This is a genomic window from Mycobacterium sp. PO1, from assembly GCF_017312405.1.
Taxonomy (GTDB): domain Bacteria; phylum Actinomycetota; class Actinomycetes; order Mycobacteriales; family Mycobacteriaceae; genus Mycobacterium.
Map to the genome: position 1 here is coordinate 1 of NZ_BLTG01000039.1, position 56,721 is coordinate 56,721.

The 56,721-nt window shown below is 68.7% G+C and carries 56 protein-coding genes (1 of these 56 only partly in view); 34 read left to right on the forward strand and 22 right to left on the reverse strand.

What is annotated here, in order from left to right; all coding sequences use genetic code 11:
• Positions 1-131: 131 nt before the first annotated feature.
• Both J3476_RS14755 and nrdR read left to right on the forward strand, forming a co-directional pair.
• Positions 132-644, forward strand: a complete 513-nt coding sequence (locus J3476_RS14755; RefSeq protein ID WP_207067185.1) for a LysM peptidoglycan-binding domain-containing protein — start codon at positions 132-134, stop codon at positions 642-644.
• A 163-nt stretch (positions 645-807) separates the two neighbouring features.
• Complete coding sequence (nrdR, locus tag J3476_RS14760; protein WP_152516815.1) at positions 808-1,272, forward strand: transcriptional regulator NrdR; 465 nt, start codon at positions 808-810, stop codon at positions 1,270-1,272.
• 19 nt (positions 1,273-1,291) lie between these two features.
• On the opposite strand, the gene J3476_RS14765 is transcribed toward nrdR, so the two are convergent.
• From J3476_RS14765 to sthA, 4 genes are all read right to left on the reverse strand, one after another.
• Positions 1,292-1,978, reverse strand: a complete 687-nt coding sequence (locus tag J3476_RS14765) for a PhzF family phenazine biosynthesis protein (protein WP_207067186.1) — start codon at positions 1,976-1,978, stop codon at positions 1,292-1,294.
• A 36-nt stretch (positions 1,979-2,014) separates the two neighbouring features.
• Positions 2,015-3,037, reverse strand: a complete 1,023-nt coding sequence (locus tag J3476_RS14770) for an alpha/beta fold hydrolase (RefSeq protein ID WP_207067187.1) — start codon at positions 3,035-3,037, stop codon at positions 2,015-2,017.
• 82 nt (positions 3,038-3,119) lie between these two features.
• A complete protein-coding gene (locus J3476_RS14775; protein ID WP_163674462.1) occupies positions 3,120-4,121 on the reverse strand; it encodes a proteasome assembly chaperone family protein in 1,002 nt (333 codons plus the stop codon).
• 186 nt (positions 4,122-4,307) lie between these two features.
• On the reverse strand, positions 4,308-5,714 hold the full coding sequence (gene sthA / locus J3476_RS14780) for a Si-specific NAD(P)(+) transhydrogenase (RefSeq protein ID WP_207067229.1): 1,407 nt from the start codon (positions 5,712-5,714) through the stop codon (positions 4,308-4,310).
• A 182-nt stretch (positions 5,715-5,896) separates the two neighbouring features.
• Between sthA and J3476_RS14785 the strand changes: the two genes are divergently transcribed.
• On the forward strand, positions 5,897-6,934 hold the full coding sequence (locus tag J3476_RS14785) for a DUF4192 domain-containing protein (protein WP_207067188.1): 1,038 nt from the start codon (positions 5,897-5,899) through the stop codon (positions 6,932-6,934).
• A gap of 13 nt (positions 6,935-6,947) precedes the next feature.
• Here J3476_RS14785 and J3476_RS14790 read toward each other — a convergent pair whose 3' ends face one another.
• Positions 6,948-7,640 carry a metal-dependent transcriptional regulator gene (locus J3476_RS14790; protein ID WP_152516821.1) on the reverse strand — a complete coding sequence of 231 codons (693 nt, stop codon included), beginning with the start codon at positions 7,638-7,640 and terminating at the stop codon, positions 6,948-6,950.
• A gap of 17 nt (positions 7,641-7,657) precedes the next feature.
• Here J3476_RS14790 and J3476_RS14795 point away from each other — a divergent pair, with 17 nt between their 5' ends.
• Positions 7,658-7,822, forward strand: coding sequence for a hypothetical protein (locus J3476_RS14795; RefSeq protein ID WP_207067189.1), 165 nt, complete (start codon positions 7,658-7,660; stop codon positions 7,820-7,822).
• Positions 7,823-7,827: 5 nt separating this feature from the next.
• Here the strand turns inward: J3476_RS14795 and sigB are convergent, their stop codons facing one another.
• A complete protein-coding gene (gene sigB / locus J3476_RS14800) occupies positions 7,828-8,787 on the reverse strand; it encodes a sigma-70 family RNA polymerase sigma factor SigB (RefSeq protein WP_152516822.1) in 960 nt (319 codons plus the stop codon).
• Between the two features lie 147 nt (positions 8,788-8,934).
• Positions 8,935-9,354, reverse strand: a complete 420-nt coding sequence (locus J3476_RS14805) for a DUF3099 domain-containing protein (RefSeq protein WP_207067190.1) — start codon at positions 9,352-9,354, stop codon at positions 8,935-8,937.
• A gap of 59 nt (positions 9,355-9,413) precedes the next feature.
• On the opposite strand from J3476_RS14805, the gene J3476_RS14810 reads away from it, so the two are divergent.
• Complete coding sequence (locus J3476_RS14810; protein ID WP_152516824.1) at positions 9,414-9,650, forward strand: DUF3039 domain-containing protein; 237 nt, start codon at positions 9,414-9,416, stop codon at positions 9,648-9,650.
• Here the strand turns inward: J3476_RS14810 and J3476_RS14815 are convergent.
• Together J3476_RS14815 and J3476_RS14820 are read right to left on the reverse strand one after the other, a co-directional pair.
• Entirely contained in the window at positions 9,640-10,686 is a 1,047-nt protein-coding gene (locus J3476_RS14815) for a YihY/virulence factor BrkB family protein (protein WP_207067191.1), read from the reverse strand. The genes J3476_RS14810 and J3476_RS14815 overlap by 11 nt on opposite strands.
• A gap of 28 nt (positions 10,687-10,714) precedes the next feature.
• Positions 10,715-10,906, reverse strand: coding sequence for a hypothetical protein (locus tag J3476_RS14820; protein WP_152516826.1), 192 nt, complete (start codon positions 10,904-10,906; stop codon positions 10,715-10,717).
• Between the two features lie 138 nt (positions 10,907-11,044).
• On the opposite strand from J3476_RS14820, the gene J3476_RS14825 reads away from it, so the two are divergent.
• From J3476_RS14825 to J3476_RS14835, 3 genes are all read left to right on the forward strand, one after another.
• Positions 11,045-11,419, forward strand: a complete 375-nt coding sequence (locus J3476_RS14825) for a DUF952 domain-containing protein (protein ID WP_286188522.1) — start codon at positions 11,045-11,047, stop codon at positions 11,417-11,419.
• Positions 11,420-11,526: 107 nt separating this feature from the next.
• Entirely contained in the window at positions 11,527-12,309 is a 783-nt protein-coding gene (locus tag J3476_RS14830) for a hypothetical protein (protein ID WP_207067192.1), read from the forward strand.
• Positions 12,310-12,525: 216 nt separating this feature from the next.
• Entirely contained in the window at positions 12,526-14,109 is a 1,584-nt protein-coding gene (locus tag J3476_RS14835; RefSeq protein ID WP_207067193.1) for a hypothetical protein, read from the forward strand.
• Positions 14,110-14,297: 188 nt separating this feature from the next.
• On the opposite strand, the gene J3476_RS14840 is transcribed toward J3476_RS14835, so the two are convergent.
• The gene (locus tag J3476_RS14840) at positions 14,298-15,791 is read right to left on the reverse strand and encodes an RNA polymerase sigma factor (protein ID WP_207067194.1); all 1,494 of its coding nucleotides are present in this window, start codon (positions 15,789-15,791) and stop codon (positions 14,298-14,300) included.
• Between the two features lie 206 nt (positions 15,792-15,997).
• Positions 15,998-16,789: a polyphosphate--glucose phosphotransferase gene (ppgK, locus tag J3476_RS14845; RefSeq protein ID WP_207067195.1), complete on the reverse strand. Its 792-nt coding sequence runs from the start codon at positions 16,787-16,789 to the stop codon at positions 15,998-16,000.
• Positions 16,790-16,899: 110 nt separating this feature from the next.
• Here ppgK and J3476_RS14850 point away from each other — a divergent pair, with 110 nt between their 5' ends.
• Positions 16,900-17,787, forward strand: coding sequence for an inositol monophosphatase family protein (locus J3476_RS14850; RefSeq protein WP_207067196.1), 888 nt, complete (start codon positions 16,900-16,902; stop codon positions 17,785-17,787).
• 2 nt (positions 17,788-17,789) lie between these two features.
• Here the strand turns inward: J3476_RS14850 and cei are convergent, their stop codons facing one another.
• Positions 17,790-18,443, reverse strand: a complete 654-nt coding sequence (cei, locus tag J3476_RS14855) for an envelope integrity protein Cei (protein WP_207067197.1) — start codon at positions 18,441-18,443, stop codon at positions 17,790-17,792.
• 198 nt (positions 18,444-18,641) lie between these two features.
• Between cei and J3476_RS14860 the strand changes: the two genes are divergently transcribed.
• Positions 18,642-18,944: a DUF4193 domain-containing protein gene (locus tag J3476_RS14860; protein ID WP_152516833.1), complete on the forward strand. Its 303-nt coding sequence runs from the start codon at positions 18,642-18,644 to the stop codon at positions 18,942-18,944.
• 2 nt (positions 18,945-18,946) lie between these two features.
• Here J3476_RS14860 and J3476_RS14865 read toward each other — a convergent pair whose 3' ends face one another.
• Positions 18,947-19,423, reverse strand: coding sequence for a DUF3093 domain-containing protein (locus J3476_RS14865; RefSeq protein WP_207067198.1), 477 nt, complete (start codon positions 19,421-19,423; stop codon positions 18,947-18,949).
• A 25-nt stretch (positions 19,424-19,448) separates the two neighbouring features.
• On the opposite strand from J3476_RS14865, the gene dut reads away from it, so the two are divergent.
• The gene (gene dut, locus J3476_RS14870) at positions 19,449-19,913 is read left to right on the forward strand and encodes a dUTP diphosphatase (RefSeq protein WP_152516835.1); all 465 of its coding nucleotides are present in this window, start codon (positions 19,449-19,451) and stop codon (positions 19,911-19,913) included.
• Between the two features lie 63 nt (positions 19,914-19,976).
• Entirely contained in the window at positions 19,977-20,813 is an 837-nt protein-coding gene (locus J3476_RS14875; protein ID WP_207067199.1) for a DUF3710 domain-containing protein, read from the forward strand.
• 142 nt (positions 20,814-20,955) lie between these two features.
• Here J3476_RS14875 and J3476_RS14880 read toward each other — a convergent pair whose 3' ends face one another.
• Positions 20,956-21,693: an alpha/beta fold hydrolase gene (locus J3476_RS14880; RefSeq protein ID WP_207067200.1), complete on the reverse strand. Its 738-nt coding sequence runs from the start codon at positions 21,691-21,693 to the stop codon at positions 20,956-20,958.
• A 129-nt stretch (positions 21,694-21,822) separates the two neighbouring features.
• On the opposite strand from J3476_RS14880, the gene J3476_RS14885 reads away from it, so the two are divergent.
• On the forward strand, positions 21,823-22,194 hold the full coding sequence (locus J3476_RS14885; RefSeq protein WP_152516837.1) for an OB-fold nucleic acid binding domain-containing protein: 372 nt from the start codon (positions 21,823-21,825) through the stop codon (positions 22,192-22,194).
• On the forward strand, positions 22,191-22,994 hold the full coding sequence (locus J3476_RS14890; RefSeq protein ID WP_207067201.1) for a DUF3159 domain-containing protein: 804 nt from the start codon (positions 22,191-22,193) through the stop codon (positions 22,992-22,994). Before J3476_RS14885 ends, J3476_RS14890 begins: the two co-directional genes overlap by 4 nt.
• On the opposite strand, the gene J3476_RS14895 is transcribed toward J3476_RS14890, so the two are convergent.
• A complete protein-coding gene (locus tag J3476_RS14895; RefSeq protein WP_207067202.1) occupies positions 22,985-23,650 on the reverse strand; it encodes a TrkA family potassium uptake protein in 666 nt (221 codons plus the stop codon). The two genes, J3476_RS14890 and J3476_RS14895, sit on opposite strands and share 10 nt — an antisense overlap.
• A gap of 72 nt (positions 23,651-23,722) precedes the next feature.
• Positions 23,723-24,394, reverse strand: coding sequence for a TrkA family potassium uptake protein (locus J3476_RS14900; protein ID WP_207067203.1), 672 nt, complete (start codon positions 24,392-24,394; stop codon positions 23,723-23,725).
• A 121-nt stretch (positions 24,395-24,515) separates the two neighbouring features.
• On the opposite strand from J3476_RS14900, the gene J3476_RS14905 reads away from it, so the two are divergent.
• The 6 genes from J3476_RS14905 to J3476_RS14930 all read left to right on the forward strand — a co-directional run bounded on the left by J3476_RS14905 (position 24,516) and on the right by J3476_RS14930 (position 32,471).
• Entirely contained in the window at positions 24,516-26,510 is a 1,995-nt protein-coding gene (locus J3476_RS14905; RefSeq protein WP_207067204.1) for an APC family permease, read from the forward strand.
• On the forward strand, positions 26,507-27,748 hold the full coding sequence (locus tag J3476_RS14910; RefSeq protein WP_207067205.1) for a class I SAM-dependent RNA methyltransferase: 1,242 nt from the start codon (positions 26,507-26,509) through the stop codon (positions 27,746-27,748). The genes J3476_RS14905 and J3476_RS14910 overlap by 4 nt, the downstream gene beginning before the upstream one ends.
• Positions 27,749-27,845: 97 nt before the next feature.
• Entirely contained in the window at positions 27,846-29,174 is a 1,329-nt protein-coding gene (nhaA, locus tag J3476_RS14915; RefSeq protein WP_373889067.1) for a Na+/H+ antiporter NhaA, read from the forward strand.
• A 27-nt stretch (positions 29,175-29,201) separates the two neighbouring features.
• Positions 29,202-31,115, forward strand: a complete 1,914-nt coding sequence (dxs, locus tag J3476_RS14920; RefSeq protein WP_207067207.1) for a 1-deoxy-D-xylulose-5-phosphate synthase — start codon at positions 29,202-29,204, stop codon at positions 31,113-31,115.
• 127 nt (positions 31,116-31,242) lie between these two features.
• Positions 31,243-32,004, forward strand: a complete 762-nt coding sequence (locus J3476_RS14925) for a GntR family transcriptional regulator (protein WP_152516844.1) — start codon at positions 31,243-31,245, stop codon at positions 32,002-32,004.
• The gene (locus J3476_RS14930) at positions 32,001-32,471 is read left to right on the forward strand and encodes a RidA family protein (protein ID WP_207067208.1); all 471 of its coding nucleotides are present in this window, start codon (positions 32,001-32,003) and stop codon (positions 32,469-32,471) included. Before J3476_RS14925 ends, J3476_RS14930 begins: the two co-directional genes overlap by 4 nt.
• On the opposite strand, the gene J3476_RS14935 is transcribed toward J3476_RS14930, so the two are convergent.
• Positions 32,446-33,000, reverse strand: a complete 555-nt coding sequence (locus J3476_RS14935) for an SRPBCC family protein (protein WP_286183101.1) — start codon at positions 32,998-33,000, stop codon at positions 32,446-32,448. The two genes, J3476_RS14930 and J3476_RS14935, sit on opposite strands and share 26 nt — an antisense overlap.
• Here J3476_RS14935 and J3476_RS14940 point away from each other — a divergent pair.
• The 9 genes from J3476_RS14940 to J3476_RS14980 are packed head-to-tail and all read left to right on the forward strand — an operon-like array spanning position 32,987 to position 44,074.
• A complete protein-coding gene (locus J3476_RS14940; RefSeq protein ID WP_207067209.1) occupies positions 32,987-33,847 on the forward strand; it encodes an ABC transporter permease in 861 nt (286 codons plus the stop codon). The genes J3476_RS14935 and J3476_RS14940 overlap by 14 nt on opposite strands.
• Positions 33,844-34,641, forward strand: coding sequence for an ABC transporter permease (locus tag J3476_RS14945; RefSeq protein WP_207067210.1), 798 nt, complete (start codon positions 33,844-33,846; stop codon positions 34,639-34,641). Before J3476_RS14940 ends, J3476_RS14945 begins: the two co-directional genes overlap by 4 nt.
• Positions 34,638-36,974 carry a xanthine dehydrogenase family protein molybdopterin-binding subunit gene (locus tag J3476_RS14950; protein ID WP_286183103.1) on the forward strand — a complete coding sequence of 779 codons (2,337 nt, stop codon included), beginning with the start codon at positions 34,638-34,640 and terminating at the stop codon, positions 36,972-36,974. Before J3476_RS14945 ends, J3476_RS14950 begins: the two co-directional genes overlap by 4 nt.
• Positions 36,971-37,846, forward strand: a complete 876-nt coding sequence (locus J3476_RS14955) for a xanthine dehydrogenase family protein subunit M (RefSeq protein WP_207067211.1) — start codon at positions 36,971-36,973, stop codon at positions 37,844-37,846. The genes J3476_RS14950 and J3476_RS14955 overlap by 4 nt, the downstream gene beginning before the upstream one ends.
• Entirely contained in the window at positions 37,836-38,351 is a 516-nt protein-coding gene (locus J3476_RS14960) for a (2Fe-2S)-binding protein (RefSeq protein WP_207067212.1), read from the forward strand. The genes J3476_RS14955 and J3476_RS14960 overlap by 11 nt, the downstream gene beginning before the upstream one ends.
• A gap of 49 nt (positions 38,352-38,400) precedes the next feature.
• Positions 38,401-39,441, forward strand: a complete 1,041-nt coding sequence (locus J3476_RS14965) for an FUSC family protein (protein ID WP_207067213.1) — start codon at positions 38,401-38,403, stop codon at positions 39,439-39,441.
• Positions 39,442-40,677 (forward strand): amidohydrolase family protein, encoded by a 1,236-nt coding sequence (locus J3476_RS14970; protein ID WP_207067214.1) that lies wholly within the window; start codon positions 39,442-39,444, stop codon positions 40,675-40,677.
• Between the two features lie 25 nt (positions 40,678-40,702).
• Positions 40,703-41,896 (forward strand): acyl-CoA dehydrogenase family protein, encoded by a 1,194-nt coding sequence (locus J3476_RS14975; RefSeq protein WP_207067215.1) that lies wholly within the window; start codon positions 40,703-40,705, stop codon positions 41,894-41,896.
• Positions 41,897-41,911: 15 nt separating this feature from the next.
• Positions 41,912-44,074: a thiamine pyrophosphate-dependent enzyme gene (locus tag J3476_RS14980; RefSeq protein WP_207067216.1), complete on the forward strand. Its 2,163-nt coding sequence runs from the start codon at positions 41,912-41,914 to the stop codon at positions 44,072-44,074.
• Here J3476_RS14980 and J3476_RS14985 read toward each other — a convergent pair.
• Together J3476_RS14985 and J3476_RS14990 are read right to left on the reverse strand one after the other, a co-directional pair.
• The gene (locus J3476_RS14985) at positions 44,061-45,353 is read right to left on the reverse strand and encodes a ribonuclease D (protein WP_207067217.1); all 1,293 of its coding nucleotides are present in this window, start codon (positions 45,351-45,353) and stop codon (positions 44,061-44,063) included. The genes J3476_RS14980 and J3476_RS14985 overlap by 14 nt on opposite strands.
• Positions 45,354-45,358: 5 nt before the next feature.
• Positions 45,359-45,940 (reverse strand): DUF3000 domain-containing protein, encoded by a 582-nt coding sequence (locus tag J3476_RS14990; protein ID WP_152516859.1) that lies wholly within the window; start codon positions 45,938-45,940, stop codon positions 45,359-45,361.
• Between the two features lie 85 nt (positions 45,941-46,025).
• Here J3476_RS14990 and hemE point away from each other — a divergent pair, with 85 nt between their 5' ends.
• From hemE to J3476_RS15015, 5 genes are all read left to right on the forward strand, one after another.
• A complete protein-coding gene (gene hemE / locus J3476_RS14995; protein ID WP_207067218.1) occupies positions 46,026-47,090 on the forward strand; it encodes a uroporphyrinogen decarboxylase in 1,065 nt (354 codons plus the stop codon).
• On the forward strand, positions 47,087-48,445 hold the full coding sequence (locus J3476_RS15000; protein ID WP_207067219.1) for a protoporphyrinogen oxidase: 1,359 nt from the start codon (positions 47,087-47,089) through the stop codon (positions 48,443-48,445). The genes hemE and J3476_RS15000 overlap by 4 nt, the downstream gene beginning before the upstream one ends.
• 42 nt (positions 48,446-48,487) lie before the next feature.
• On the forward strand, positions 48,488-49,192 hold the full coding sequence (gene hemQ / locus J3476_RS15005; protein ID WP_207067220.1) for a hydrogen peroxide-dependent heme synthase: 705 nt from the start codon (positions 48,488-48,490) through the stop codon (positions 49,190-49,192).
• Between the two features lie 180 nt (positions 49,193-49,372).
• Positions 49,373-51,712 (forward strand): bifunctional diguanylate cyclase/phosphodiesterase, encoded by a 2,340-nt coding sequence (locus J3476_RS15010; RefSeq protein ID WP_207067221.1) that lies wholly within the window; start codon positions 49,373-49,375, stop codon positions 51,710-51,712.
• A 227-nt stretch (positions 51,713-51,939) separates the two neighbouring features.
• A complete protein-coding gene (locus J3476_RS15015) occupies positions 51,940-53,820 on the forward strand; it encodes an EAL domain-containing protein (protein ID WP_207067222.1) in 1,881 nt (626 codons plus the stop codon).
• On the opposite strand, the gene msrB is transcribed toward J3476_RS15015, so the two are convergent.
• From msrB to J3476_RS15030, 3 genes are all read right to left on the reverse strand, one after another.
• The gene (msrB, locus tag J3476_RS15020; RefSeq protein WP_207067223.1) at positions 53,772-54,212 is read right to left on the reverse strand and encodes a peptide-methionine (R)-S-oxide reductase MsrB; all 441 of its coding nucleotides are present in this window, start codon (positions 54,210-54,212) and stop codon (positions 53,772-53,774) included. The two genes, J3476_RS15015 and msrB, sit on opposite strands and share 49 nt — an antisense overlap.
• Positions 54,213-54,222: 10 nt before the next feature.
• Positions 54,223-55,503 carry a glycosyltransferase family 87 protein gene (aftC, locus tag J3476_RS15025; protein ID WP_207067224.1) on the reverse strand — a complete coding sequence of 427 codons (1,281 nt, stop codon included), beginning with the start codon at positions 55,501-55,503 and terminating at the stop codon, positions 54,223-54,225.
• Between the two features lie 73 nt (positions 55,504-55,576).
• Positions 55,577-56,721: the 3' portion of an alpha/beta fold hydrolase gene (locus tag J3476_RS15030; protein WP_207067225.1), read on the reverse strand. The gene runs 412 nt beyond the window's last position; only the last 1,145 of its 1,557 coding nucleotides appear in the window; its start codon lies off the right edge, out of view; its stop codon occupies positions 55,577-55,579.

Here is a 56,721-nt window from a genome sequence, read left to right on the forward strand (position 1 = left end):
CCAAAGCTAAATGTCGGTGGGGTGGCCTAGCGTTCGCAACAGTTCGATCACATGTTCTATCCATCGAACACATGATCGACTATCGTTCGAACACAAGAGCGAATCCGAACCGCGAGGGAAGGGCAGTGAAGATGACGATCACCCCGGAGTACGACACCTGGAGCCGCCTGGAGGCCGGGCCCGCGTACGAGGCGACGTGGCGACCGGCCGGCCATGCCACGCCCCGTGAAGTGCCGGGTGCGTTCCGTCCGCGCCGACGCGCGGTCTCCGCGCACCGTACGCGCCGCCCCGCCGGGTCGGCGATGCGGTACCGGGGCACCGGAGTGCTGCTGTCGCGGGCCTCGCATCGGCCGCGGCCCATCACGCCCTTCACCACGGTGCTGTTGGCGGTCGTCGCCGGCGCGATCACACTGTGGCTCGGCCTGGTCGCCCAGGCCGGGGGCGTCGTGGGCGAGACCGCCGAGGCTCCGCCGAGCCGGCTGGCAGTGGTGCAGGTGCAGGCGGGGGAGTCGTTGCAGCAGATCGCCCAGCGAGTGTCGCCGGACGCCCCGGTGTCGGAGGTCGTCGACCGTATCCGGCAATTGAACGAGCTGGAGTCGGTTGCCGTCGACGCCGGTCAGACCCTCATCGCCCCGGTCGGTTGAGGGGGAACTCGCCATGACTGGCACCTGGCGCCGCCGTGACGCGCCGCTGCCGGCTCGTACTCGCTGCATGACCGCCGGTCCGGTGGCGGGCCGACCAACTCGGGCGCAGGTAGTCTCGATGGGGTCCGAAGTGGTTGTCCGTCGGTGTGGCGAAGGAGCGGTGATGCACTGTCCGTTCTGTCGTCATCCTGATTCGCGGGTGGTCGACTCGCGTGAGGCCGACGAGGGCCAGGCGATCCGGCGACGCCGTGCGTGCCCGGAGTGCGGGCGGCGATTCACGACGGTCGAAACAGCGGTTCTCGCCGTCGTCAAGCGCAGTGGTGTCACCGAGCCGTTCAGCCGCGAGAAAGTCATCAGAGGTGTGCGGCGCGCCTGTCAGGGCCGCCAGGTCGACGACGACGCCCTGAACCTGTTGGCCCAGCAGGTCGAGGACGCGGTGCGCGCGACGGGTTCGCCAGAGGTCCCCAGCAACGAGGTCGGCCTGGCGATCCTCGGCCCGCTGCGCGATCTGGACGAAGTGGCCTACCTGAGGTTCGCATCGGTGTATCGCTCGTTCTCCTCGGCTGAGGACTTCGAGCGGGAGATCCAGGCGCTGCGGGCGCATCGGAAGGTCCCGGCGCCGGGCTGACCCAACTGTGGTGGGCCCGTCAGTCGATCTGACGGACGTGGTCCTCGACGACGCGGCCGGCCACCTTGACCCACCCCTCTGGGGTCCATGTGGTTTTGATGACCGATCCTCGACCCTGGACGATGGTGAGATCTCGGCTCAGATATTCAGTCATGCGGACTGCGGCAGCGCCGGTGGCCTCGTCCTCGGTGATGCCGAGGCGGGGCGCGAACATCCTCGATCTGATCGACCCGGCTTCCCGGTCGATCCAGGTCCACAGATAATGCTCGGCGTCGTCGCTGTAGTCCTCGGGATCGGCGGCCGACAGTTCGTCGGCGGTGGCGAAGTCGTAGATGGAGAACGCGGGAGCCCACTCCGCGCGGGCGCTGACCGACGCGAGTTCGCCTGCGTAACCGATCTGCACGATTCCGGCGGGCACCTGCAATGTCTTGACCGGCGTACCGCGTTGGTGGAGCCACCACGCCGCGCCGACGGTCGGGTGTCCGGCGAACGGCAGCTCGGTTGTCGGAGTGTGGATGTGCGCCTGGGTGGTGTGCGTTCCTGCCGCTGGCATGGTCACGAAAATGGTTTCGCTGTAACCCAACTCGGTGGCCAGCCGCTGCCGGTCGGCGGGCTCGACGCTGGCGGCGTCGATCACGCCGAGGAGATTCCCGTATCTGCCGTCTTCGTCGGTGAACACGCGCAGCACTGTCACGTCGATCGCCATGGTGCCGACTCTACGTGGCCGCACCACGGCGTAACGTCAGGTTGCGCTGCGTTCGTCGGCACCCATGGCGTCGAGCACGGCGACACGGGTTCCCACCGAACCCGAGATCGATGTCTCGCTGATGCCGGCGCGCAACAACTCGCGCAGGTAGTCCTGGTCGTAGACGGCGGGATCGGTGCTGTCGATGAACTGTTCGACCACCTCGACGAATCGGTCTGGATCATCGTGGAACGGGAAATGGCCGGAGCCCTGGAAGATCTCCAGCTGCGACCCCGGCATCGCCGCGTGCGCCATCTCGGCGTGACTGACCGGGATCACCGAGTCGTGACTACCCCAGATCAGTTGCACGGGAACCGATTGCGTCAGATAGCAGCGGTCGAGCATGGTGACGACCTGACCGCGCCAGTCGACCACGGCGCGCAGGGTGCGCGCGAACGCCGACGAGGCGGTGGGCTCGGGCAGATCGGAGAGAATGCGCAGGGCCTCGTGGATGTCCCTGCCCGCGCGGGTGGAGCCCAACAGAGCGCCACTGCAGCGTCCGACGGCCTGCAGCGCGGGAAGCACCAGCGGCAACCGCAGCAGCGCCAGGGCCTCGCTACCCATCGGCATCGCTGCGACGCGCAGCGCGAGGTTGACATCTTTGGTGACTCCGCCGGCACCCACCAGGATCAGCCGGTTCACCAGCTGCGGAAACTGGTAAGCGAACTGCATGGCGACGCCGCCACCGAGCGAGTGCCCCACCACGGTCACGCTGTCGACGTCCAGCACACTGAGCAGATCGCGCATGCCGTTGGCGTAGGCAGCCACGGAGTAGTCGGCGCGTGGTTTGTCGGACCTGCCGTGGCCGAGGAGGTCGGGGGCGATCACGGTGAACCGTTGAGCAAGCTTGGTCTGCACCGTGCTCCACGTCGTCGAGTTGTCGCCGATGCCGTGGATGAGCAGGATCGCCGGACCCGAGCCGGCCACCCGAAAAGCCCGGCGATAACCGTGAATGGTGCGGAACTGCAGCGTCGGCGTGAGCTCGCGCACCGAGCGCAGGTTCGGCTTGCGCTCGGTCATCGGTGGCACCCGATCGTCACGGTCATGTCGCCCACTTCATCGTCGGGACCGGCGTGCGGCACGAAGTCCGAGGAGTGATCCGCTAACTGTTGTCGCGGGGGTCGTCCTTGTCCTTCCGGTACCTCTCGTCGGCCTGCTGGGCGAGGAAACGCTCGAACTCGGCGCCGATCTCCTCACCGCTTGGCAATTCCTCGTCGCGCGCCAGCAGAGACCGGTTCTCCTGAGCGGCAACGAACGCATCGTACTGGCGCTCCAGGGCCTCCACCACTTGGGCGACCTCGGAACTGGCTGCCACCTGCTCGTTGATCTTGTCGAACACCTCGGCGGCGGCACGGGTGAGCGCATCGGTCGGGATCTGCAGAGAGGCACTTCGAGCAACCTCTGACAGCAACGTCTCGGCGGCGGCAGGAAAATCGGTCTGGGCCAGATAGTGCGGAACGTGGACGGTGAATCCCACCACTTCGTGGCCGTGCTGGGCCATCCGGAACTCGAGCAGGTTCGACGCGCTGCCGGGCACCTGCACCTCGCCCACCCACGGCTGATGGTCGGCGATGAGTTCTTTGTCGTTGGAGTGTGCGGTCAAGGTCATCGGACGCGTGTGCGGCACCGCCATGGGGATCGAACCCAGCCCGATCACCCGGCGCACCCCGAGCCGCTCCGACAGCAGCCGCACGGCGGTGATGAAGCGCTCCCACTTCAGGTCGGGCTCCATGCCGGTCAGCAGCAGAAACGGTGTACCGACCCGGTCGTGCAATGCATACAGGTTGAGCTCGGGCTCTTCGTAGGCGGTGAAGTGGTCGGTCTTGAACGTCATCAGCGGGCGCCGGGACCGGTAGTCGAGCAACTCGTCGATCGCGAACGAGGCCACCAGCTCGGTGTCCAGGGTGTCCTTGAGGTGCTGTGCGGACAACCGGATCGCATGGCCGGCGTCGGAGAACCCCTCGAGCGCATGGATCAGCACCGGTCCGCGACCGTCCGGTGAGGACAGCTGCGGGGCCGGGAATTCGAGCTCGTACATGCCGGTCTGCTCGGGTTGATACTGCTGACCCGGTTCCTGGCCATGGTCTTGTGCGTTGTCAGCCATCTTTCTCGCCTCCTCGTCGCGACGTCATCGCGACAGTGGTCTGTCGTGGTCGACCGTGCCCCTCCAGTGTCTCGCACGTCGTGGGTCACGCCACGGGGGTACCCGCCATGTCACCTGTTTGTTCGAACGTGCACACGCCGATGTGACATTCCTGCCGCAGGCGCTACCTAGGTGCGAGGGTTCGGGTCAGCTGCGGAATTGGTGCAGCGCGCGCAGCTTGTTCATCACGTCCAGCGCGGCGACCTTGTAGGCCTCGGAGAACGTCGGATAGTTGAACACCGCGTCGACGAGATACTCGACGGTTCCGCCGCAGCCCATGACCGCCTGGCCGATGTGCACCATCTCGGTGGCGCTGGTACCGAAGATGTGGACACCGAGCAGGCGGAGGTCTTCGGTCGAGACCAGCAGCTTGAGCATCCCGTAGGAGTCTCCGGCGATCTGGCCGCGAGCCAGCTCACGGTATCGCGACACCCCGACCTCGTAGGGGATGGCGCTGTTGGTCAATTCGACCTCGGTGGCGCCGACGTAGGAGACTTCGGGGATCGAGTAGATGCCGATGGGCTGTAGCTCGGTCATGCCTTTGCAGGGTTCGCCGAATGCGTGGTAGGCCGCGAGCCTGCCCTGGTCCATCGACGTGGCAGCCAGGGCTGGGAACCCGATGACGTCGCCGACGGCATAGATGTGGTCGACCTTGGTCTGGAAGTTGTCGTCGACGAACACCCGGCCCCGGTTGTCGGCCTCGAGGCCCGCGTTGGGCAGATCGAGGTGGTCGGTCTGGCCCTGCCGCCCCGCGGAGTACATCACGGTCTCGGCGGGGATCTGCTTGCCGCTGGCCAGCGTCGTGACGGTGCCCGCGGCCCCGACGTCGACCGCGGTGACCTCTTCGCCGAACCGGAACGTGACCGCGAGGTCGCGCAGGTGGAATTTCAGTGACTCGATGATCTCGGGATCGCAGAACTCGAGCATGTTGGTGCGTTTCTCCACCACCGTGACCTTGGTGCCCAGGGCCGCGAACATAGAGGCGTACTCGATACCGATCACCCCGGCCCCGACCACCACCATCGAGGTCGGCAGGATCTTCAGATCGAGGATTCCGTCGGAGTCCAGGACTCGTTCCTCGTCGAACTCGACCCCGGCCGGGCGGGCGGGTTTGGTGCCGGTGGCGATGACGACGTACTGCGCTGTGACGGTCGTGCGTTCCCCGCGGTGAGGTTCCTCGACCAGCACCGTGTGCGGGTCCAGAAACCGGCCGTGCCCCTCGATCAGGTCGATGCGGTTGCGGATGAGCTGGGAGCGCACGACGTCGACTTCCTTGCCGATGACGTGCGTGGTGCGGGCCAGCAGGTCCGCCGGGGTGATCTTGTCCTTGACGCGGTAGCTCGCGCCGTACAGTTCACGCTGGTTCATCCCGGTCAGGTAGACGACGGCCTCGCGCAGAGTCTTCGACGGGATGGTGCCGGTGTTGACGCAGACGCCGCCCAGCATCCGCCCGCGTTCGACCACGGCCACCGACTTGCCGAGCTTGGCGGCGGCGATGGCGGCCTTCTGTCCGCCCGGTCCCGAACCGATCACGACGAGGTCGTACTCCAGCATCGAAGCCATGGGTAAGGTCTACGCCGGTTACTGACACCTCGCATGTCGGCGCACGTCAACAACTGGTGAACACCCGCAGGCAGCGCCGGCGGTTCATCCCCAATCGCGTGTTCATCCCCAGTTCGGCCGCGGCGAGTCGCTGTCGCGGCCGGTTCGTCGGAAGCAGTTGCCAGGTTGGCCATATGGCCACCACATCACGCTTCGGATGCCCCCTCGACAATCCCGATCTCATGATCGCGTCGCTGCCCGCGGTGTTGGGCTTCGTGCCCGAGAAGTCACTGGTACTCGTCACCGCCGCCGACGGCGAAATGGGCGCGGTGTTACGCATCGACCTACCCGACGGTGACACCGGACCACTGTTCGAGCTCGCCGAGGTGGCAGCTGTTGCCGAGCCCGACGTTGCGGTCGCGATCATCGTCGACGGCGAGGGTGCCGGCTGCCGGATGTGCGCCGAGGACTATCGGGAGTGGACCCAACTGCTCACCGAGGAACTCGCCGAAAGGCACGTCGAACTGATCGCCGCGCACGTCGTGGACGTGGTCGATGCCGGCGGCCGGTGGTACTGCGCAGACGGCTGCGGCCGTTCCGGGCGGGTGGCGGATCCGACCGCATCGCCGCTGGCGCTGGCCGCAGTGCTGGACGGGCGACGGCTCTACGCACGGCGCGCCGACCTGGTGGCTGTCGTCGCGCCCACCGAGCCCGACCGCGCAGCCGGGCTGGCGCGACTGCTCGACAAGGCTGACGGCGTCGAGCGTTGCGACATCGGAAGCCGCATCGAGTTCGCCTTGGCGAGCGCGGCGCAGGTCGCCGCCGGGTCGGCGTTGAGTGACGACGACCTGGTCCGGTTGGGGACGTCGCTGACTCATCCGCAGGTCCGTGACACGCTCTACGCCCTGGCGGTGGGCGACGGTGCCGGACCGGCTGAATCCCTGTGGGCGGATCTCGCGCGACGGCTACCCGGCCCATGGCGCGCCGAAGCGCTTGTGCTGCTGGCTTTCTCCGCCTATGCGCGCGGCGACGGGCCCCTGGCGGGCATCGCCCTGGACGCCGCATTGAGCTGCGAGCCGGGGCACAACATGGCAGGCATGCTCGACCAGGCGCTGCGGTCGGGGATGCGGCCGGAAGAGATTCGCGATCTCGCGCGCACCGGTTACCGCATTGCCGCCGAACTCGGTATCCCGCTTCCGCCGCGCCGGCTGTTCGGCCGCCGCGCGGGGTAGACCCGGGACGGTGTCAGACCTTCTCGACCTTGACCGCGTGGGCCATCTCGTGGGGGAGTTCGACCTGCTCGTGGCCCGGGATGACGATCATGACGCCGCCGTGGTCGTTCAGCTCGACCGTGACGCGGGCGTTGGGCACCACGCCGGCGTCCTTGAGCCGGGCGATGAGATCGGTGTCGCCCTGCACGTGCTCGGTCAGCTGGCGCACGACGACGGCCACCGGCATGCCGGCGGGCAGTTCGGTCAAACGCACCAGCGTCGAGGTCTCGTTGAGCAGATCGCCACCGAAGCCGAGCTCGGACAGGCCTGGGATGGGATTGCCGAACGGTGAGGTGGTCGGGTTGTTGAGCACCTGGACGAGTCGCCGTTCGACGTCCTCGCTCATCACGTGCTCCCACCGGCATGCCTCGGCGTGCACTTCCTCCCACGGCAGACCGATGACATCGACGAGAAGACGTTCGGCAAGGCGGTGTTTGCGCATCACCGCGATGGCCAGCGACCGGCCTTTCTCGGTGAGCTCGAGGTGACGGTCACCGGCTACGTGGAGCAAGCCGTCCCGCTCCATCCGTGACACTGTCTGGCTCACGGTGGGGCCGCTCTGTTCCAGACGCTCGGCGATACGCGCCCGCAGTGGGATGACGCCCTCTTCCTCGAGGTCGTAAATGGTCCGAAGGTACATCTCGGTGGTATCGATCAGGTCGTTCATGCGCACACCCTCCGTCTGTGCGTGAGTCTACCGGTCTGCCGCCCCGACAAACGCTGCTCCCTGCGGCGACACCGCCCTGCGTCGTCGACGCGCAGAAGGCCCGCCGCGGTGCGGCGGGCCTTCTGTCGGTTCCGGCCTGGCCGGCCCATCGGCGCAGCCCGATCAACTCGCCCGAGGGCTGAGTCGATCAGCTCGCGTAGGAACGCAGCCGGTCGGCACGGTCGCCGTGCCGCAGCTTGGCCATCACCTCGCGCTCGATCTGACGGACCCGTTCCCGAGACAGGCCGAACAGCTTGCCGATTTGATCCAGGGTGCGGGGCTGGCCGTCGTCGAGGCCGAAGCGCAGCCGGATCACCTGCTGCTCGCGTTCGTCGAGTGTGGCCAGCACGTAGCGGATATCGGTGTGCAGGAGCTCGGAGATCACCGCGTTCTCGGCCGACATCGCCTCGGAGTCTTCGATGAAGTCGCCCAGCGGCGCTTCCTCGTCGCTGCCGACAGGCATGTCCAGGCTGACCGGGTCACGGCTGTGCTCGAGCAGGTCGGTGATCTTCTCCACCGGGATGCCGGACTCGGCCGCGAGCTCCTCGTCGCTGGCTTCGCGACCAAGCTGCTGATGCATCTCGCGCTTGATCCGGGCCAGCTTGTTCACCTGCTCGACGAGATGAACCGGTAGCCGGATGGTGCGGCTCTGATCGGCCATTCCGCGGGTGATCGCCTGGCGGATCCACCACGTGGCATAGGTCGAGAACTTGAATCCCTTGGTGTAGTCGAACTTCTCCATGGCGCGGATCAGTCCGAGATTGCCCTCCTGGATCAGGTCGAGCAGCGGCATCCCGCGACCCGTGTAGCGCTTGGCCAGCGACACCACCAGACGCAGGTTGGCCTCGAGCAGGTGACGCCGGGCCGCCTGACCGTCACGCACCACTGCAGCGAGATCGCGTTTGCGGTTCTCACCCAACCGTTTCCGGGTGTCGAGCAGATGCTGTGCGTAGAGACCGGCTTCGATGCGCTTGGCCAGTTCGACCTCATCGGCCGCATTGAGCAGTGCCGTCTTGCCGATGCCGTTCAAGTACACCCGAACGAGGTCGGCGGCAGGGCTCTGGGCGTCGAGATCCTGGTCAACGCGGCTGGTGGTGGCATTTGCCATAACGGCCTCCTGATCGGGTGGAACTTTCATGAGCTACAACGCCCTATGCCGGCAAAGAGTTCCCGCCCCTCGCCCGGTTCACACCTTCTGATCTGCGGTTATTGGAGGCCGACCTGAAAATTCGCTGAGAAACGCGCCAGAACCGACTCAGCGGGGAACGTCGCCGTCGGACCCGTCGGAGCCATGTTGCGGCGCCACCGGGGTCACACCGCCGATCGCCGGGCGCTCCGCAGTGGGAAACAGCGGGATGCGCCGGCGCGAGTCGTAGCGGCGCGGCTCCTCGGCGCGGCGGGGCGGCCGGTCGTTGGCGATCAACACTGCCATCCACGGCAGGGGAATCGAGGCGACGATGATGGCCAGCGAGATGAGCCCGTTGTGCCAGACGCTGTAGGCCACAGCGGCAAGGATGAGCGCAGGAATTCGGAAGGACATCAGCGTGAGGTACTTGCGTACCCGCTGGCGGTGCTGGTCCTCGTAGGCGGGGGCGGCCTGAGTGATCAGAACAGGACGACCATCGTCATCGAAACCCAGCTCTTGGCCGTGTTTCATGCCTCCACTGTTCCACATATCGGTCCCGGTGTGCCGGTCGCATTTCTTACCGTTCCATGGCGAGGCAGAATGGGCGCATGCAGACCCAGACGATCGAGCGCACCGACACCGACGAACGCGTCGACGACGGGACAGACGACGACGCTCCGAAGTTCTTCCACTACGTCAAGAAGGACAAGATCGCCGAAAGTGCCGTCATGGGCACACATGTCGTCGCCCTGTGCGGCGAGGTGTTCCCGGTGACCAAGTCGGCCAAGCCGGGCTCGCCGGTATGTCCTGACTGCAAGAAGATCTACGAGCAGCTCAAGAAGTAGCGTCCCGCTTGGTGACGGCGCCGGATCCCTGACCGAGTTCGTCGGTGAGCGCGCCGGCGGTGTCGTCGGGCAGGAACGCGTCCGCGGGCACCGGCGCGGGGCGCCGCGCCGCGGTCAGGGTGTCGGCCTTGGTGGCCATCCAGCGGCGCACACGTTTGGCGTGCGTGTGCGGAGCGGGGAATTCCTCCTCGATGGCCGCGTTCAGTTCGGCGCCGATCATGATCGCGAAGCCGAGGAAGAACGCGAACAACAGGAACGCGATGGGGGTGGCCAGCGCTCCGTACGTGTAACCGGTGCTGGTGATCCAGGTCAGGTAGATGCGCAGACCCACCGTGGCCAGCAGGAACACCACGGTGGCCAGGACCGATCCGTACAGCAGGCGGTGCGAGGGCAGCGGTCGCGGCAGCGACACGCGGTAGAGCACGTTCACCGCCACGATGAACGTCAGGATCAGCACCGGGTAGTAGCCGAACCGCAGGAAGTGGTCCCAGCTGTCGGGGATGTACTCGGCGATCTTGCGGGGGCCCAGCGCAATGAACGGCGCTGTGACAATCACCCCGACCAGCATGATCACGTACAGGCCGAGGGCGTAGAAGCGCTGCCGGACAGGGTGGCGCAGCGGCGTCTGGTCATGGGCCTCGGTGATCGAGTCGACGAAGGCCGAGATCGCGGACGAGCCGGCCCACAGCGAGATGACGAACCCCAACGAGACCACCTCACCACGGGCCCCGGCGACGATGTCTCGCACCGTCGGCTCGATGATCTCGCTGGTGACGTTGGGAGAGAAGAACCGGCTGGCCGTGTTGATCAGCTGATCCTGGATCACCGGCAAGGTGTCGGGTCCGAACAGCGGGGCGATGTAGGCGAGGCTGCCCAGCATGCCCAACAGCAGCGGCGGCAGCGACAACGCGCACCAGAACGCTGCCTGAGCCGACTCCGAGAAGATCGAGTCATCCCAGCTTTTGACGAGCGTTCGGCGGGTGATGTGCCGGATGTGGTGGCGCGAAGGTCGCTGCCGCGTCGACTGGTCACTCATGACCAGTCCAGCATTACTGATGGGCCCGTTAGGGCTCCAGCGGGCTCACCTCGAGCACGGCTGCCAGTTCGACCAGCTTCGCCTCGTGTTCGTTGGCGTGGTGCTGGCAGAACAGCAGTTCGGCCCCCGAAGGGAGCTTCGCCCGCACTCGGGCTGCGGCGCCACACCGATCGCAGCGGTCAGCCTTGGTGAGTTCGGGACTGGTGATCGTTGCGGTCATGGCACCTCCATTGGGGGTAGCTACGTGCTTCCACTCTGTCAGACGCTTGCGGTTCCGGCCTTGTTCCCCGGGGGTTTACGGGTGTGTCGTGTCTCACCGGTCTCTGTGTTGCGACAGTGTGTCGCGGGCGGTATTGCCTTGGATGTGGTTCCTGACGTCGGCGTCCTCGTCCATTTGTGCACCCGTGGCGACTGGCGGAGTGCCGAGCACTCGGGAGAACTCCGGCCCGACTCGCTGGACGCCGTCGGGTTTGTTCATCTGTCCACGCCCGAGCAGGTTCACCTTCCGGCCAACCGGTTGTACTCCGGTCGCACGGATCTGATGCTGCTTCGCATCGATGCCGCACGCCTCTCCTCTCCGGTCCGGTGGGAACCCGGTGTGCCGGGCGACCCTGGAGAGATGGTGTTCCCGCATTTGTACGGCGCACTGCCCGTCGCGGCTGTGATAAGCGTCACTCCTTACCTGCCGGACGCCGACGGGAGCTTCCCCGCGACGCGCGCGACCCACGGCTAGCTCGCCGTCGGGAACCGCGCGAGGCATCGACGATCGTGTCCTCGGCGGCACTGCGCGAGTGCCGAGGGATCGCCGCGTGCGCCGACGACTCAATACACTGACCGCCCGTGGGGATCTTGTTCGGATTTGCGCCGTGGATCGTGTACTGGGTGCTCGTCGGCAACGTGCCGTTCGCCACGGCCGTGCTCGTGGCGCTCGGGGTGGCGATCGCGGCGTTCGTCGTGGCCCGCGTCAGCAATTCCCCGGGGCGCACGCTCGAGGTCGGCGCCGTGGTGACGTTCGTGATCTTGGCGGGGCTGACGTTCACGCTCGACCAGGCTTTCCTGGAGCGCTGGATGCAACCCCTGAGCAACGCCGGAATCTTCCTGGTCGCGTTGGTCAGCGCACTCATCGGTCGTCCGTTCGTGCGGGAATTCGCCGAAGTGGGACAGCCGAAGGAGGTCATCGAGAGCGAGCCCTTCGAACGGATCACTGCGGTGCTGACCTGGATCTGGATCGCCGCTTTCGGTGGCATGACGGCCTCCTCGGCGGTTCCGCCGCTGATCCAGGGCGACGCCACCATCCTCGATACCCGCACTCCTCTGTCGTTCGTCTGCTACTGGGTGGTGCCGTTCACCCTGCTGGGGCTCGCAGCACTGCTGACCCGGCTACTGCCGGACCGGATGGTGCCGCCGGACGAGGAGATCGTCCGCAAGACCACCTTCGTGGCCTTCGCCGAAGCCGAGATCGACCAGTTGATGTATCTGGCGACCGAACACGCCAACCGCGAGGTGGGCGCCGGTAAGGAGGCCTACGACATCCGGATCGGCGGCAAGGGCGTTCCGCTGGTCGGTGACGAGACCCGCGAATCCTGGCCGTCGACGTACAAGGTGCGCGAGCGCAAACGCTGACGGCGCCGGCCCAGGCCACCCGCCACCACAACTCACCGTCTACCTATTGACTGTTGTGCTGATTTGCCATGTTAGATTCCAGCTAATTCATGTACCCAAGCAGACGGGGGCCTGCGCATGGTTCATCGACAGGGCAACATCGGTCAGGCGGGCGGTAACGGCCGTCCGGGACGCCGCCGGGCAACGCCGGCCGCCGTCGGTGGCGGGGGTGCGACGATGCTCGCTTTCGGTTTGCTGGTCGGCGCGCACACCAATGCGGCGACCCCGGTGGAACGGGCGGTCGCGCTCGCCTCCTTCGATTCCGTGGTGATCCCGAATTCTCCTGTCGATGAAGAACTTTGGTGGTTCGGCCGCGCAGGTTCGCACCGCTCGGAGCGTCTCGAGGCCCCTCGCCTCACCCCCGCCGACTCGGCGGCCGCCCGGCCCATGATCGGTCCGGGCGGTTGGCTGATCGGCAACGGCGAAGACGCCGCTGAGGACTGCGCGGGGGTGGCGTGCAACGGCCGAGCGGGCGGTCTGCTGTGGGGCGACGGCGGAAATGGCGCACGCGGTGGCAAAGGTGGCAACGGCGGACTCTTTGGCGGTAATGGCGGGCGCGGGGGAGACGGCGTGTTACCCGGCCAGAACGGCGGAGACGGCGGAAGCGCCGGACTCCTGGCTCTGGTCGGCGACGGTGGTGACGGCGGCCACGGCGCCGACGGCGCGCTGGGAATCCGGGGCGGCGACGGTGGAGCCGGTGGCGCGGCCGGCCTGCTGTACGGCGACGGCGGTGACGGAGGCAATGGAGGCGCGGGTGGTTCCGGGCTCGACGGGATGAATCCGGCAGCCGCCGGACAGGCCCGCAGCGGCAATCCGAACTACCTTGGCTCCACTGGCCTGCCGTATTCGAACACCGTGCAGGACGGCACCTTGCTCGGCCGTGACGGCGGACAGGGCGCCGGCGGCGCCGTCGGCTCGAACCAGTCCGGTGGCGCCGGCGGCCAGGGCCAGGGCACCACGGCATGGTTCAGCGCACCCCACACGTTCAACCTGAGCGGATCCGGCGGCGCGGGTGGAACCGGCGCCGGCGGAGGAGTCGGCGGCGATGGCGGCAATGCCGGCCTTGCGCAAGGTGTTTCGCCGGCGACCGCGGTGTTCGGAGGGGCCGGCGGTGATGGCGGCGACGGTGGCACCGGGGCTCGCGGCGGAGACGGCGGGGCCGGCGGCGCGGTGAACGTCGGGTCCAGCACGGTGGCATTCGGTGGACCGGGTGGTACCGGTGGGTCCGGTGGCACCGGAGCGGCCGGTGCGATCGGTATGGGCGGCGGCAACGGCGGTGACGGCGGTCGAGGTGGCGCGCGCAGCGGTGATGGCGGCTCGGGTGGAGTCGGTGGCGCAGGCGGTACCGGCGGTGGGGGCGCCGTGGGCGGTGACGGTGGCTCCGGTGGATCCGGTGGTGCTGACGTCTCGGATGCCGACACCCGTTCGGTCACCGGCGGCGACGGTGGTGACGGCGGATCGGGCGGCGCGGGTGGCGTCGGCGGGGACGGTGGCCCCGGCGGTGTCGGCGGAAAAGGCGGCCTCGGTGGTTCGGAGACCGGAGCGGCAGGCCGCGACGGTGCCTCCGGTGAGACCGGACGCGGTGGGGCCGGCGGCGCAGGCGGCCACGGCGGGGTCGGCGGGGCGTCGGGCGACGGCGTGACCGGCTCGGCCGGGTCCGCAGGATCGTCGGGCAGCGCCGGCGCGGGCAGCAAGGGCGGCTCCGGTGGTGTGGGTGGCGCCGGCGGAGCGGGCGCGCCCGGCGGTGACTCCCAGGACTGAGCGGATCGGCGCGGCAAGCGCACCCGGCACTGAGCGGATCGGCGCGGCAAGCGACCCGACCGATCGGCGTGCGAGCCGGCAGGCAGCACCGACATGCCGCGGCGCGTAGGGAGGTGCCTGTCGGCCCAGCGGTCGGCGCACTTCGAGCCCGAAGGGCGCCGACCTTCCAGCTCCGCTGGCGCGCCCTTCTAGTCCAGGTAGTCGCGCAGGACCTGGGAACGGCTCGGGTGCCGCAACTTCGACATGGTCTTCGATTCGATCTGGCGGATCCGTTCCCGCGTCACGCCGTAGACCTGACCGATCTCGTCGAGGGTGCGGGGCTGGCCGTCGGTCAGGCCGAACCGCAGGCGCACCACGCCGGCTTCGCGCTCCGACAGCGTCTCCAGCACTGACTGCAGCTGATCCTGCAGCAGCGTGAAGGACACCGCGTCGACGGCCACGACGGCTTCGCTGTCCTCGATGAAGTCACCGAGTTGCGAATCGCCTTCGTCGCCGATGGTCTGGTCCAGCGAGATCGGCTCACGCGCGTACTGCTGGATCTCCAGCACCTTCTCCGGCGTGATGTCCATCTCCTTGGCCAGTTCCTCCGGAGTGGGCTCGCGGCCCAGGTCCTGGAGCAACTCGCGCTGGATTCGGCCCAGCTTGTTGATGACCTCCACCATGTGCACGGGGATGCGGATGGTGCGGGCCTGGTCGGCCATCGCGCGGGTGATCGCCTGACGGATCCACCAGGTCGCATACGTCGAGAACTTGTAGCCCTTGGTGTAGTCGAACTTCTCGACAGCGCGGATCAGACCCAGGTTGCCCTCCTGGATCAGATCCAGGAACGCCATGCCGCGACCGGTGTAGCGCTTGGCCAGCGACACCACGAGCCGCAGGTTGGCCTCGAGCAGGTGGTTCTTCGCCCGGTCGCCGTCACGGCAGATCCACATCATGTCGCGGCGCTGGGCAGCCGGCAGCTTCTCACCCTTGTCGGTGAGCTCGGCCATCAACTGGGTGGCGTACAGGCCGGCCTCGATGCGCTTGGCGAGCTCCACCTCTTCCTCGGCGTTGAGCAGCGCCACCTTGCCGATCTGCTTGAGGTAGGCACGCACGGAATCTGCCGAGGCAGTCAGCTCGGCGTCCTTGCGCGCCTGGCGCAGCGCCTCGGATTCCTCTTCGTCCCAGACGAAGTCACCGGAAGCCTTGTCCTTCTCGGAGGGCTCGGCGATCTCGTCGTCCTCGGCGGCTTCATCGGGCTTCGCTACCTTGGCCGCGGCTTTCTTCGCGGGCTCGGTGACACCCTCGGCGGTGTCGTCGTCGCCGTCGTCGGAGTCCTCACCGTCGTCGGAGTCGTCCGAATCGTCGGAGTCCTCGTCGACCTCGATGTCGTCGAGGTCGAGGTCCTCGTCGACTTCCAGTTCCTCGCCGGGCTCAGCGTCGAGATCGTCGTCGCTGTCGACCTCCGAGCCGGTCAGCTCGTCGTCGACGACACCGCCCTCGGCGGCCGTGGCCTTCTTGCCCCGGCCTGCCGGCGTGTCACCCTTCGCTGCGGCTTTCTTTGCGGGGGCGCGCTTGGCCGCCTTCTTCGCCGGTGCCGACCCGTTCGCCGACTTGGTGGGGGATGCCTTCTTGGCGGTGGTCTTGGTGGCGGTGCGCTTCACCGGCTCGTCGGTGGCCGTGCTCGCCTTTGTCGCTGCCACGTACAGCCTTTCGGTCGTGAGGTTCTCGGCGCACGCAGGGGCGCGACCGAAGAGTGTCGGCTATGTCGATGTCGGCGTCGATCTCAACTCGGGATGCTTTGCCGCTCTCGGGGTGGGCGGCCGCCGACGACCATTGTAACGACTGTGTGTGCCCTCGCCGCGCCCAGCGGCAAATTTGACGCGTCTGCTTGCCCGGAAACCAGGGGTTACCGTCCGGTAGCGGTGACGTCGACGTCGGCGGCCATCGCAGCTCCGACGATGCCGGCGGTGTTCTGCAGCGCCGCGGCCACCACGGGGGTGCGGTTCTTCAGCAACGGCACCCATTTGTCGGCCTTGCGGCTGATGCCGCCGCCGGCGATGAACAGATCCGGCCAGATCGCATTCTCGATGGCCACCAGCACTTTCGTGACCTCCTCGGTCCAGCGCTCGTAGCTCCAGTCCTTGCGTTCCTTGACCGAGCTGGCGGCGCGGTGCTCGGCTTCCTTGCCGCCGACCTCGAGGTGGCCGAACTCGGTGTTCGGCAGCAGCACACCGTTGTGGATCACCGCCGATCCGATTCCCGTGCCGAACGTCAGCAACACGATCACGCCGGTGTTGTCGCGGCCGGCACCGAACTTCTCCTCGGCGAGTCCCGCGGCGTCAGCGTCGTTGAGAACGGTGACCTGCTGCCCGTCCAACGCGGCGCCGATGACCTCTTTGGCGTTGAGGCCGATCCAGCCCTTGTCGACGTTGGCGGCCGTCCACACGATGCCGTCGGCGACGACGCCGGGATACGTCACCCCGAGCGGTCCGTCCCAGCCGAAGTGGGCGACCACCTCGGCGATCGTTTTCGCGACGGCGTCGGGCGTGGCGGGCTGGGGTGTCGCCAGCTTGAACCGGTCGCCGATCAACTGTCCGGAGTCCAGGTCGACGATGCCGCCCTTGACGCCGCTGCCGCCGACGTCGATCCCGAATCCGCGGCGGGGGGATCCGGTGGCCGGGGACTCGGTGCCGGTCATGCGAGCTCCTCTGCGCAGATGGGCTGCTGGGCAGCCGGGGCGCTTGACACATTAACGGCTCGCACGTGGCCATGTGGCGCGGTGGTGCCTGTCTCCCGTCCTGTCGGCCGATGTGTTGCGATGGCTTCGTGACGACGCACCTCGGGCCCGACGATCCCGCCACGCTGAGATCAGTGGCCGAGCAGCTCGCCGGCGAGGCGGCGGCCTACGTCCGCCGGCGCCGCAGCGAGGTCTTCGGGTCCGGGGCTTCCTCGGCCCGGCAGCAGGATGCGGTGCGCGCCAAGAGCACCCCCACCGACCCCGTCACCGTCGTCGACACCGAAACCGAGCGATTGCTGCGGGACCGGCTCGCCGAGCTGCGTCCGGGAGAGGCGATCCTGGGTGAGGAAGAAGGCGGGCCCGGCCCCGGGAGCGACCCGGCAGGCGCTGGTCGGCTCACCTGGGTGCTGGACCCCATCGACGGCACCGTGAACTTCATGTACGGCATCGAGGCCTACGCGGTGTCGGTCGGGGTGCAGCGCGACGGAGTCTCGGTGGCCGGTGCGGTGGCCGACGTGGCCGCCGGGGCGGTCTACTCCGCGGCCACGGGCGGCGGCGCGCGGGTGGTGCGCGACGGTGCCGTGACGGCGCTGCAGTGCAGCGCGGCCGCCGAGCTGTCGATGGCGCTGGTGGGTACCGGCTTCGCCTACGACCGTGACCGCAGGATGCGGCAGGGCCGGGTCGTGGCCGAGCTTCTTCCCGACGTCCGGGACCTTCGGCGCATCGGGTCCTGCGCGCTGGACCTGTGCATGGTGGCCGCGGGACGCCTCGATGCCTACTTCGAGGAGGGGGTGCACGTGTGGGACTGGGCGGCCGCGGCGCTGATCGCTGCGGAGGCCGGCGCACACGTGCGGACGGCCACCACGCCGGACGGTGCCGGTTTCGTCGTCGCCGCCGCCCCGGGACTCGGTGCGGCGTTCGAGGGCGCGCTGGAACGCTGCGGAGTAGTCGCCGGCTGAGCTCAGCAGGTGCCGGTGTGGGCCTGGCGCAGCAGCGAGGGGTCGGTGGGCTGGGTGGCTTCGGGCATGAGGCTGGCCAGCACCGCGTCGATGTCGTCGCTGCGTGTGAGCTCTGTGAACTCGGTACCCAGCGCCAGATCGACGGTGTCGTCGGTGCGCTGGTCCTGATACAGCTCGGTGCACGGCGCCACCAGCCATACCGCGGCCGCCGCGGCCCGGCCGGACGGGCCGAATCGGATCTGGCCCTGGCACTGCAGCCGGGCGGTGGCGTAGATCGTGTCGTTGGCGGCTTCAGGCTCGGTGAAACCCAGGTCGCGCAGCGCGCCGGCGACCTCGGCGGCCTGCCCGCCCTGACCGCTCGCGTTGAGCACGCGGATCGTGGTGTCGGCGAGCTTGGCCGGCATGACGTCGACCATCGTGTCGCGGGACACCTGCTCGCCGAGGTCAGGCGCCGGCGCCCCGGGCTCGGCCGGCGGGGGCGGATTGCAGACGGCGGCCTCGCGGACGTCGGGTGGCCGGGACAGGGCGATGACCCACACGAGGAGGGCCGCTACCGCCATGGCGGCGAACATCACCAGTCCGGGCAGGAGACGGCGGCGGCGGAAGGGGCGTCCATGCTTGTCGAACGCGGTGCCGTCGGTGATTTGCGCGACCACGGTGAGCACTCTAAGGCCACGGGGTCCTGCTCACTATCGGCGCGGTCTGCAGTGCCTGGACCGGCGGGAACAACCCCTGCCGCAGAAATGTGAGGTAAATCACACCACTACCACCGTCAAACTGGGCACGAATCATTTGGTGCAGGCGTTCGACGCTGGTACAAAGCACTGCTGCAACGAGCTTCACGGAGGGGACAGATGGCCACCGACTACGACGCCCCACGGCGCACCGAAACCGACGACGTTTCCGAGGACTCCCTGGAGGAGTTGAAGGCACGGCGCAACGAAGCTCAATCCGCTGTCGTTGATGTCGACGAATCCGAGACCGCCGAGTCATTCGAACTCCCGGGGGCCGACCTCTCGGGCGAAGAGCTGTCCGTGCGGGTCATCCCCAAACAGGCCGACGAGTTCACCTGCTCGAGCTGCTTCCTGGTTCATCACCGCAGCCGGCTGGCCACTGAGAAGAACGGCCTGATGATCTGCTCCGACTGCGCCGCCTGAATTCAGGCGCGCAGCGCGGCCAGCACCTTCTCCGGTCGGCGCGAGCTGACCAGCCAGTACGGCGTGGGGTCCTCCGGATCGTCGAGCACCACCAGGACCATCGGTCCCACCCACGCCTTGTGCACGACATAGGCGGCCGGGTCGAGCTGGCGGCCCAGCGCCGCCGATTTCGCTGTGCGTGGCACCTCCGCCGAGCGCGCGATGACGCTGACGGGCAGGTGCGCATCGCCGACCCACAGTTCGGTGTCGCCGCCGCCGGAGACCACCCGCAGCTCGGTCCGTCCGAGCGCCACCAGGGCGACGGCGGCCACCGGAAGCAGCACCGCGTAAGCCACCCAGTCGGGCAGCACCCGCACCCCCTGGTTGACCTCCAGGGCGATCAGCGCGGCCAGTCCCAGGCCGGGCAACCACCACCACAGCGGCACGGACAACCGCTCGCGGTAGCGCACGGTTTGCGAGGCGGCACGCGTGTCGGACACGTGCCCAAGAGTAATCTGTGACGCCGTGTCCCCCTCTCTGGCGGTAGTACGACTGGACCGCGACCTACCGCTGCCCAGCCGGGCCCACGACGGCGACGCGGGTGTGGATCTGTACAGCGCTCACGACGTCGAACTGGCGCCGGGGGAGCGGGCGCTGGTGGGCACCGGGGTGGCGGTTGCCATCCCGCACGGCATGGTCGGGCTCGTGCACCCGCGCTCGGGTCTTGCTGCTCGCGTGGGGCTTTCGATCGTCAACAGCCCCGGCACGATCGATGCCGGCTATCGCGGCGAGATCAAGGTGGCGCTGATCAACCTCGACCCGCAGACCCCCATCATCGTGCGCCGTGGCGACCGGATCGCTCAATTGCTGGTGCAGCGGGTGGAGTTGCCCGAGCTGGTCGAGGTGGGGTCGTTCGACGAAGCCGGACTGGCCGACACGACGCGCGGCGACGGTGGGCATGGTTCCTCCGGTGGACATGCGAGTCTGTGAGACTGGGAACGCGCGCGAAGACCGGGCAGAACTGCACACATCTACGAGCATGGTGACGAGGAAATGGCACTGAGACGGCATCGCAAAGACGAGAGCACCGACGCAACCGAGGGGCGCGGCCCGGCCTCCGCTGAGGCCGACGAGGAACTCGACGGCCCCTTCGACATCGACGACTTCGACGACCCGTCGGTGGCCGCCCTGGCCCGGCTGGACCTGGGCTCGGTGCTGATCCCCATGCCCGAGGCGGGGCAGGTGCAGGTGGAGGTCGGCGAGAACGGCGTCCCTACCGCGGTGTGGGTGGTGACACCGAATGGCCGTTTCACCATTGCGGCATACGCCGCGCCCAAATCGGCGGGGTTGTGGCGTGAGGTGGCCTCGGAGTTGGCCGACTCGCTGCGCAAGGATGTGCCCACGGTCAGCATCGTGGACGGCCCGTGGGGGCGAGAGGTCATCGGGGCCGGCGGCCAGGGAAACGTCGTGGTGCGTTTCATCGGCGTAGACGGGTACCGGTGGATGATCCGGTGCGTAGTCAACGGTCCGCAGGACCGCATCGACGCGCTGGTGGATCAGGCGCGAAATGCACTGGCCGACACGGTGGTTCGGCGAGGGGACACTCCGATGCCGGTCCGCACACCGCTGCAGGTGCAGCTACCTGAGCCGATGGCGGCCCAGCTGCGCGCAGCTGCCGAGCAGGCCGCCGCGCAGCAGGCCGCGGCTCGGCAGCAGTCAGGGCAACAGCAACCGAGCCCCCAGCAGCCCAATGCTGAGCAACCGAATCCGCAGCAACCGAATCCGCAGCAGCCCGGTGCGGACCCCCAACAGCCACAGGCCCAGCCCGCCGCCCGGCGGAGTACTCCGGGCTCGGCGATGCAACAGCTGCGCACCATCACCGGAGGGTGACGGCCCAACCGGGTGGCGTGTCAGCCAAGCGACGGTGACGGGTTGTCCGGGTGACGGGGCCGTTGCCTGACGGGTCGATCGCCTGACGTGGTCTCGCCCCGTGAGCTATTGACGTCACGTGAGCTCCCGACCGAGTGGTGGATCAACCGGGGAAGTGTCGCCCGGCGGGTTCCTCGGCCTCGTGCAGCGCCGCGAGACACTGCCTGCCCAGCACTGACGGGTCGGCGCCGATCTCGTCGAGTGTGACCGTTCGCAGCGACGACCGCGGCGCGGCCGACACCCACTCGACGCCCATCTCCACCGGATGCACCGGATCGTCGGTGGCCGAGACCACACCGAGGGGAACGGCCAACCCCTCGAGCTGGCCGGTGGTCGGCGCCACGTAGTGCGCAGCCTCGTCCATGGCGTCGGGCAGGGCGGGCCACTGCGGCAGCCACGACCGCGCGAGCTCATCAGCAAGCCACCGAGGACTGGTGGCCTGCATCTGGGCGGTGGCCGACACCAGCCCGTCGCGCCGCAACAGCTGTGCAGAGTATCGGGCGGCCAGCGCGGCCGGCGCGGCATCCGGTTCGCCGGTCCATGCGGGCAGCGCCGCCAATACCGCGATCACGCCGCCGGGATGCGCCAGCGCCCACTCCGTCGCCACCGCGGCGCCGATGGACACCCCGCCCACCGCGATCGGCTCGGGTCGCACCGCCCGCGCGATGTTGTCGAGCTCGTCGAGGTAACCGGCGATGAGCCGGTGCGGTTGCGGGGACGGTGTCACCACCACGGCGCCCACCTCGTGCAGCGCGGGCGCGAACGCGCGGTAGACGAAGTCGTCGTCCGACCCCGTCCCGGGAAGCAGAACGATGGTGACGCCGCGCAAGTTGACCGCCATGGACTCGATCGTGCCTGGTCGCGGAAAGCTCGGCGCGCCGACCCGCCCTGACGTGGCATCCGGGAAGTAAGAGGTCTACCGTGGCGTTGGTTGGGGCAAATCCACAGTGGATTGACAGAAGGTGAAGCCATGGCCACGGCCGAGGGGTATCTACGGCGGCTGACTCGTCGGTTGACCGAAGACCCAGAGCAACTCGACGTCGAGGAACTCAGCGAAGATCCGGCCAACACCGGCGCGCAGAAGGCGATCAACTGCCAGCGCGGCCAGGAGGTCACGATGGTGGGCACGTTGCGCAGCGTCGAATGCAACGGCAAAGGATGCGCAGGCGGTGTGAAAGCCGAACTGTTCGACGGCACCGATTCGGTGATGCTGGTCTGGCTCGGTCAGCGCCGCATCCCCGGTATCGAATCGGGTCGCACCCTGAAGGTGCACGGCCGGGTGGGCAAGCTCGACAGCGGTGCCAAAGCGATCTACAACCCCCATTACGAGATCCAGAAGTGAGTGACCCGGGCAGCGAACCGGGCACGCAGACTTCCTCGCCGCGGGGCGCCACCGTCCTGCAACAGATGGGCGGCGTCAGCGGCCTCATCTACTCGTCGCTGCCCGTACTGGTGTTCGTGCCGGTGTCGTCGGCGTTCGGGTTGGTGCCCGCGATCGCCGCGGCGCTCGGCGTCGCGACGGCGATCCTGGTGTGGCGGCTCTTCCGCCGGGAATCGACCCAGCCGGCGATCTCCGGGTTCTTCGCCGTTGCGATCAGCGCGCTGATCGCCTACCTGGTGGGGGCCTCGAAGGGGTATTTCCTGCTCGGCATCTGGATGTCGCTGTTCTGGGCGATCGTCTTCGCGGCGTCGGTGGTCATCCGCAGGCCGGTGGTGGGCTACATCTGGGGCTGGGTGCACACCCAGGACCGCGGCGCCTGGCGCGACGTGCGCCGCGCGGTCCGCGCCTTCGACATCGCCACGCTGGTGTGGGTGCTGGTGTTCACCTCACGGTTCGTCGTGCAGCACCACCTGTACGACGCCGACCAGACCGGGTGGCTCGGTGTTGCCCGGATCGCGATGGGCTGGCCGTTGACGGCGGTGGCCGCGCTGGTGACGTATCTGGCGATCAAGGCCGCGCAGCGCGCGGTGCGGGACCACGCCGGCGACACCGAGACGACGACCGGCGACACCGCAACACCCGACGGCGCGACAACGGGCACCGGGACCCCCGACAGCGTGACGACGGGCAGCGAGACGCCCGACACCGTGACCACCGACAGTGCCGACGACGCGACCGCGCGGGGCGACGCTCAGCGCTGACGCGGGTGCAGCACCTGCGCGCGCAGCTCGTCCTCGACCTCGGTCACCGCGACGAACAGCAGCTCGTCGCCGCCCTCGAGCGGCTCATCGCCCTCCGGAACGATCACCCGCGGGCCGCGCAGGATGGTGACCAGTGACGCGTCGCGGGGCAAGTCCAGGCGTTTGACCGGCTTGCCGCCCCACGGCGTGTCGTCGGGCAGCGTGATCTCGACGAGGTTCGCCTGACCCTTGCGGAACTCCATCAGCCGCACCAGGTCGCCGACCGACACAGCTTCCTCCACCAGCGACGCGAGCATGCGCGGGGTGGACACCGCCACGTCGACACCCCACGCTTCGTCGAAGAGCCATTCGTTGCGAGGGTCGTTGACACGTGCCACCACCCGCGGCACCGCGAACTCGGTCTTGGACAACAGGCTGACCACCACGTTGGCCTTGTCGTCGCCGGTCGCCGCGATCACCACGTCGAACTCCTCGAGCTTGACCGACTCGAGAAGGCTCAGCTCGCAGGCGTCCCCGAGCCGCCAGTGCGCGGCGGGAATGGCGTCGACGTCGATGTGGTCGGGGTTACGTTCGAGCAGCGTGACCTCGTGAGCATCGACGAGCTCACGGGCGATGGATCGCCCGACGGCACCGGCCCCGGCGATGGCGACTTTCATCCGCGCCGCTCCTCATGATCGTCGTCGGCGGTCTTCATCTGCGCCGCTCCTCGTGATCGTCGTCGGCGGTGTTCATGCCTCTGCTTCCTCACCGGGCGGCAACGCCGCGATCGCCAGCGCTTCGGCGATGTGCCCGGCGATCGCCGCCAGATAGACCTGGTCGCCGGACTGGACGACGGTCTTGGCGTCGGGCAGCAGACCCGCGCCGAAGCGGATCACGAACGACACCCGCCCGGCGGTGGCGGTCTCGAGCTCACTGATCCGCCGACCCACCCAGCCCTCGTGCAGCGTGAGTTCGGTCACGCCGACGTTGCCGCTGGGGTCGCGCCATTTGGTCGTCTCGGTCTCGCGGGTCAACACATGCAGCAGACGGTCGGTCGTCCACGGCACGGTGGCCACCGTGGGGATGCCCAGCCGCTCGTAGACCGCCGCGCGTTTGGCGTCGTAGATCCGGGCCACCACGCGCTGCACGCCGAAGGTCTCACGCGCCACGCGCGCGGAGATGATGTTGGAGTTGTCCCCCGAGGACACCGCGGCGAAGGCCGACGCGTCCTCGATACCGGCGCGCACCAGCACGTCCCGGTCGAATCCCATGCCCAGCACCCGCTCCCCGGAGAAGTCCGGGGACAGCCGGTGAAAGGCCGTGCCGTCCCGGTCGATCACGGCGACGTCATGGCCGATCCGGGCCAGACTGTCCGCCAACGATGCGCCCACCCGGCCGCATCCCATCACCACTACCCGCACCGACGGTCCTTTCCGGCCTGAGCCGACGTGGCATACCGATACCTGCGGTTGTGTAACCCGCGCACCCGGAACGCTACCGCTTTCCTACGGTCGGGTGGCTGCGGGCTTACTCTTGGCAGTCGTGTCCAAGCTTTCGACGGTCGCCCGCCGTCTCGTGCTGGGTCGGCCGTTCCGCAGCGACAAGCTCGCCCACACGCTGCTGCCCAAACGGATCGCGCTGCCCGTCTTCGCCTCTGACGCGTTGTCCTCCGTGGCGTACGCACCCGAGGAGATCTTCCTGGTGCTCTCGGTCGCCGGACTCGCGGCCTACTCCATGGCGCCGTGGATCGGTCTGGCCGTGGCCGTGGTCATGCTCGTCGTCATCGCCAGCTACCGGCAGAACGTGCACGCCTATCCGTCCGGCGGCGGTGACTACGAGGTGGTCACCACCAACCTGGGCCCGACCGCGGGGCTGACGGTGGCCAGTGCGCTGCTGGTGGACTACGTGCTGACGGTCGCGGTGTCGATGTCGTCGGCGGCGTCGAACATCGGCTCGGCGATCCCGTTCGTCGACGACCACAAGGTGTGGTTCGCGGTGACGGCGATCCTGGTGCTGGCCTCGCTGAACCTGCGCGGCATCCGGGAGTCGGGCACCGCCTTCGCCATCCCCACCTATGCGTTCATGATCGGCATGTTCGCGATGCTGTTCTGGGGCTTCTTCCAGATCCACGTGCTCGGCGAGCCGCTGCGCGCCGAATCCGCCGATTTCGAGATGCACTCCGAGCACGGCGACATCCTCGGCTTCGCGTTGGTCTTCCTCGTCGCCCGGGCGTTCTCGTCCGGCAGCGCCGCGCTGACCGGTGTGGAAGCGATCAGCAACGGGGTGCCCGCGTTTCGTAAACCGAAGTCCCGCAACGCCGCGACGACGCTGGCGCTGCTGGGGGCCATCGCGATCACGCTGTTCATGGGCATGATCCTGCTGGCCCAGGACACCGGCGTGCAGATCGCCGAGCGGCCGCTGGAACAGCTCGAAGGCGCCCCCGACGACTACCAGCAGAAAACGCTCATCGCCCAATTGGCGGAAACGGTGTTCCACGGATTCGCGCCCGGGCTGTACCTGATCGCCGGTGTGACCGCGCTGATCCTGGTGCTGGCGGCCAACACCGCGTTCAACGGTTTCCCGGTCCTGGGGTCGATCCTCGCGCAGGACCGTTTCCTGCCGCGGCAGCTGCACACCCGCGGTGACCGCCTGGCGTTCTCCAACGGCATCCTGTTCCTGGCGTTCGGCGCCATCGCGTTCGTCGTCGCATTCCAGGCTCAGGTCACCGCGCTGATCCACCTCTACATCGTGGGGGTGTTCGTGTCCTTCACGCTGAGCCAGATCGGCATGGTCAAACACTGGACACGGCTGTTGCGGACCGAGACCGATGCTGTGGTGCGCAGCCGGATGAAGCGCTCACGGGTGATCAACACGATCGGCTTCCTGTGCACCGGCACGGTGCTGATCATCGTGGTCGTCACCAAGTTCATGGTGGGCGCGTGGATCGCCATCCTGGCGATGACGGCGATGTTCGTCATCATGAAGATGATCCACAGCCATTACGCGGCGGTCAGCCGTGAGCTGGAGAAGCGCGCCGCCGAGACCGAGGACATCGTGCTGCCCAGTCGCAACCACGCGATCGTGCTGGTCTCCAACGTCCACATGCCGACGCTGCGGGCGCTGGCCTACGCGCGCGCCACCCGCCCCGACGTGCTCGAGGCCGTCACGGTCAGCGTCGACGACGCCGAGACGCGCGAGCTGGTGCACAAGTGGGAGAACAGCGACATCAGCGTGCCGTTGAAGGTCATTGCCTCGCCCTACCGCGAGATCACCCGTCCGGTGCTCGACTACGTCAAGCGGGTGTCCAAGGACTCGCCCCGCACCGTGGTCACCGTGTTCATCCCCGAGTACGTGGTGGGGCACTGGTGGGAGCAGGTGTTGCACAACCAGAGCGCGCTGCGGTTGAAGGGCAGGCTGTTGTTCGAGCCCAATGTGATGGTCACCTCGGTGCCCTGGCAGCTGTCGTCGTCGGAACGGTTGAAGAACCTGCAGCCGCAGTCGGCTCCCGGCGACGCGCGCAAGGGATTCCTCGATTGAGTGCCGCCGACCGGCCGACCGAACTCACGCTGACCACGGGCCCGCCGGCCAACGGAGGCAGCTGCGTCGCCCGCCACGACGGACGGGTGGTGTTCGTGCGGCACGCTCTGCCCGGGGAGACGGTGCGGGTGCGGTTGACCGGGGGAGCGGCGCCGACCACGTCGTACTGGACCGGCGACGCCGTCGAGATCCTCGAGCCGTCCCCCGGCCGTGTCGAATCACTGTGCCCCATCGCCGGTGTGGACGGCGCGGGGTGCTGCGATCTGGCGTTCGCCGAACCGGTGACCGCGCGGCGCCTCAAGGGCGCCGTGGTGGCCAATCAGCTCGAGCGTCTCGGCGGATACCGGTGGCGCGACGAGTCCGAGGCGATCGCCGAACCGGTCGGTGACGCCGGCCCCGCCGGGTGGCGCACCCGGGTGCGACTGGCCACGTCGGAGGACGGACAGGCGGGATTTCACCGCTACCACAGCGACGAACTGGTCCACCGGCTCGACTGCGCGCAGTTGCCCGACGGCCTGCTCGCCGACCTGGCGCACGAGCGCTGGCCGGGAGGTGCCCAGATCCACGTCGCCGTCGACAGCGACGGCGCGCGCCACGTGGCGGTGTCGCAGCGGCGCGAGGGCGGACGACGGGGATCCGACCGTGGCCGCACCGCCACCCGCGTCGTCGACGGGGCCTACGAGGCGGTGCAGAGGGTCGCGGGCCGGACCTGGCAGATCCCGGTGACCGCGTTCTGGCAGGCCCACCGGGATGCGCCGGACTGCTACAGCACTGTGGTCGGCCGATGGGCTCAGCTCAGCGCCGGAATGACCGCATGGGATCTGTACGGAGGCGCCGGCATCTTCGCCGCGACGATGGCCGCGGCGGTGGGCGACACCGGACGGGTGCTCACCGTCGACACCTCCCGCGCCTCCGCCCGCGCGGCGCGCGAGGCGCTGGCGGATCTGGGGGCGGTGACGGTGCTCACCGATTCGGTCCGGCGGGCGTTGACCGCACAGCGCCAGCGCGCCGACGTGGCCGTGCTCGACCCTCCCCGCACCGGGGCCGGCCGTGAGGTGATCGACCTGCTCGCCGCTGCCGGAGTGCCCCGGATCATCCATATCGGTTGCGAGGCAGCCTCTTTCGCGCGTGATATCGGCCTGTACCTGGCCCGCGGTTACCGCGTCGAGGATCTGCGCGTCTTCGATTCCTTCCCGCTGACCCACCATGTTGAGTGCATCGCGGTGCTGCAGAGATAATGAGCGGGATGCCGGTCAGGTGGAATAAGGTGGCTCAACGGCGTGCCGGCAAGCCTGGTCGGCGATGGCAAATGTCGGCTCCAACCGAAAGCAGGCTGTGACTTCGAAATCCCGCGGACGACAGGTCGGGCGCGCGCTGTTCTCGCGGGGGTCCTGGGCGGAAACCAGCCGGATCTCCGAGATCCTGCGCAAGGAGACCGTGGGCGGTGTCATCCTGCTCGTCGCGGCCGGGACCGCGCTGGTGTGGGCGAACTCCCCGTGGAAGGGCAGTTACTTCGGCGTCCGCGACTTCGTCCTCGGGGGGCAGTGGCTGGGCCTGCACCTCGATCTGTCGATCGGTGAATGGGCCGCCGACGGGTTGCTGGCCATCTTCTTCTTCGTCGTCGGTCTGGAGCTCAAACGCGAGTTCGTCGCCGGTGACCTGCGCGACCCGGGCCGGGCGGCCCTGCCGATCGCGGCGGCCGTGGGCGGAATGGTGGTGCCGGCACTGATCTTCGTGGCGTTCACCGCCCATGTCGGCGACGGTGCGCTGCAGGGCTGGGCGATACCGACCGCGACCGACATCGCCTTCGCGGTGGCGGTGCTGGCGGTCATCTCCACCCACCTGCCCGCAGCGCTGCGCACGTTCCTGCTGACGCTGGCTGTGGTCGACGACCTGCTGGCGGTCACGGTCATCGCGGTGTTCTACACCGACGAGATCAAGATCTGGGCGTTGCTGGGAGCACTGATCCCGCTGGCGTTGTTCACGCTGTTGGTGCAGCGCGGTGTGCAGGCCTGGTGGCTGCTGGTTCCGCTCGGGGTCGTGACCTGGGTGCTGGTGCACGAGTCGGGGGTGCATGCCACCGTCGCCGGCGTGCTGCTCGGCTTCGCCGTCCCCGTGCTCCGCTCGGCGAAGAAGAAGGGTAAAACCACCGAGATCAGCATGGCCGAGCATTTCGAACACCTGCTGCGGCCCATCTCGGCCGGCTTCGCGATCCCGGTGTTCGCCTTCTTCGCCGCGGGGGTGAACTTCGGCGGGCTCAGCGGCCTGGGCCGGGCGTTGGCCGACCCGATCACGATGGGCATCATCGGCGGACTGGTACTGGGCAAACCGATCGGGATCTTCTTCACCACCCGGCTGTTGGCCGCGGTGACGCGCGCGAACCTGGACTCGGCGTTGCGGTGGGTGGACGTCCTCGGCGTGTCGATGCTGGCCGGCATCGGGTTCACGGTGTCGCTGCTGATCGGCGATCTGGCCTACGGCCTGGGCTCAGAACGTGACGAATTCGTGAAGATCGGCGTGTTGACGGGTTCCCTGGTCGCGGCCGCCTTGGCCTCATTGTTGCTGTTGAGCAGGAACGCCACCTACCGGCGGATATGCAACGAGGAGACCGTCGACGAGGACCAGGACGGCGTGCCCGATGTGTACGAGTCTCGACAGGACTGACCCCGACACCGTGCGTAGACTGGCGGAATGCTTGAACAGATCCGCGGTCCCGCAGATCTGCAGCACCTGACACAGGCGCAGCTGGAAGAGCTGGCTCGAGAAATCCGCGACTTCCTGATCCACAAGGTCGCGGCGACGGGCGGGCACCTGGGACCGAACTTGGGCGTCGTGGAACTGACGCTGGCACTGCACCGTGTCTTCGACTCGCCGCACGACCCGATCCTGTTCGACACCGGACATCAGGCCTACGTGCACAAGATGCTGACCGGTCGCTGCCGCGATTTCGAGACGCTGCGCAAGAAGGACGGCCTGTCGGGATATCCGTCGCGGACCGAGAGCGAGCACGACTGGGTGGAGTCCAGTCATGCCAGTTCGGCGCTGTCCTACGCCGACGGGCTGGCCAAGGCGTTCGAGCTCAACGGTCACCGCAACCGGCACGTGGTCGCCGTGGTCGGCGACGGCGCGCTCACCGGGGGGATGTGCTGGGAGGCGATGAACAACATCGCCGCCTCCCGCCGGCCGGTGGTGATCATCGTCAACGACAACGGCCGCAGCTACGCGCCCACCATCGGTGGGTTCGCCGAACACCTGGCGGCTCTGCGTCTGCAGCCCGGCTACGAGCGGGTGCTCGAGGAGGGGCGCAAGGCGGTCCGGGGCGTCCCCATGATCGGCGAATTCTGCTATCAGTGCATGCACAGCATCAAGGCGGGCATCAAGGACGCGCTGAGTCCACAGGTGATGTTCACCGACCTCGGCCTCAAGTACGTCGGGCCGATCGACGGTCATGACGAACACGCGGTGGAGAACGCCCTGCGCCACGCGCGGGCCTTCAACGCCCCGGTGGTCGTGCACGTCGTGACCCGCAAGGGCATGGGTTACGCCCCGGCCGAGAACGACGAGGACGACCAGATGCACGCCTGCGGCGTCATCGATCCCGAGACCGGCCTGGCGCGATCGGTGCCGGGCCCGGGCTGGACGGCGACGTTCTCCGACACGCTCATCCAGATCGCGGCCGAACGGCGCGACGTCGTGGCGATCACGGCGGCGATGCCAGGGCCCACCGGCCTGAACGCGTTCCGGGCGAAGTACCCCGATCGGTTCTTCGACGTGGGGATCGCCGAGCAGCACGCGATGACCTCCGCGGCCGGCCTGGCGATGGGCGGCATGCACCCGGTCGTCGCCATCTACTCGACGTTCCTCAACCGCGCCTTCGACCAGATCATGATGGACGTTGCGCTGCACAAGCTGCCGGTCACGATGGTGTTGGACCGCTCGGGCGTCACCGGCCCCGACGGTGCCAGCCACAACGGCATGTGGGATCTGTCGATCCTGGGCGTGGTGCCAGGGATGCGGGTCGCCGCCCCCCGGGACGGCGCCCGTCTCGCCGAGGAACTCACCGAGGCGATCGACATCGACGACGGTCCCACCGCTGTTCGCTTCCCGAAAGGCGATGTGGGACAAGAGGTTCCAGCTCTGGAGCGGCGCGGTGTCGTCGACGTGCTGGCCGCTCCGGTATCGGGACTGTCCGATGATGTCCTGCTCGTCGCGGTCGGACCGTTCGCCACGATGGCGCTGGCTGTGGCCGAGCGGCTGCGCAACCAGGGAATCGGCGTCACCGTCGTCGATCCGCGCTGGGTGTTGCCGGTGCCGGACGAGATCGTGACGATGGCGGCCGGGCACAAGCTCGTGGTGACCCTCGAGGACAACGGGGTTCACGGCGGCGTCGGTTCTGCGGTCTCGGGCGCCCTGCGCCGCGCCGAGGTGGACGTGCCGTGCCGCGATGTGGCCCTTCCGCAGCAGTTCTTCGACCACGCGTCCCGGGGCGAAGTGCTCGATTCGGTCGGGTTGACCGAGCGCAACGTCGCCCGCCAGGTCACCGGGTGGGTGGCCGCACTCGGCGCCGCCACCGCTGCGCAGGAAGTCAGCGAACACCTGGAGTGACGGCGTGGCCGCCGCTGGGCCGCGCGTGACATCCGTGCTGCGACACGGATGCGCAGTGCCGCATGGAGTTGACTCGCAGGCAGGATGGTCGCATAGAGTATCCAATATCAGCCGAAAGCGAGAGCCGATGCCACCGCGCACCGCCGCCAAGCGTGCACAACCCGAGGGCGCAGATCGTGCCACTCCCGCGGGGTACTCCGGAGACGCCGTGCGGGGACGCCGGGCCGATTTCGTGCGGCCGAAGACCGCCCAGCAGGCCGTGGCCGAAGCGCTTCGCCACGACATCACCACCGGCAAGTTGGCGCCCGGCAGTTGGATCGTGCAGGAGGCCGTCGCCGAGCAGTTCGGCATGTCGCGGATCCCGATCCGGGAAGCGTTGAAGACGCTCGAGGCCGAGGAGTACATCACCTACGTTCCGCACAGCGGGTACCGCGTCACCAAACTCAGCCTCGACGATCTGCTGGAGGTCTTCAAACTTCGGGCGATCCTGGAGGAGGCGTTGATCCGGGACGCCATGCCCGGGGTCACCGACGACATCGTCGACGAGATGCGCAGCTGCAACGCACAAATGGATGCTGCACTGGCCGACGGCGATCCCATCACCGTCGGAGTACTCAACCGTCAGTTCCATTTCCTGACCTTTCACGCCAGCGGCATGGCGCGCACCAAGCGCATCGTCACGCAGCTGTGGAACACCGCCGACGCGTACCGGCCGCTGTATTCACCGCTGTTGGACATGCCGAAGGTGTGCAAAGAACACGAGGCGATGATCGACGCCGTGGCCGACCGCGACGTGGAGCGGCTGGTACGGCTCAACCACGAACACCGCGCCCACGCCCTCGGGCCGATCCATCAGATCTTCGACGCGGAATCCGACGCCTCGGCATGACGGTCGCCGACCGGTTGCGGGAGGCGGGCGTGATTCTTCCCCCTGCGCCGCCGCCCAAGGGTGCGTATTTTCCGAGCCGCCGCTGCGGTGATCAGCTGTGGGTCTCGGGTGCCACCGCCCGTCGGGACGGCGAGCCGGCGCTGCGCGGAGTCGTCGGCGTCGACGTGACCGTCGACGAGGCGCGAGAACAGGCGGGGCTGGTCGCATTGAACCTGCTGGCTGCGATCGAGGCGGAGGCGGGCCTCGACACCGTGGACGCGGTGGTCGCGTTGCGCGGCTATGTCCGTGCCGCACCGGAGTTCGACACGCACCCGGCCGTCGTCGACGGCGCGTCCCAGGTGTTGCTCACCGCATTCGGTGCGCACACCGGCGCACATGCCCGGACCGCGATCGGGGTGGCGTCCCTGCCCGGTGGGGCGTGCGTCGAACTCGACCTCGTCGTCAGCGTCGCGACGGCCGCGCGCTGAGCAGGTCCAGCCACCGCCCGACCGCCAAGCCCAGGGCCAGGCCGGCGAAACCGTTGGCCAGCACCGTGATCCACGCGTCTGGTGGATCGATCGGGGACACGGGCAGCCGCCTTTTCACCTCGGCGGTCGCGGTGTCCTCCTCGCCGGCGAGGACATGGTCGAGACGGGCGACGAACTGGCCGATGATGCGGTTGCTGACCTGGACGATGACCGTGCGGCCGAATTGCGCGATACGGCCACTGAGTTCGACGTCGGTGGTCACTGTGACCACCGATTTGTCTCCGTCTTCGCGGGCCACCAGACGAACGGTCGCTTCGGTCGAGCCGTTGCCCTTGCGGTCACGTGCGTTGCCGCGCACAACCATTTCCCTGGCCTCGTCGTCCTGGTGCGCCAGGGTCGCGGTTCCCACGAGGGTCACTGCGACGGGACCGACCTTGACGGCCACCCGGGCGTGGTAGTCGTCGCCGTCGCGACGCTCGAGTTCGGCGCCCGGGATGCATCCGATCACCGTCGGGATGTCCGTCAGCACGGCCCAGGTGGCGGCGGAAGACGATCTGCCCGGGGAATCCGCGTCCGCGCACCATGCGCCACCCGAGCCGCCCCGCCGCAGCCGAGGATGGGGGACGGCGGGTTTCAGCGTGGGTGCCACCCTGGCCCTGATCGTCGCGCTGACGGCGTTCGCCGAGATAGGTTCGCGAGCGGGGTGGTGGAACGATCATGTGCTGCCCGCGCCGTCGGTGATCTTCACCGAGCTCGGGGTGTTGATGACCGAACGACAGTTCTGGATCGACGCACAGCGCACCGGGATCGAGGTGGCCGCCTCGATCGTGTTCGGATGCCTGCTCGGATTCGCTGCCGGACTGTTGTTCTGGAAGGTGCCGTTGCTGGGCCGGGTGTTCGAGCCCTACCTGGTGTCGTTCTACGCCGTGCCGCTGGTGTTGTTCTATCCGGTGATGATCGTGCTGGTCGGCATCAACGCCATGTCGGTGATCATCCTGGCCACGATCATGGCGGCGATCCCGATGGCCCTGAACACGGCCGTGGGTTTGAACCAGATGCCGCCGGTCTACCTCAAGCTGGCCCGCTCGTTGCGCACCTCGCCCCGACAGACGTTGTTCGCGATCGCGATCCCGGCTGCCGGCCCGTTCATCGTCGCGGGTCTTCGGCTCGCCGTCGTCTACGCCCTGATCGGGACCATCGCGATGGAATTCACCACCGCGCAGGCGGGCCTGGGCTACCGCATCCGCTACCTCTACGAAATCTTCGACAACATCGGGATGTTCGCCTACATCGTCGTGGTCCTGGTGCTGTCGTGTCTGCTGACCGTCGCGTTGGCCGCCGTCGAGCGCGTGCTGCTGCGGGGAAGGAACTCGTGACCGCCACCGCACCGGCCCCTGCACCCGTCGAGGCCGACCGACCCGTCACACGGCGCTTCTCCTGGCGTGCGGTCATCGGCAGCCAGTTCGTCGGTGCGAGCCTGCTCGCCGTCCTCGTCCTCGTCGTCTGGGAGGTCGTGTCGGGGTTGACCTTCGTCATCCCGTCGCCGGTCCGCACGCTCGGCGTGCTTGTCGAGAACCTCTCCGACCCCGCCTATCTGTTCGACCTCCGGGTCACCGCGCAGGCGGTGGCTCTGGCATTCGTGGTCGGCACCGCCGTCGGCGGGGGCATCGGGCTTCTTCTCGGCCTGTCGGGCCGACTGCGTCTGATCTTCGAGCCGATGATCATCATGCTCAACGGGATCCCCAAGATCGTGCTGTATCCGGTGTTGCTGCCGATCTTCAGCCTGTCGGGCTCCAAGGTCGTCATGGGGGTGCTGTTCGCGCTGTTCCCGGTGCTGATCAATGTCTCGACCGGTGTGCAGGAGATCCCCAAGGTGTATTGGAAACTCGCGCGCTCGGTGCGCGCCAATCCCTGGCAGATGCTGGTGCACATCATCTTCCCCGCGATTCGCCGTCCGCTGCTCACCGGTATCCGGCTGGCCGTGAGTCTCGCCGTCGTCGGCGTCGTCCTCTCGGAGTTCTTCGCCACCAGGCGGGGCCTGGGACGCGTCGTGCTCCAGGCCTACAGTCACGGTGACTACCCGTCGATGGTTGCCACGATCATGTTGCTGATCACCATCTCGTTCGGCATCTCGATCGCTCTGTGGCAGTGGGAGAAAAGGATCCATTGACCCCCGTCGCATCGGAGTCGGGCGCAGATCGCCCATGGGTCGGCAGCTCGGTGCGGCGCCGGGAGGACGACCGCATGCTCGGCGGGCGCGGACGCTTCCTGGCCGACCTCGCCGCCGGCGCCGCGCACGTCGTGTTCGTCCGATCGAGCCAGGCGCACGCGAAGATCACCGGAATCGACACCGCGGTCGCCGAGCGGATGCCGGGCGTGCACGGAGTGTTCGGAGCAGCCGATCTCGGCCTCGACGGAGCGTGGATCCCCGCGCTGACCACGCCCGACCCCGATTTCAGTGCCGCCACGTCGCTGGAGTTGGCTGAGCAGCGCCTTCCCATCCTCGCCGCCGACCGTGTGCACTACGTCGGCCAGCCGATCGCCGTGGTCGTCGCCGCCGACCGCTACGTCGCCGAGGACGCAGCCGAAAGCGTCGTCGTGTCCTATCAGGCGCTGCCGGTGCTGACCGACGCCGTGACCGCGCTCGATCCGGACAGCCCCGCACTGTTCGGCCATCTGCCGACCAACCAGGCCGCTCGTCTGGAGTACGAGTTCGGCGCTCCCGATGAGGCTTTCGACACAGCCGCCCATGTCGTGGAGGGCACCTACCGCATGGAGCGCCACGGTGCCGTCCCTCTCGAATGTCGCGGCGTGCTCGCCGATTACGACGCCGGACGCGGACGGGTGGAGGTACACACCTCGACCCAGGTACCGCACATGGTGCGCAACGCGATCTGCGCGGTGACAGGCTGGGACCGTCAGGACATCGTGGTCAGTGTGCCGGATGTGGGTGGTGGTTTCGGCACCAAGGCCAATGTGTACGGCGAGGAGATCGTGCTCGCCGTGCTGGCCAGACACACCGGGCAGCGCGTGGTCTGGGTCGAGGACCGCCAGGAACACCTGCTGGCCAGCGCTCAGGCCAGGGACCAGCTGCACCGGGCGCGGCTGGCCGTCGACGCCGAGGGCGCGATCCTCGCGTGGGACGTCGATTTCGTCGTCGACATCGGTGCCGGAAGTCTCTGGGTGGCAGGCATCGTCGCCAACACCGCCGTGCACTTGATGGGGCCCTATCGGATACCGGCCATGCACGTCCGCGGATATGCCGCGCTGACCAACAAGACACTCGTCGCGCAGTACCGCGGCGCGGGCCGGCCGGAAGCGACGTTCGCGCTGGAGCGGAGCCTGGATGCGGCGGCGGCGGTCGTGGGCATCTCCGGTGAGGAGATCCGCAGGAGAAACCTGCTGGGCGCGGCTGATCTGCCGTACGCCCGGCCCCTCCCGTACCGCGACGGGGTGCCGATCTGTTTCGACGGTGGTGACTACCTGGCCTGTCTGGATTCGGCGGTGCGCACGCTGCCGCGCTCGGAGGTGGACGTCTGCGCGATCGAGAACCCCGATCACCATGTCGGGTACGGGTTGTCGTGCTATCTGGAGGCGACGGGTCGGGGCCCGCACGAAACAGCGCGCGTGCGGGTGCTGCCCAGCGGGCAGTTCGAGGTGACGGCGGGCGCCGCATCGGCGGGTCAGGGGCACGAGACGGTCTTCGCCCAGGTGGCCGCTGATGCGCTGGACGTCCCGCTGCAGCGGGTGCGTTACCGGCCCTGCGACACCGAGCAACTGCCCGAGGGAGTCGGAACGTTCGCCAGCCGGTCGGCGGTGCTGGCCGGCTCCGCGGTGCACCAGGCGTGCGGCGAACTGATCGTGCTTGCCTCACAACGCGCTGCGCAGCTCGTCGATGCCGAATCGGTCGGCTACGCCGGGGGCCGGTTCACGGCGGCCGGAACCGCGGTCGGCTGGGACGAACTGGCCGCGGCGGGCCGCGTCGGAGGTGCCGGTGAGGGTGGTGCGGCGCTGGACGTCACCTCCGTCTACCGGGTCCCGACGGTGACGTGGACGATGGGTGTGCACGCGGTCATTCTCGGCGTGCACAGGCGCACCGGGATCGTGAAGGTGTTGCGCTACGCGGTGTCCCACGAGGGTGGCCGGGAGATCAATCCCAGGATCGTGGAGGGCCAGATCGTCGGTGGAGTCGCCCAGGGGATCGGTGGCGCGCTGTTCGAGGCGTGGAGATACTCGCCCACGGGGGAACCGACCTCGACGACGTTCGCGGCCTACCATTTGCCCCTCACCACGGACGTGCCCCCGGTGCTCGTGAACCATCACCACGTCGCCACGCCTGCCAATCCGCTGGGCGTGCGCGGTGCGGGGGAGAGCGGCACCATCGCCGTGTACGCCGCGGTCGCCGCCGCCGTCGACGACGCGCTGGGCGGTGGCCACCACGTGACGACGACGCCGATCGGGACCGCCGATCTGTGCCGGGCGCTGGACAGGGTGGCGTCGTGAAGCCCGCCGCGGTGTGCTACCAGCGGCCGGACTCGGTCGCCGAGGCCCTCGAGCTGCTCGCGCAGGACGCCGATGCGAAGCTGATGGCCGGCGGCCAGTCCTTGATGACACTGATGAACCTGCGCCTGGCGCGGCCCACGTCGGTCATCGACATCGGCAGACTCGCCGAATTGAACCGCGTGTTCGATGACACCGATGATCTGGTGCTCGGCGCTCTGGTCACCCACCGGACCGTGGAGACCGACCCGTTGATCGCCGCACGGGCCCCCCTGCTCGCCGATGCGGCGCGCTACATCGGTCATATCGCCATTCGCAACAGGGGCACCATCGGCGGGTCGGTGGCACATGCCGACCCGGCCGCCGAGATACCGCTGGCGACCGTCGTTCTCGGCGCCACGTTTCACGTCGAGTCCGTGTCGGGGCGGCGCACGGTCGCCGCCGAGGAGATGTTCGTGTCGTTGTACACCAACGCCCTTGCCGCCGACGAGATGGTCACCTGGATCTCCGTGCCCGCCATCAAGGCCGGGCAGGGTTGGGGCTTCGTCGAATTCGCTCACCAGCACGGCGACTACGGCCTCGCCGGCGCAGGCTGCCTGCTGACGGTGGACCCGGATGGCCGGATCGCAGCTGTGCGCGCCGGTGTGTTGAGCATGGCAGACCGGCCGCTGCTCTTCGTTGCCGACGATGCGGTCGGGAAGGTGCCGTCGGCGCAGCTGTGGCGCACCTTGGCCGACCGATGGGCGGACGCCTGCGAACCGGCGGTCGAGGACACCGACTACGCGCGCCGCCTGTGCCGCGCGGCGCTTGCCGATGCGCTTGCCGATGCGCACCGGCGGGTGAACGCTCCGAGAGGGGGTGGATATGCGGCCTGATTCACCGGCGACGCTGACCATCGCGGTGACGGTCAACGGCAAACAGATCGTGCGAACCGTGGCAGGTCGGCTCACTCTCGCCGACTTCCTGCGCGACGAACTCGGCTTGACGGGAACGCATCTGGGCTGTGAGCACGGGGTGTGCGGTGCATGCACCGTGTTCGTGGAGGGCCGGTCGGCGCGCGCCTGCCTGATGCTGGCCGCACAGACCGATGGTCTTCGGATCGACACCGTCGAGGGTCTCGACCAGTTCGAGGAGGCTGACCGACTGCGGCAGGCGTTCGCCGAACGTGGCGGACTGCAGTGCGGTTTCTGCACTCCCGGGTTCCTGGTGGCGGCAGTGGAACTGTTGCGCGATCCCGACGCCGAGAAACCGCTCACCGCCGACTCGGTACGGGAGGCGCTGTCCGGCAACATCTGCCGCTGCACGGGTTACCAGGGCATCGTGGCGGCCGTGCTCGATGCCGCCACGCCGGCGGGCAGCGCGGACAGTGCGGAATCCTGACCGGGCAGCCATCCCTGCGCCGTCCCCCCGGTTCCGGCGGGTTTCCGAGGTGCTGCGTCCCGTCGGACCCAGCCGTTGGGGGATGGCCGTCTGGCTTGCTGTGGGCCTCGGGGCGATCCTCGGGGTGACGGCGGCGGCGGGTCGACCTGCGCTGGGGTCGGCGCTGGGGCTGGGTTTCGTGCTGACGGCGGTACCGTCGCTTCCCGTGGCGTGGCGTCCCGCGGTCGTCACCATGGGAGTGCGGGGCCTGGCGATCCTGGTCGGAGCGACCCTGGCGGTGCTCACCTCGGGCCATCCGCCGGCGCTGGCAGCGGTGACGGTGGTGGCGGCCGTGGCCGGTGCGTTGTTGGTCGAGGTGGGTCCGACCGCGGCGTTGGCGGTGGTGCTGATCGCGATCGACGTCCCTGACGACCCCGGGGCCGCCTCGCTGGTGCCGTATCTCGTCGGTGTACTGGTGGTGCCGGCCGCCTGGAGTGCGTGGTACGGATGCACGGTCGTGTGTCGCCGGCGTGGCTTGCCCGCGCCCTCATCGGGTCGGATCGGCGCGCCGTGGCGGGAACGCCGGCCCCACGCGATCCGGGTCGGCATCGCGGTGGCCGTCGCGGTAGGGGCGGCCGGGTTGTTGCCCGATGACCTGGTCGGCGGCCATTGGCTGGTGACCAGTGTCGTGCTGACCGTGCAACCCGTTGCGCGGGACACCGGACTGCTTCTGGCGCAGCGGTTGTCGGGCAACACGGTCGGTGCGCTGATCGCCGCGCTGATGCTGGGCACGCACCCGTCGCTGCCCGTCGTGGCGGTCCTCACCGTGGTGTTGTTCACCCTCGCCATGGCGCTACGCCCGGTGAACTACACGTGGTGGGCGGTCACCGGCCCACCGGTGCTGCTGGTGATCAGCGAATACCCGGCGTTGTTCCCCTGGTACGAGGGCGGCGTCCGGCTGGCGATGAACCTCGTCGGCGCGGTCATCGTGCTGGTGGTGGTGTTCGGCGCTCCAGCTCTGGGCCGGCTGCGCCGGGCGGACGCCGAACCCGATTTCCCGCAGCGCGATTCGTCGGATAGTGTATACAAAATCCAATCGAGGAGGTCCTAGGTGACCACGCTGCTGGTGGAGGACATCGGGCTGCTGGTGCACGGCGACGCGAACATCGCCCCGCTCCGTGACACGACCCTCGTCGTCGAGGACGGCCTCATCGTCGGCGTGGGGACCACCGTCGGTGCGCCCGACCGCGTGCTCTCTGCAGGTGGACTGACAGTCATGCCCGGTCTGGTCGACGGTCACATCCACCCGACCTTCGGTGAATGGACTCCGGCGCAGAACTCCGTCGGCTGGATTCACAACTACCTCCATGGCGGCACCACCTCGATGGTCTCGGCCGGCGAACTGCACATTCCGGGTCTGGCGTTCGACGCGCTCACCCCGGAGTTGGTGCTGAGCATCGCGATCACCTCCAAGCACACCACCGGGCGCATGCGGCCGTCCGGGGTCAAAGTCAACGCCGGCACCGTGCTGTTGGTACCTGGCATGACCGAAGAACACTTCGACCGGGCTCACCGCGAGGGCATCGACCAGCTGAAGTTCATCTTCTACGACTGGAACCGGTTGGGCGACGGCGAAGCCCAGCGGTACGTGCGGTGGGCGCACGAGCGGGGGATGACCGTCAAACTGCACTCCGGTGGGGTCTCCCGGTCGGGTTCGAGCCGGGTCGCCGGAGCAGAGGTGGTACTAGCGGTCGAGCCGGATGTGGTCGGCCACATCTCCGGCGGCCCGATCCCCCCGCCGGATTCGGACATCATCGCGATCATCGCCGGCCTGCCCGACACCCACGTCGAGGTGTGCAGTTCCAACAACTACCGTGCCACGACGGTCGTGGTGGACGAGCTTCGCCGGGCAGACAGACTGGACCGCCTCACCCTCGGCACCGACACCCCCGGCGGCACCGGTGTCATCCCGCGCGGAATGCTGCGCAACATCTGCTATCTGGCCTCGGTGTGCGGCGTCGACCCGGTGGCGGCGGTCGCGGCGGCGACCGGACAGACGGCACGGGCGCATGGCCTGGACACCGGGGTGATCGCCGAAGGGCGACCCGCGGATCTGTTGGTGCTCGGCCCGATCACCGGGTCGGCGGCCACCGACGCGCTGGACTCGTTTGCGCTGGGGGACCTGCCCGGAATCGCGAGCGTCCTCGTCGACGGGGTACCGCTGGTCGCCACCCGCAGCGAGCAGACCCCGCCGCCAAGCCGATCGGTGAGCTGGCGGGGCGCTGACGTGCGCCCGGCCTCACCACCACCGCGTCCTGTCGGCGCGCACGCGTCCGGCTGCTGCTGATCCCCCTCGACCGTTAGGAGACATGATGTCCCGCCAGCCCACCCAGAACGGCGGCCCCACCGCCCCGGACGTCCTGCTGCGTGTCGACGGCATGCTCGACGACGAGGAACGTCAGATCCGGGATACGGTGCGCGCGTTGGTGAAAGGACGCATCGCGCCGGACATCGCGGCGTGGTACGAGAACGGCGAGCTTCCGGTCCGTGAGCTCGCCGCCGAACTCGGCGAACTCGGCCTGCTCGGCATGCATCTGCAGGGTTACGGATGTGCCGGCACCACCGCGACCGCCTACGGTCTGGCGTGCCTGGAGTTGGAGGCCGGTGACTCGGGCATCCGGTCGCTGGTCAGCGTGCAGGGCTCGCTGGCGATGTTCGCGTTGCACGCCTTCGGCAGTGAAGAACAGAAGCAGCAGTGGCTGCCCGAGATGGCGCGAGGCCGCATGATCGGCTGTTTCGGGCTCACCGAGCCCGACTTCGGCTCCAACCCGGCCGGAATGCGGACCCGCGCCTCACGTTCCGGTGACGACTGGATTCTCGACGGCACCAAGATGTGGATCACCAACGGGTCGGTGGCCGACGTGGCGATTGTGTGGGCCCGCACCGACGACGGGGTGCGGGGCTTCGCCGTGCCGACCGACACTCCGGGCTTCACCGCGCACACCATCAAGTCGAAGATGTCCCTTCGCGCTTCGGTCACCAGCGAGCTCGTTCTCGACGGAGTCCGAGTCCCCGACAGCGCCCGCCTCCCCGGCGCCACGAGCCTGCGGGCTCCGCTGAGCTGCCTCAACGAAGCCCGGTTCGGAATCGTGTTCGGCGCCGTGGGCGCCGCGCGGGACTGCCTGGAGACCGCGTTGAGCTACGCCCAGTCACGGATGCAGTTCGACCGGCCGATCGGCGGATTCCAGCTCACCCAGCAGAAACTCGCCGACATGACGCTCGAGTACGGCAAGGCCCTCCTGCTCGCGCTGCACCTCGGCCGCACCAAGGACGCCGACGGCCTGCGGCCCGAAGAGGTGAGCCTGGGCAAGCTGAACAACGTGCGGGAGGCCATCGCGATCGCCCGCACGGCGCGCACCATCCTCGGGGCGAGCGGCATCACCGGGGAATATCCGGTGATGCGCCACGCCAACAACCTGGAATCGGTGTTGACCTATGAAGGCACCAGTGAGATGCATACCCTGATGATCGGGCAGGCGCTCACCGGTATCGCCGCGTTCCGCTGACCTCCAGGAGCCGCAGTGGCCGAACCGATCGACGAGTACTTCACCCGAGCCGTCTCCGGGCTGACCGCATCGCATGCCGATGCCGACGTCATGCTGCGCGGTGTCTCGCCGAAGACCTGTCTGGAGGTGTTCGACGCACAGTTGGGCAGTCGTCATCTCGACCTGGCTGCGCGCTGGTTGCGATCGAGGAACCAGGGCTTCTACACCATCGGTTCCTCCGGGCACGAGAGCAATGCGGCGGTGGCCACCGCGTTGCGCCCGAGCGATCCTGCGCTGCTGCACTACCGTTCCGGGGGTTTCTACCTCGCCCGTGCACGGCAGGTCAAAGGAAGTGACCCGCTGCGCGATGTGCTGCTCGGGTTGGTCGCCGCGACCGACGAGCCGATCTCCGGTGGGCGGCACAAGGTCTTCGGCCGCCACGATCTGAGCGTCATCCCGCAGACCTCGACCATCGCCTCACACCTGCCGCGGGCGGTCGGGGTCGCCTTCTCCATCGCCCGCGCACGCAAGCTGGGTGTCGAGTGTGCCTGGCCGTCGGACGCGTTGGCGGTGTGCAGCTTCGGCGACGCGTCGGCCAACCACTCGACGGCGGTCGGTGCGATCAACGCGGCCATGCACACCGCCTACCAAGGTGTGCCGATGCCGCTGCTGCTGGTGTGCGAGGACAACGGGATCGGCATCAGCGTGCGCACCCCGCAGGGCTGGATAGCGCGTACCTACGGCAACCGTGCGGATCTGGAGTACTTCACCGCCGACGGCGCCGACGTGGCCGAAGTGCTGACCGTTTCGCAGCGGGCCGCCGAGTACGTGCGTACCCATCGTCGGCCGGCTTTCCTGCACCTGCGGACGGTGCGGCTCATGGGACACGCCGGGTCCGATTACGAGCCCGGCTACCGCAGCGGTGACGAGATCACCGCCGACTACGGACGTGACCCGCTACTGGGCACCGCCCGGATTCTCGTCGAGACCGGGATCTGCACCGTCGCAGAGGTTCTCGACGCCTACGAAGCGAAGCGCACCGACGTGCTCGCGCTGGCCACCGACGTCGCCGAGCTGCCGCAGTTGGACAGCCCGCATGCGGTCATGACACCGCTGCGGGAGGCCCGCGACGACGCGGTGCGGGCCACCCGCGAGGCCGCGTCCCGGGGGGACCGCGGGAACGAAGGGCCGGCGCTCACGGTGGCACAGGCCATCAACCGGGCGCTTCACGAGACGTTGACCGACCACCCCGAGGCGTTGCTGTTCGGTGAGGACGTCGCCCGTAAGGGCGGTGTCTACGGCGTGACCCGGGGGCTGGCCGGAAAAGCAGGAGCAGCAAGGGTTTTCGACACTCTGCTCGACGAGCAGTCGATCCTCGGACTGGCCTTGGGCGCCGGCGTCTGCGGGCTGCTGCCCATCCCGGAGATCCAGTATCTGGCTTATCTGCACAATGCCGCCGACCAGATCCGCGGCGAGGGCGCCACGCTGCAGTTCTTCTCCAACCGGCAGTACCGCAACCCGATGGTGGTGCGGATCGCCGGATACGGTTACCAGAAGGGTTTCGGCGGGCATTTTCACAACGACAACTCGATCACCGCGATCCGCGACCTGCCCGGTGTCGTGGTGGCCTCCCCGGCGCGGCCCGACGACGCCGCGGCGATGATGCGGTCGTGTGTGATCGCCGCACGCACGGCGGGCGTGGTGTGCCTGTTCCTCGAGCCGATTGCGCTCTACCACACCCGCGACCTGCACGACGACGGCGACGACGGCTGGCTGGCCACCGATCACGGCGGCGTGGTGCCGATCGGCAGTGCCCGGACCTACGGTGACGGCCGCGACCTGACCATCATGACGTTCGGCAACGGGTTGCGGATGAGCCTGCGCGTGGCGCGCCGACTGGCCGAGCGGGGCATCGCAGCCCGCGTGGTCGACCTGCGTTGGCTGGCCCCATTGCCGGTGACGGACATGCTGGCCGAGTCGCAGGCCACTGGTCGGGTGCTCGTCGTCGACGAGACCCGCGAGAGCGGCGGTGTCGGCGAGGGGGTGCTCACCGCGTTGATCGAGCACGGCTTCCCCGGAGCGCTGGCGCGGGTGGCCAGCCACGACAGCTTCATCCCCCTCGGTGATGCGGCACTGGAGGTGCTGTTGTCCGAAGAGACCATCGAGTCGGCGGCCATCAAACTGGTCAGCGGTCGGTAGGGGAGACCTGCAGCGCGGCCGTCAGCACCGGAACGGTGAGGTCGCGCTGCCAGTGCCGCGCCCCGCAGTCGCGCAGGAACGCCTCGACGGCCGCGGCCGTGGCAGCGGGGCTGTCTGCGCCCTGGCCGGTCAGTTCCCAGTCCCAGCACAGCCGGCGCACGGTGTCGGGCGCCAGCAGGTTCTCGGCAGGCACGTTGAGTTGCTCGGCCAGGTGGGTCAGCCCGGAGCGGACTGCTTCCAGTCGTGCCGCGGCCTCAGGCTTGCGGCGGGCCCAGCGCGACGCCGGTGGCGGACCGTTGGAGGGTTCGGCTGAGCTGGGTGGTTCGGAGGTCGCGCGGGCCCGGGCGAGCGCGTCGAGCCACACCTGTGCACTGCGCCGTTGCCGGGATCCGCCGAAAATGGGCAGGGCAGTGAGCTTGTCGACGCTGTCTGGATCCACGGTCGCTGCGTTGACGATGGCGCTGTCGGGCAGGATCCGGCCGGGAGCGATGTCCCGCCGCCGCGCGATCTGGTCCCGTGTGGTCCACAGTTCGCGCACCGCGGCCAGCGCGCGGGGGTTGCGGACCTTGTGGATGCCCGAGGTGCGTCGCCATCGGTCCCGCCGGGTGGGCGCCCCCTCGAAGGTGCGCAGGAACTCGAACTCCTGGCGTGCCCACTCGGTCTTTCCCTGCTCGGCGAGGACGTCGTCGACGGCGTCGCGCAGTTCGACGAGCACCTCGACGTCGAGGGCGGCGTAGTTGAGCCAGTCGGCGGGCAGTGGTCGTTTGGACCAGTCCGCCGCCCCGTGGCCTTTGGTGAGTTGCAGACCGAGCAGCCGTTGGACCATCGCGGCGAGGTTCACCCGGTCGTAGTTGGCCAGCCGGCCTGCCAGCTCGGTGTCGTACAGCGAGGTCGGCCTCATCCCGATCTCGGCCAGGCACGGCAGATCCTGGTCGGCGGCGTGCAACACCCACTCGTCGGTGGCGAGCACATCCGCGAGCGGGGCCAGCACCTCGACCGGGTCACCGCCGTGGCTGACCGGGTCGATCAGCACCGTGCCCGCACCGGCGCGGCGAATCTGCACCAGGTAGGCGCGATTGGAGTAACGGAAACCCGAGGCGCGCTCGGCGTCCACCGCGAACGGCCCCGTGCCGTGCGCGAGAAGATCGGCGGCCCTGGCGATCTCACCGCGGCTCGCCGACACGGCGGGCACGCCGTCGCGCGGCCTCAGCAGCGGGGTGGCCTCGGGCTGGTCGGCGTCGGGTTCCACGACGGAACCGGCGGTATCGGGCTCGGACATCGAGTTCAGGCGCGCGACCGCGAACCGAGATCGGTCACGCCGGCGGGAGGTAGCCCCGCGGCATGCTCGAGCACTTCACAGAACGCCTGCACGTGCGGGCCGAGTTCGGCGTCGGTGGCGGTCCACGACGCGCGCAGCTCGAGCTGATGCGCACGTGGCGGTCCGGAGATGTCGCCGTAGCGCACCGAGGTGGTGGCGGTGACGGTGCCGCCGAGCGCGGTGACGTGCTCGGCCCGCTGTTCCAGCGCGTCGACCAGCCAGCTCCAGGCGACCTCGGGCAGCAACGGGTCGACCGCCTCGCTGGAGTCGAGGTCCGCCTGGATGTAGGCGACCAGTCGCATCGTGCCGTCCCAGGCTTCGGCGCCCTCGGGGTCGTGCAGCAGGATCAACCGCCCGAAGGCGTCTCCTTCGGAGCGTTCGGGGATGATCGCGGTCTCGGGATGCTTGATCTCGGCGCCCAGGGCGTAGCTGAACGGTGCCAGGCGCTGGGGTGGCCGAATGGGGCCCAGCTCGATCTCCGGACGCACGGTGGTGGCATTCATCGCCGCCACCGCGTCGCGGAACTGAGCGGGTTCGGCGGAGGTCACGCCGTCTGACGCTAGTCCATATCACCTGGTCTGTGCTCATGGCGCGCCGAATCGGACGGCGTCGGACATGGCAGCATAGGAGGCGATGAACACGCGCCGCGAGCTGCCCGAATCCCCTTACCTGGCCGCCGTGGCCGGTCGCAAGCCCCACCGGGTGCCGGTGTGGATGATGCGGCAGGCCGGCCGGTCGCTGCCCGAGTACCGGGCATTGCGGGCCAAGAACACCATGATGCAGGCCTGCTTCGACGCCGACCTGATCACCGAGATCACACTGCAGCCGGTGCGCAGGCACGGCGTCGACGCCGCCATCCTGTTCTCCGACATCGTGGTGCCGCTCCGGGCCGCGGGGATCGACGTCGACATCGTGCCCGACGTGGGTCCGGTGATCGGCCATCCCGTGCGCAGCCGCGCCGACGTCGCCGGCGTCGGGGAGTTGGACGGCGAGCAGGTCGCACCGGTCGCGACGGCGATCAGCCAGCTCACGGCCGCGCTGGGCGACGTTGCGCTCATCGGTTTCGCCGGGGCGCCGTTCACGCTGGCGTCCTACCTGGTCGAGGGCGGGCCGAGCCGCAACCACGAGCGCACCAAGGCGATGATGTTCGGCGACACCGACACCTGGCATGCGCTGATGACGGCCCTGACCGATGTCACGGTCGCGTTCCTGCGGACTCAGCTCGAAGCCGGGGTGGACGCCATCCAGGTGTTCGACTCCTGGGCCGGCACGTTGTCGCTGGCCGACTACCGCGCCTACGTCCTGCCGCACAGTGCCCGGGTGTTCACCGAGCTGGCCGGCCACGGTGTGCCGATGACGCATTTCGGGGTGGGTACCGCCGAGCTGCTCGGGGCCATGTCGGAGGCCGTCGTCGGACACGGCACCCCTGCGGTGGTCGGCGTGGACTGGCGCACCTCGCTGACCGACGCCGCGAGCCGGGTCCGGCCCGGTTGCGCGCTGCAGGGAAACCTCGATCCGGTGGTGCTGCTGTCGGGCTGGCCGGTGGTCGAGCGGGCAGTGCGCGCGGTGGTCGAGGACGGTCGGCGTGCGGTCGACGCGGGCGCGGTCGGGCACGTCTTCAACCTGGGTCACGGGGTGCTGCCGGCCACCGACCCCGAGGTGATCACCGATGCGGTCGCGTTGGTGCACGAACTGTGAGCTCATCGACCGGGCCGCGCTATTGCGTTGTCGGAGGGGGCATTTCAGGACTCGTCGCGGCCTACCGGCTACGGGTGACCGCCGGACCGGACGCGTCGATCACCGTATTCGATCCCGCTGACCGCCTCGGTGGCGTCCTGCGCACGGAACGCATCGCCGGGCAGCCGCTGGACGTGGGGGCCGAGGCCTTCGTGGCCCGCCGGCCCGAGGTGACGGCGCTGCTGGCCGAGCTGGGCATGACCGACAAACAGATCGCCACCACCGGGGCGCGCCCGCTGATCTACAGCGAAGATCGCCTGCACGCACTGCCCAGGGACACCGTCAACGGCATCCCGTCGCGGCCGGACGCCCTGGTGGGCCTGGTGGACGACGCGACCATCCAGTGGATGCGCGACGAACCCCGCCGGCCGTTCTCGTGGCGTACCGGTGCTGACCCGACGGTGGCCGAACTCGTCGGCGATCGTTTCGGTGAGCAGGTGGTCATCCGCTCGGTCGACCCCTTGCTGGCCGGGGTGTACGCGGGCTCGGCCGCCACGATCGGCATCCGCGCGGCCGCGCCGACGGTGGCCACCGCCTTGGACCGCGGTGCGCGCAACCTCACCGAGGCCGTCACCACGGCGTTGCCGCCACCGGCCCCGGGGTCGGTGTTCGGCGCCGTCGACGGCGGCTACACGGTGCTGCTCGACGAGCTGGTGCGCCGCTCGGATCTGCGCTGGGCGCAGATCGGGGTGCGCACCGTGATGCCGGCGCAGCGCGGGTGGGACGTGCTCGACGACGACGGGCAGCGCTGGCCGGCCGATGCCGTGGTGCTCGCGGTGCCGGCCCCGCGGTTACCGGGGCTGATCGGTGACCTCGCGCCCGAGAGTGCCGCTGCGGCCGCCACCATCCCGGTCGCCTCTGCCGCGGTGGTGGCGCTGGCACTGCCCGGCGGCACGCCGTTGCCCGAGCAGTCCGGTGTGCTCGTGGCCGGTCGCACCCGGCTGCACGCCAAGGCGGTCACGTTGTCGTCTCGCAAATGGGGCAGGCGCGGCAGCACCGAGATGGTGCGCCTGTCCTACGGGCGACTCGGTGACGACATCGCCCGTGGCGCCGGCGACGACGAACTCCTGGCCTGGGCGGAGCAGGACCTCGCGCAACTCTTCGACGTTCACGTGCAACCGGTGGAGTCGCGCGTCGTGCGCTGGATCGACGCGATGCCGCAGTACGGGCCCGGCCACGCCGACGTGGTCGGCCGGATCCGCGCCGGGCTGCCGCCGAGGCTGGCGGTGGCCGGCGCTTACCTCGACGGCATCGGGGTGCCGGCCTGCGTCGCGGCGGCCACCAGGGCTGCGGCTGCGCTGGTCCGCACCGGCTGACGAGCCCCCGGCGCGCCACCTCGGGCGTGGCACGATGGGCGCATGGCCAAGCTCGATTACGACACGCTCAACTCCACGATCCGCTACCTCATGTTCTCGGTGTTCGCCGTGCGCCCTGGCGAACTCGGGTACGACGAGGATGCGCGTGCGGCGGTGGTGCAGGACACCGCGACGTTCCTCAAGCGCCAGGAGGACAACGGCGTTGTGGTGCGCGGCGTCTACGACGTGGCCGGGATGCGCGCCGATGCCGACTTCATGATGTGGACGCACGCGGAGAACGTCGAGGCCCTGCAGGCGACCTACGCCGAGTTCCGCCGCTCCACCACGCTAGGGCGCGCGTCGAATCCGGTGTGGAGCAACGTGGCCCTGCACCGGCCGGCAGAGTTCAACAAGAGCCACATTCCGGCGTTCCTGGCCGGTGAGGAGCCCGGCGCCTACATCTGCGTGTATCCGTTCGTCCGCTCGCTGGAGTGGTATCTGCTGCCCGACGACGAGCGGCGCCGCATGCTGGCCGAGCATGGCATGGCCGCCCGCGACTACAAAGACGTGCGCGCCAACACCGTTCCGTCGTTCGCGCTGGGTGACTACGAGTGGCTGCTGGCCTTCGAGGCGCCGGAACTGCACCGGATCGTCGACCTGATGCGGGATCTGCGGGCGACGGACGCGCGTCGGCACGTGCGCGAGGAGACGCCGTTCTTCACCGGGCCGCGGGTGTCGGTCGAGCAGCTCATCCACGCGTTGCCCTGACCGGGACCGGGTTTGCTGGTCGGTTGGCTTCCGTGATCGCGATGGACGGCGTGCCGGCGTAGGAGTCCAGCCACCTCGCTGACCCTGCCCGTCGACCCGCCTTTCGCGCTCGTCAGCATGTATATGACGGTGACGTCAGTTACTGCGCGCTACCCCCTGGGGTGTTGCTAGCATCGACCGGTGCTGAGCCCCAGGGCAGCGGTGAGCGTCATCGCTGTGTCGGCGGGAGCTTTCTCTGTTCTGCAGTTGAGCAGGTGGAGCACCCTGCCGGCGGTTCGCGTCGTCAACGACGTGGTGGTGATGCTGGTCGCTCTGTCGGCCGCCGTGTGTGCCGGGGCGGCTGCGCGACGCCTGCACGGACGACGTCGGGTGGCCTGGTGGTGGATCGCCGTCGGGCTCTGCGGGTTCGCCTCCGGCCAACTGGTCTGGACCTACAACGGGCTGACCAACGAGGTCCCGCCGTTCCAGTCGGTGGCCGACGTCGGCTATGCGCTGATGCCCGTGGGCGCCGGCCTGGCCCTGCTCGTCATGCTGCGCGACTACCCCCGTTCGACGATGCTGCGGGTGCTCCTCGATGCGGTCGTTGTCGCCGGCGCGTTGTTCGGGGCCGTCTGGGTGGGGCTGCTGGCGACGGTTTACGCGGCCAAGGCGATGGACTGGTTCGCGCTGGTGCTCGTGCTGATGTACCCGGTCACCGGGGTCGCGGTCGTGACGATCGCACTGCTGCTGCTCGTGCGGGCCTCGCCGACAGAACGCCGGCCGTTGGCGATGCTGACTGTCGGGTTGATCTCGATCTGGATCGCCGACGTCGCCTACGCCTACCTCACCACGGTCGAAGGCGTCTACCGCGAAGCGATCTCCCTGGGCTATGTCTACGGATTCATCGCCATCGGTGCCGCGGCCCTGGCGACCCGCGCACGAGCGGCCGCCCTGCCGGCGAAACCGCCGACGGTCTTCTCGCCCGCCTCCATGTGGATGCCGTTTGTGCCGGTGACGGCGGTGGTGGTGATCTGCGCACCGATCATGATCCCGCGTCTGGGGCCGCTCTACATCGTCGGCGCGCTGACGATTCTGGCGGTGATGCTGCGCCAGATGCTGGTACTCAGGGACAACCGCGGGCTGCTGGCCGAGGTCTCCGACCGGGCGTTGCGCGACCCCTTGACGGGCCTGGCCAACCGCACCCTGTTCATCGACCGGCTCACCCACGCGATGGCGCTGCAGAAGCGCGAAGCCCGAGCGGTCGCAGTGCTGCTGATCGACCTCGACGACTTCAAGCTCGTCAACGACAGCCTCGGCCATCCGGCCGGCGACACCATCCTGGCGCGGGTGGCCGAACGCCTCAACAATGCGGTGCGGGCCAGTGACACCGTCGCCCGCCTCGGCGGCGACGAATTCGCGGTGCTGATGGAGGGCGACCCCGACGCCTCCCGGGCGGTGGCACACCAGGTGGTGGCCGCATTCGACCGGCCGTTCCTGATCGACGGTCAGGATCTGTTGGTGCGCCCCAGCGTCGGACTGGCCATCGCGACGCCGGACAGCGCCACCCTGACGGTCGAGGATCTGCTCAAGCAGGCCGATGTCGCCATGTACAGCGCCAAGCGGGCCCAGGCCAGCACGCCGTTCACGTTCAGTCCGGAGATGGAGCTGCAGTGGGGCGAGGATCCGGCGGTGTCAGCCCCGGTGCCGGTACGGGGCAGCGACACCGGTGTCGCCGGACGGGCGTCGCTGCGGCTGCTGCGTGACCTGCGGGGGGCCTTGGACCACGGCGAGTTGAGCGTGGTCTACCAACCCAAGTTCGACCTGCAGTGTGGGACGGTGGTGGGGCTGGAGGCGTTGGTGCGCTGGCCGCATCCGCACCGCGGGATGTTGACCCCCGACCAATTCCTGCCGCTGGTGCGCCAGCACGGGCTGATGCGGTCGGTGACCTCTGCTGTGCTGGACCGCGCGCTCGACGACGCGGCGCAGTGGTGGGCGGCGGGCGCCGAACTGCCCGTGGCCATCAACGTGTTCGCCCCCGCGGTGGGCGACCTGGGCTTGCCCCGTCAGCTGTCGTCGGCGCTCGACCACCGGAGTCTGCCGCCGGAGATGCTGACCGTCGAGATCACCGAGGACCTGCTGCTGGATAACCTGGCCAAGACGCGGGTGGTGCTGAGGATGCTGCGCGAGCACCGGATCCGCGTCGCGATCGACGACTTCGGCAGTGGCTACTCGGCGCTGTGGTACCTGCGCGAATTCCCGGTCGACGAGCTCAAACTGGACAGACATTTCATCGCGCCGATCCTGACCCATGCTCCGTCGGCGGCCATCGTGCGGGCCGTCATCGACCTCGCCCATGCACTCGCCATCACCCCGGTGGCCGAGGGTGTCGAAAATGTCCAGACCGCGCAGCGGTTGCTCGACTACGGGTGCACCATCGCTCAGGGCTACCACTTCAGCAAGCCGTTGTCGGCGGACGCGGTCCTGGAACTGGTTCAAACCCGACGGTTGGCTTCGGAGGAGGCCGGTGACAGCGTCCACTGACCAGAGCTCCCACTGCCCAGAGCGTCCGCTGACCAGCTGAGTCATCCTTTGCTGATTCAACAGAAGCGGGAACTACGTTGACGCCGGCGCAAATGCTGCATGTACTGGATCAACCTGCTGAAATGCACGTATACCTCCGACTCGGTGAGCTGCTGAACCGATAGCAAATCGATTCGGCAGGCGGGTTCTGGCACGAGTCGCCGATGGTGAATTGCTAGAATCCGCGCATGTCGAGCCGGCGAGGGGTGACGCTCGGTGTCACGGTCGCGGGCGTGGGCTATGCCGTCTGGCTGCTGTTCGGTGGGGCCGCCGACCCGTCGTCGCGGGTGGCGGGCGAGGCGGGACTCGTCGGGTTCTCGTTGTTCGCCGCGGTGTGCTCGGCGCTGGCGGCGTACCGGCGCAGCGGCCGCGAACGTAGCGCATGGGCCTGCATGGCGCTGGGCACTGCAGGGTGGGCGGTGGGCGCCGCCGGATGGAGCGTGTCCCGGCTCGCGGCACACCAGACACCTCTGCCCTGGTGGTCCAGCGTGGGCTATCTGCTCTTCCTCGCCGGTGCCGGGGTGTGCCTGGTCTTCCTGCTGACCGCCCAGTCGCCCGGAGCGCGCCTGCGACTGATGCTCGATGGACTCACCGTTGCCGCCGCCCTGTTCGGCGTGGCCTGGGTGGCGGTGTTGGACGACGTCTACCGCGTCCGGTCGAGCGACCCGATGTCCACCGCGTGGTCGCTGGTCTATCCCGTGGGTGACATCGTCTTCGTCGCCGTCGCGGTGCTGCTACTGGTCCGGGCGCCCGCCCACCGACGTCCCGAGTTGTCGCTGCTGGCCGGTGGTCTGGTGCTGATCGCCGCATCGGACACCGCCTACGCGTACTTCGCCGCCACCCGGGAGGTGTGGGGTCCTCAGGAGACCGCGGTGGGCTGGGTGCTGGGCTTCGTCGCGATCGGTCTGGGCGCGCTGTCAATGCCCGGAGCCGACCGGGGTGAGGCCGACGGCGACCACCTCGCCCCCTCCCGCACGTCGACTTGGCTGCCGTATGCGACCGTCGCCACCGCGACCGTGTTGTGCGCGCCCGCGCTCATCGACGGGATGGAACCGGTGTTCGTCGGGGCCGCGGTCGCCGTGTTCGCGGTGATGGTCCGCCAGTTCCTGGTCATCGGCGAGAACCGGCGTCTGCTTCTCGAGTTCGCCGACCAGGCGCGGGGTGAGCGGATGGCCGGGCCGGCGAACGGAGCGGACCCGGCGGCCGGGCCGGAGCCCGCGGCGAATCCGGACGCGGACGACGTGCCGGATGCGGCGCGCCTGCTCGGCGAGTTGCGGCACGCCATCGACCACGGCGAACTGACCATGTTCTACCAGCCCAAGGTCGACATTCGGGGCGCGGCGATCGTCGGTATGGAGGCACTCATCCGCTGGCCGCACCCGCGGCGTGGCCTGCTCGAGCCGGACCGGTTCCTGCCTCTGGTGCGTCAGCACGGGCTGATGCGCTCGATGACCACCGTCGTCCTCGAGCTGGCGCTCGACGAGGCCGCTGAGTGGTACCGCCGCGGCGTCGGGGTGCCGGTGGCGGTCAACGTGTTCGCCCCGGCAGTCAGCGATCCCGCGCTGCCCGACCGGATCATGGGCGCCCTGCAGGCTCGCGGGCTGAGCCCGCAGGCGCTGACCGTGGAGATCACCGAGGACCTGCTGCTGGCCGACATGGACAGGACTCGATCGGTCCTCAACACCTTGCGCAGCAACGGGATTCGAGTGGCGATCGACGACTTCGGCAGCGGCTACTCGGCGCTGTGGTACCTGCGCGAGTTCCCGGTCGACGAGATCAAACTCGACAAGGAGTTCGTCGCGCCGGTTCTCACCCAGCCGACCTCGGCCGAGATCGTACGGTCGGTGGTCAACCTGGCTCATGCCCTGGGCATCACCCCGGTGGCCGAGGGCGTCGAGAATGCGGCGACCGCAGAACGCCTACGGGAGTTCGGGTGTGACGTCGGGCAGGGCTACCTCTACAGCCGGCCTCTGCCGGCTGCCGACACGGTGGCGCTGCTGTCGGCGCACAAGCGCGGCCGCTACGTCTGCGACGGCACCAGCCGCAGCGAGATCGAGTTGATGCAGTAGCGCTGGTCGGTGGGCGTGGGGTAGCCCTCGCCCTCGAAGACGTGGCCGAGGTGGCTGTGGCAGTTGGCGCACAACACCTCGACCCGACGCATGCCCAGGGAATCGTCGGCACGCAGGATCACCGCGTCGGAGTCGGCGGGGTCGAAGAACGACGGCCAGCCGCAATGGGATTCGAACTTCTCGGTGCTGCGGAACAACTCTGCTCCACAGGCGCGGCACTGATAGACGCCTTCGGTCTTGGTGTCGGTGTACTCACCGGTGAACGGGCGTTCGGTGCCCGCGCGGCGCAGCACCTCGAACTCCTGAGGATCGAGGCGGCGGCGCCATTCGTCGTCGCTGAGCACCAGCTTGGGGCCTTGCCTGGCATCGTGGCCCGAACCTGTCGCTGTCATGGCGTCCAGGCTACCCGTCGCCCGCGCGGGCGGAGTTGCCCGCGGGCTGCGGTTCGGGCGACATCCAGGGCGGGTCGATCCCGTCGTCGAGCCTGCCGTCCTCGCGCGCGTCGAGGTAGCGGAACAGCAGCACGGAGAACACCACCACCAGCAGCAGCGACCAGCCGTAGGTGATCTTCAGGTACTCGATCGCGCGGCCGGTGGTCGGCCACTTCCACATCAACCACCGATCCATCGTGGTGAACCCGTAGATCGCCAGCCAGGCGACCCAGCTGCGGATGACCGAATTGGGCAGCACCACCGTCATCAGGAACGGGAACAGCATCATCGAGTAGTAGCCCTGACCCAGCGACAGCACCAGCCATGAAGTGAGCAGCAGGACACCCGACGAGGTGAGCATCCAGAAGAACGGGTCGCGGCTGCGGTAGTAGCGGTAGAGCAGCCACAGCGCGGCCACGCCCAGGACCGCGAACGCCACCCGCAACGCCATGATCAGCCACATCGGCAACCCGTAATAGATGCCGTTGCCCAGGATCGAGCTGTTGAAGTAGTCCCGCGTGGAGAAGATGTACGGCACGGTGCGGGTGACGAAGCTCATCGGGTCGTTGATCAGCGGCCACGCCACGACATTGAACACGGCGGGCACCGCGAAGGCGGTCACCAGAGCGCGCCACTGCCGGTTGACCAGGGGCAGCAGGAGCAGGGGCGCCAGCAGGGGTTTGACGACCAGCGTCAGCCCGATCGACACCCCGGCCCACCACTCGTGGCTGCGGTCACCGTCCAGCAGCCAGCGCAGGAACAGCACCTCGAACAGCAGGATGACGCCGTTGATGTTGCCGAACACCAAGGTGTTGGTGACATTCTCGGTGCAGAACATCGCCAGCAGCAGCGCCGGGGCGGCCACGGAGGCGAGGGTGAAGTTGAACAGCCGCAGCAGGAAGTATCCGGCGAGCACGATGGCCACGGTGTTGAAGAAGATGAACCAGTTCCGCGACGCCTCTTCGGGCAGGTAGCCGAACGGCGCCATGACCAGAGTTCCGCCCGGCGGATACAGATAGTGCGGATCGACCCAGGTGAAGTTCTCGTCGTAGATGTCGCGCCCGAGCTTGAAATGCACCGCCGCGCGGTAGACCGGTGCGAAGTCGTCAGTGATCCAGCGGTTGGCGACCAACACATAGCTGCGATGGATGACCGCCATGATGGCCAGCGGCCACAGCACCGAACGCAGAACCGTGGCGGCGTCGGGTGGGGAGGTGCGAGGCCGGAAGGCGGTCAGGACAAGATCACGCACCTGCGCACCGTACCCGACGCCCCCGGCGCGCCGAGCGCAGACATGCGGTCACAGGTGTGCGGGCGGCGGGGTGTCAGGCGGGGCAGTAGATGTCCGAGTCCGGCAACTGACCGCTCTGCAGGTAGGTGATCACCGGGGGCAGCGCGCATGCCGAGTAGATCGCGGCGCCGTGCCCGGTGCCCTGCCACAGGACCCGGCGGTTGGAGGACCCGGCGTTGATCGCGGTGGCCGCCACGGCAGCGACGCCCTCGTTGCCGACGATCGGGTCGTGTTGCACGCCCAGCAGCAGCGTCGGGATCTCCAGACCACCGGGCTCCTCGGGCGGTGAAGCGCTCGGCCAGTTCAGGCACTTGACCATGTCCAGTGCGCCCACGGTGCCGAACTGCGGATACTCCCGCCCCCAGGCCACCACGAGTTCGCGGACCCGGTCGGGCGTGGGGCGGGCCAGCGCGTCGCTGCACCGGTTGACGAACTGCCCGTCGGTGTAGCGCAGCTGCTCGGCCTCGCTGATCAGGGCGTTGAATCGGGCGCTGTCGCCGGCGCGGGCATCGGAGATGGCCAGCGCGAGCTCATTGCCCGCGGTGATGCGGTCCCCGCGCGGATATCCCAGGGCCGTCGAGATCGCGCTGGTGACCGCGGCGACCGACGCGCCACCGGGCCCGCGACCGGCGCGGGCGTCGGAGAGCAGCGCGTCGACGGCGGCCGTCGGGTCGGCGCCCAGCGGGCAGTTGGCCGCCACACATTGCGCAGCCCAGGCCTCGAGTGCTGCCTGCTCGCCCTTGACGCGCTGCTCGGTCGCTGCCTCGTCGGCGATGCCCAGCGGCAGCGGTGAGTCCAGGACCAGCCGGGCCACCTTGTTGGGGTGGGAGCCGGCGTAGGCCAGCGCCACCTGGGCGCCGTTACCGATACCGAACAGGGCGAGTGCGGGCACATCCCAGGTGGTGCGCAGGCGTTCGAGGTCTTCGGCGGCGTGCGCGTTGTCGTAGGCGGAGTCGCCGGGGGCGATCGCGTCGGTACAGCTGGTGGTGGCGGTCATGGTGATCTCGCGCAGGTTGGCGACCGGGTCGTCACCGGCCTGGAACTGGACCTGGTCGAACATCTCCTGGCGGTCGAAGCTGTCCCGGCAATCCAGCGCTCCGGACATCCCGATGCCGCGCCGGTCCACCGAGACCACCGGGTGGCTGCTGAGCACCTCGATGCCCGACCGCGACAGCCACA

Bases quoted from the DNA above. Each gene is read 5' to 3' on its own strand.
- J3476_RS14755 (WP_207067185.1), top strand. From the start codon at position 132: ATGACGATCACCCCGGAGTACGACACCTGGAGCCGCCTGGAGGCCGGG.
- nrdR (WP_152516815.1), top strand. From the start codon at position 808: ATGCACTGTCCGTTCTGTCGTCATCCTGATTCGCGGGTGGTCGACTCG.
- J3476_RS14765 (WP_207067186.1), bottom strand. From the start codon at position 1,978: ATGGCGATCGACGTGACAGTGCTGCGCGTGTTCACCGACGAAGACGGC.
- J3476_RS14770 (WP_207067187.1), bottom strand. From the start codon at position 3,037: ATGACCGAGCGCAAGCCGAACCTGCGCTCGGTGCGCGAGCTCACGCCG.
- J3476_RS14775 (WP_163674462.1), bottom strand. From the start codon at position 4,121: ATGGCTGACAACGCACAAGACCATGGCCAGGAACCGGGTCAGCAGTAT.
- sthA (WP_207067229.1), bottom strand. From the start codon at position 5,714: ATGCTGGAGTACGACCTCGTCGTGATCGGTTCGGGACCGGGCGGACAG.
- J3476_RS14785 (WP_207067188.1), top strand. From the start codon at position 5,897: ATGGCCACCACATCACGCTTCGGATGCCCCCTCGACAATCCCGATCTC.
- J3476_RS14790 (WP_152516821.1), bottom strand. From the start codon at position 7,640: ATGAACGACCTGATCGATACCACCGAGATGTACCTTCGGACCATTTAC.
- sigB (WP_152516822.1), bottom strand. From the start codon at position 8,787: ATGGCAAATGCCACCACCAGCCGCGTTGACCAGGATCTCGACGCCCAG.
- J3476_RS14805 (WP_207067190.1), bottom strand. From the start codon at position 9,354: ATGTGGAACAGTGGAGGCATGAAACACGGCCAAGAGCTGGGTTTCGAT.
- J3476_RS14810 (WP_152516824.1), top strand. From the start codon at position 9,414: ATGCAGACCCAGACGATCGAGCGCACCGACACCGACGAACGCGTCGAC.
- J3476_RS14815 (WP_207067191.1), bottom strand. From the start codon at position 10,686: ATGAGTGACCAGTCGACGCGGCAGCGACCTTCGCGCCACCACATCCGG.
- J3476_RS14820 (WP_152516826.1), bottom strand. From the start codon at position 10,906: ATGACCGCAACGATCACCAGTCCCGAACTCACCAAGGCTGACCGCTGC.
- J3476_RS14835 (WP_207067193.1), top strand. From the start codon at position 12,526: ATGCTCGCTTTCGGTTTGCTGGTCGGCGCGCACACCAATGCGGCGACC.
- ppgK (WP_207067195.1), bottom strand. From the start codon at position 16,789: ATGACCGGCACCGAGTCCCCGGCCACCGGATCCCCCCGCCGCGGATTC.
- J3476_RS14850 (WP_207067196.1), top strand. From the start codon at position 16,900: ATGTGTTGCGATGGCTTCGTGACGACGCACCTCGGGCCCGACGATCCC.
- J3476_RS14860 (WP_152516833.1), top strand. From the start codon at position 18,642: ATGGCCACCGACTACGACGCCCCACGGCGCACCGAAACCGACGACGTT.
- J3476_RS14875 (WP_207067199.1), top strand. From the start codon at position 19,977: ATGGCACTGAGACGGCATCGCAAAGACGAGAGCACCGACGCAACCGAG.
- J3476_RS14880 (WP_207067200.1), bottom strand. From the start codon at position 21,693: ATGGCGGTCAACTTGCGCGGCGTCACCATCGTTCTGCTTCCCGGGACG.
- J3476_RS14885 (WP_152516837.1), top strand. From the start codon at position 21,823: ATGGCCACGGCCGAGGGGTATCTACGGCGGCTGACTCGTCGGTTGACC.
- J3476_RS14895 (WP_207067202.1), bottom strand. From the start codon at position 23,650: ATGAAAGTCGCCATCGCCGGGGCCGGTGCCGTCGGGCGATCCATCGCC.
- dxs (WP_207067207.1), top strand. From the start codon at position 29,202: ATGCTTGAACAGATCCGCGGTCCCGCAGATCTGCAGCACCTGACACAG.
- J3476_RS14925 (WP_152516844.1), top strand. From the start codon at position 31,243: ATGCCACCGCGCACCGCCGCCAAGCGTGCACAACCCGAGGGCGCAGAT.
- J3476_RS14930 (WP_207067208.1), top strand. From the start codon at position 32,001: ATGACGGTCGCCGACCGGTTGCGGGAGGCGGGCGTGATTCTTCCCCCT.
- J3476_RS14940 (WP_207067209.1), top strand. From the start codon at position 32,987: ATGTCCGTCAGCACGGCCCAGGTGGCGGCGGAAGACGATCTGCCCGGG.
- J3476_RS14960 (WP_207067212.1), top strand. From the start codon at position 37,836: ATGCGGCCTGATTCACCGGCGACGCTGACCATCGCGGTGACGGTCAAC.
- J3476_RS14975 (WP_207067215.1), top strand. From the start codon at position 40,703: ATGTCCCGCCAGCCCACCCAGAACGGCGGCCCCACCGCCCCGGACGTC.
- J3476_RS14985 (WP_207067217.1), bottom strand. From the start codon at position 45,353: ATGTCCGAGCCCGATACCGCCGGTTCCGTCGTGGAACCCGACGCCGAC.
- hemE (WP_207067218.1), top strand. From the start codon at position 46,026: ATGAACACGCGCCGCGAGCTGCCCGAATCCCCTTACCTGGCCGCCGTG.
- hemQ (WP_207067220.1), top strand. From the start codon at position 48,488: ATGGCCAAGCTCGATTACGACACGCTCAACTCCACGATCCGCTACCTC.
- J3476_RS15015 (WP_207067222.1), top strand. From the start codon at position 51,940: ATGTCGAGCCGGCGAGGGGTGACGCTCGGTGTCACGGTCGCGGGCGTG.
- msrB (WP_207067223.1), bottom strand. From the start codon at position 54,212: ATGACAGCGACAGGTTCGGGCCACGATGCCAGGCAAGGCCCCAAGCTG.